This window comes from Paenibacillus sp. FSL R5-0766 (assembly GCF_037971845.1).
Lineage (GTDB): Bacteria > Bacillota > Bacilli > Paenibacillales > Paenibacillaceae > Paenibacillus.
This window is the reverse complement of record NZ_CP150227.1, coordinates 3632951-3690621: the sequence shown is the minus strand read 5'-3', so window position 1 is coordinate 3690621 and position 57671 is coordinate 3632951. Positions and strand designations below refer to the sequence as shown.

Here is a 57671-nt window from a genome sequence, read left to right as displayed (position 1 = left end):
AATAGCCATTACATGATTCACTCCTGTTAAACTAGATTGTTCCTGCTCAATAATAAAATGTATCCCTTTTCGATTTAGGGACTACCATACAATCCTTTGGGAAGTTCATCTAGCGTGATTACGTTGTCATGATTGTATACCTTTTTCAAATGTTCCTTTGTATTCGTTTTTCTGTCGCGCAGATAATCTCCAGTCCAGGTATTGAAAAAACTCCAATGTGCGCCGTAAGTCTGGAGCAGATCAGGATCCGGAATAGGCCCGTTTTCTGCAAGCGCTACAAGCTTTTTGTGCTTGCCCAAAAACAAGAGTTCATCATACATGGCAATGTTAGGGCTATGATCGCCCGCTGGATTGTAAACGTCGATACTTACAATGTCGACCATATCATCGCCCGGGTACCACTCCTCCTTCACAGAGTTCCAAACCCAAATGAGATTGTTTAACTGATGGTGATCGGTTAAACGTTGGTACATTAGTCTATATAATTTTTTGGCAGGTTCAGGACCTTTGGCTCCCCACCAAAACCAGCCGCCCTCTGCTTCGTGCAGTGGTCTCCAAAGTACGGGAATGTTATGATCCTGTAGCCGCTTCAACTGAACAGCGATGGCATCAATGTCTCGAATTAAAAGCTTGTAATCTTCCGATTCCGGATGATTCAGGGCATATTCTACATCGAAGGTTGTAAACTCGGTATTAAAACCTCGCCACCATTCGTGGCCCGGTTCGTTGCCGCCTATTCCCTTCGGCGCATTCCAATGCCAGCTTAATGATACTATTCCTCCGCGTTCGTACCATTCAATCATCTTCTCCACCTCGTTTGAGGTACTTCCATTTTCAACACGGGATGGAGAATAATCCATCAAATCACTGGAAACCAGCGCAGGGGATTTTCCTGTCTGCTTGTAGATCCACTTCGCATCTTCCAGTGTCTGCTGTCCTGAAATTATCTTCTTTCCATACTGGCTGGTCATAAAATCCAAGAGTGCTTTGGCTTGGGGAGTTGCTTTGGAATTACTTAAGGTATCCATCTTTATAACCTGTTTGGGTATGTTGGGATCTATACGTTTGAGCTTGATATACTCAATACCATAGTATCCCCACCCCCGTAAGATTTGGATGGAGTTGCTGCCTTGGTTCAGAAGCACTTTGGTCACCTTTTTTTCAGCACGGACCTGCCCTGGGTTGGGAGCATTAAGCGTCAATTCACCAGCTCCTGAACCATTCACTTGAATAGAGGTCGTTTTGTCCCCATTTCCTTCTGGAATGTAATATCCCAAGCTCAACTCATACAGGCCATCTTCCGGTGCTTCAACCTTGAACGCAGCGCTTCCTTTAGCTGAATTATCCTCTTCGAAAAAATAAGAAATGTAACCTTTGCCATCATATGACTTGTCCTTGGCTTTGGCAGTTGTCTCATCACGTTTTTCAATCCCGTACCCTTCTAGCTGAGCATCTTTAAATGTTACTATTAATGCTTGTGTTTGATTAGGTTCAACAACAAATCCGGGTACCGTAATGGCTGCTTCCACCCTGGAATGAGTGAAACTCGACATGATGATGCCCAAAAAGAAAAAGGCCGATCCTAACATGAAATAGGTTTTATTTGACGCTGCATACCTTATCATTGAACCTGATTTAGTCTTCATTTTATGCCTCCCCTCCGTTCATTACATTCCTGTTATCGCTTTCAATTGTGATGGTCCCTCCTTTCGTATCAACTATATTGGCTGAGGAGGCTCTCGGACATATCACAAATCTTAAATCCTTTCATTCTAAAATCCTTTGTATTTTCAGAAAATACATTTATTTTCATATGGAGATTAAAAAACTCCCCTACTGTTCGTTACTTCCGTTAGTAGAGGAGCATGGTTTAAGGTTATTCTTTTTTTTGATAAAAAGAAGGTGACTCCCCTTCTAGCTTCTTGAATTTGGTGTAGAAATAATTGACGTTTGAATATCCTACCCTTTCAGCCACTTCGTAAACCTTCATATCCTGAGCCAGTAACTCTTTCGCTTTCTGAATCCGTATCCGATCAAGATAGGCGTTGAAATATTCCCCTGTGTAACTTTTGAAGAGTTGGCCCAGATAGGAACTACTGTAGTTAAACAATATGGCAAGCGTTTCTAATCTCAGGTTATCCCCATAGTGCCGATCTATATAATCCAGCAATCGCTTCATTTCATTGTCTTTACTATTGTAATCTGCGCATCGAGCGAGCCTCTCCATAACAACAGAAATACGGTCGACGAGATCCTGAATATGTCGGGATTGATATACTTCAGCAAGGAATTGGGCCGGGTCTCCTGGATAATCGCTTAAAGACCAGACACGGGAATGAATTTTTCGAACTGTTTCATTAGCAAGATAGAAGAAACGGTCACGGATCTCCTTTTCATCAGCCTGATTAGCTACTTGTTGTAATGCTATTTCGTTCAAAAATGACGAGATTGCACTTGCATGCCCAACATCGACCAGATAATGCAACCTGAAAGCTTCTTCCTCCTTATTTGAGATAGATAATACTGGAGAATGGACAGTTTCCTGTCGATAGCTTTCTGGTGTTTCCTCAGTGAGAAGCCTTCCTCTGTCATAGAAAAAACTACGCTCCAAAAGGGATTTTGCTGTTCTAAACGAATGAACAACTTCCTCAAGAGACCGCACGGGCTGCCCTACTGCTACGTCCATTTCAAATCGAAGCTCACCTGATAAGAGTTGGAGATTCTTGTGAAGCTCGGTCCATCCCAATTCGCTAACAGGAGAGTTACTTAGCAATAAAACAATGTATGGTGGAAAATATAAAACGAACCCTTGACGTTCCGAAGCGTAGGTTCTGCTGACTACATTTTTGAAATTCTGAATTTGTTCGCTTTCTTCTGGATCTGAACCTGAGAACCCGATTAGAACGATCTGATACGTAGTCCAGCTGATTTCAAATGAGTCTGACCACTTACTCAAAATGGAATCCTCTGAAGCATGATTACCGGTTAGTAGAGAATAAAGTATCCATTCCGGTGTATTCGTTTTTTGTAACATATTTTTTTTCTGCACGTTTGAGAGCTGTTCATGAATCTTGTGAAGTGATGCTGAAAGTTCTTCCTTGTTTACAGGTTTGAGCAGATATGCTTCAACACCGAATTGAAGAGCTTGCCGCGCGTACTCAAAATCGGCGTAACCACTGAGTATAATGACATGACTGATCCAGCCACGGTGACGGATCTGCTGAAGGAGTTCCAATCCGTCCATGCCTGGCATACGTATATCAACCAACAATACGTCGGGAATCGTTTCTTCGAAGATTCGGAGAGCCTCATTTCCACCGGCTGCCGTTCCAATCACTTCAAATCCCAATTCCCTCCAAGGTATTAACGTTTGTAACCCCAAACGTAGTTTCGGTTCATCATCAACAATGATCACGGAGAACATCAGGTTCCCCTCCCTCCTTCGGAATACAAAATGTGATGCAGGTGCCTCTGCCCTCTGTGCTTTCAATTGAAAGCCTTGAACGTATACCGTAGGTAAGTTCTAATCGGTCGTTCACGTTACGTAGCCCAATACGATCCCCGGCTTCATCGGAGTCTATTAACTGTTTTTTTATCTCATTCATTTTCTTTGGAGGAATACCCGCACCATCATCATGGATTTCTACAAATAACACCCCCTGATCGTTAACCTTCGTTCGAACAGTGATCAACGTTGGACCCTCTTTGCGATCCAACCCATGGAGTATCGAGTTCTCAACCAAAGGTTGAATGATAAGTGGGGGAATTTCAATGTGTTCGCTTGTTGGGTCGATTTCCATAATGTATTGAAGTCGGTCTTCATACCGGAATTTTTGAAGTTCCAAGTAACACCGAACCATGTTTAACTCTTCTGAAAGTGGGATCTGGCGACTTCCGACCTCTAAACTATTTCGGATCAACACACTAAGCTGCCATACAGCTTGGGCTAAACCCTCTTCCCCGCGAAGATGTGCTTCCATTCGAATGGACTCAAGTGTATTAAACAGGAAGTGGGGATTGACCTGACTCGCTAACATCTTAAATTTAATATCATTTTGTTTTTGCAATAGTGTCTGTTTCTGCTGGTTACTCTCCTCCACTTCCAACATTAGTTCACTGATTCGATGAACCAGATCATTGAATTGTCTGGAGAGTTGGCCGATTTCATCTTTTCCATCGAGGTCAAGATAAGTATCCCAGGACACCGTACCTACTCGGGACATGTGCTTACTAAGTCGAAGCAGTCTTCTCGCAATAAATGATGCCGAAACATAAACAAGCAAAACTGCGATGATTAGACATCCACCTATAACAAATGTAGCCAAGCGAATGATAGCGTTTGCATCATGTAGAATCTCAGACACGGTAAAAACGGAAATGATACGTAGTCCATTCCAACTATTCTGTGGAGTTATGTTTGCTATAACCACCTTCGAATTTTTCCCATCCATAACAGCTTCGTAGCTGCCCTCCGTTTGAGACAACATATTACTCCCGGCATGTACAGAGGCAAGGTTTTTACCGTAGAGATCAGGGCGGTTGGCTGCCACAATATTGTTGTTGTCATCCACGATCATCGTTGAGAAAGTCTCTTGGGATAGAATAGAGTTTAGCAAATCAGAATTCACATTAATCACCAAAACACTTTCATTTTTCAACTCATCCAGATTGATTTTTCGAACCAGACTTAGATAATGTTTATGATCACGCTCATCCTGAATATAGTCCCACCCTGCAAGCCCCTTTTGACTCAAGGCGGCTCTATACCACTCAGACTGTTTCGTTTGGTCTTCTGGCTGCATAAATTCCCAATTATTGAGCATCGTTGAATTAGACGTATATAACCGAATTGATTTTATTTCCTTATACAGCCGCATATAATCCCGAATGTCAGTATATTGACGATAGGTTTGGATAACTTCGTTATAACTTTCATAATTGCGGCTTGCTATGGACTTCATTCGGTTATCATTGGAGAGTTGATAGGAAATATCAATAGCTACATTGATAACTTCCTCGGTCCTTTTCTGTACACGCTCCACGTTATTGGTTGCTTGTTCAGCGGCATTCAGGATCATGACTTCCTTCAGCTTGCTTGTTAGATAGATACCACTTATTAAAAGTGGGAGTACGGCCACGGTTATAAAGATCAATGATAGCTTACTTTTAAGTCTGATGTCATTTAGTATTCGGATAAAGCGCATAGCACGGGCCTCTTTCCTATATGTAGTTCTGATAATGATGGATGAAATTCACATATGATTAATATTGTAATTTCCCTGTTTACATAAAGCCAAATCTACTCTTCTCTTTTTGAATAGTCAATGAAACATTTTATATGGGATCGAGAGGGTCCGATTGGTTCGTAGTAGGTCAGAGTTATTTCATATCGAGTTTTTCTAACTAATAATAAACCAAGCAGCCGATCATATGATCGGCTGCTTGGTGAGGGTAAGTCTATCAAGGCAATTATTTAAAATCTTGCATTAAATCATCGATGACTGCTTTTACAGTTCTAATCTCTTTAATTGGTGTAATTCCTGTGCCGACAGTAATATAGCCATCGTCTGTATTGCCTTCTAGCATTCCGATACGCATTCTTCCACGCATCAATTTTGCTGTTTCTTCACGACTGGCACCTTGTTTATCCATTTCGACTAGTTTATACGCCAATTTAGTAGGTAAAGAACGATAGTATGCTGGTAAAGTACGGAACATTAGTAAATCTTCTGCTGTAGCATCTACAATCATTGGAACAATCGAAAATGTTCCAATAACTCGTTCTGGAACCGTACCCCCTTCATCAAATCCAGTCGCTACATAAACATCGATTCCAAATTGTTCTGCAGCTTTTGCATTTTCAATAGTAGGCGTAAGGGGTCTATATACAATTTTAATATTGTTTTCTTTTAATGGTTTAAAGATTCTTTCATCCAGTATATCATTCACCAGAACAACAGGAACTTTCTCGTCAATAACTGTTTCTATAAGTGGCCATGTGTAAGCTAAATCACGATTCACGATCAATGGAATGCCAAATGGCTTATTCGTTAAGGATTTGGTTTTTTGTATTTCAGTTCTCATTCTTTCCGCACTTATTTCGGGTGAGCGAGTTATATCAACCTGACCGGCATTTGGACCTATATTATTACTTCGTGTATTTATTTTCTGGGTAAGGTAGACCCAAATTTCCCCGAAGTGTGTCGTCCTCATATTCCTTACGGAATATGCCTCTATCTTGCAAGATAGGAACAACCAATTGGATAAAGTCCTTAAATCCTGCCGGATGATCTTGTCTAATCAGCAAAATATCCATGATGCCTTCTCGATACCAATGTTCGATTTGTTCGGCTACCTGCTCTGCCGATCCTATCAATCCAGGTTTCGGCATTCGATAACCTTTAGGCATCCATGATTCAATTTCCCTTAGCTTTTCCAGGGCTTCTTGTTCCGTTCTACCAACGATCGGGTTGTGAGAAGGCATCATCAACAGGTCATATGGTGAACGCCCTTGATTTTGAACTTTACGTTTAAGTTCATTAGTAAATGCCTTGAGATATTCCAAATCATGTCCAGGTGCCATGATGACTTCGGCATGCTGTGCAGCAATATCCATGAACTCCGGTGAGGTGCCCGCTTGAAAGACCACTGGTCTTCCTTGCCTCGATCGACTGATGTTTAAGGGACCCTCCACGGAAAAGTAATTCCCGGTATAATCTAGCGGATGCATTTTAAGCGGGTCATAAAATATCCCACGTTCCTTATCACGTATAAAGGCATCATCTTCATACGAGTCCCAAAGTCCTTCAACAATCTCCAAAAACTCTTTTTTCATGGGATAAAGATCTGCTTTCTTCAGATGGGACCGACTGTAATTGGCTAATCCTCCAGGATTGGAGGTAATTGCATTCCACCCTGCTCTGCCTTTGCTAATCTTATCAAGGGAAGCGATTTGCCTAGCAACCGTAAAGGGATCAGCGTATGAAGTCGCTATCGTTGCGGTTAAACCAATGGAATGAGTCACCATACTCAATGCAGATAGAATGGATACACCCTCAAACATGCTTAGATAGTGCGGGATCATGCCAGGTCCGATATGACTTACGTCTGCCAAAAAGATCAGATCGAACTTTCCCTGTTCAAGTTGTATGGCTTTCTGTACGTAATACTCAATATTTTCACTGGCATCTGCTGGAATATGAGGGTGTCTCCAACCCGTGTAATTCCAACCCACGCCATCAATAATTCCTCCTAGTTTAAGCTTTCTTTCTTCCATAATAGAATGATCTCCTTTTCACGAGTTCACTTACTTTCCTTGTAGAACACCTAATTCCTTAGCCGATAACTTGTGCCCTTTCTTCCGACTCTCTTGATTTGGATAGAAGTCAGCACTCCGTTACTCCTTGCCCTCTTAAGTTTATTATTTAGCTTGCTAACTATAAGAGTGAAAATAGTTGGTTGTTGAGCCAATCTTAAGCGTAATCGTTTCGTTTGCAAAGAGGGCAATTAAAATGAACATAGTACATCTTTTTGTACGTATAGATTGGGAAAGGCCATCCTTTGTCGGATGGCCGTGTATATGCTTTGATAAAAAAACCTCCAGTTGTCGTCCCCTTTGAGTCTATCCCAACCAATATAATTGGAATATCTATGAGATACGCCATCATGGGATATATCTTGATTATTTCGTTAATATCCATTTTTGTCGATCAAGTGATGGATTCAGTTCACTTAGGAAGAGTTCGGTCCCATCTTCCGATACTCCTAATGCTTTTTGATGATGAGCTGAAGTAATATGAACTGATCCGTCTTTGTTCTGGTGAAGGACCCAACGCTGGTTGTTGTACCCTAAGTAATGATATAGCTGAAGTTTGTTTTGCCCTATATCCAGATCAAGCGTCTGACCGGCCGTAGTACGAATCGAATACGAACCTGCTTCGTCGCCTGTCGGAACAAATACCCACTTCTGGGTGGAAGCTGCACTTGCATCCTGCAAGGCAACGGGCTCCCCGTTGACAAGGTTCACTGTATAAATGGATTTCTGTGTTGCGGCATTTACAAGGCTGGACTTGGTGATGTTTGCAGGTTCACCGTTGCTCACATTGACGTTCTGATAAGATGCGGAGCCGCCAAATACATTCAGTCCAAATTGGCCTTCTGCAAAAGTACCATCCATGATATCTATGACTTTTTGACTGTCCACGTGAACGACAATATGCGGACCATTCGCTTCTATTTTCACCTTATACGTTTGACCTGGTTGAATGAAAGTTGGTACTTTTGCAAGAACCTGCCGTTCTTCAAATCCTCCATTGATTTTGTAGAACAGACGGATTGCCTTCATGTTATGGTCTAGATTCAGATAATAACCACTGCGCCCATCCTCGCTAGCCCTGAACAAAATAGAACCTGCCCCTCCTGTTTCACCGAGCATCATGTCTGCTTCATACGTAAAATTCCCAGCCTTCTCTTTGGCAATATAATTCGCATCGCTAATATATTTACCACGAATCCCATATTCACTAACTAACCATGAAGCAGCAGACAGGTCTTTAGTCCATCCACTCAGGTTTGTCCGGAACTCGCCACCTGAGACTTTAACGAGTACACTAGTGGAAGTTTTGCCATTCGGAGTAGATACGGTGACTGTGGACTCCCCTTCTTTTTTTGCCTTAATAACTGCGTGTGAATTGTCTACCAAATCTATGGCTATTACTTCGTTATTAGTGGAATTCCACTTCAGTGGTTGAACGCCTAGACCTGGGCCATACTCGACCATCGCCTGCAGTGTATCCGACTCGCCTACCCCCAGTTCCCGAACGCTCGTATCCATTTTTATTTGAGCTTTTGAAGGAATGTCCGCATTCCAGACCGATTGAAGTTGATGCACTTTCAAGGAAACAACGTTCACATTCCCATTTTTCACGTAAAAACTCATCGCTCTACTAGCAGGATCCGGAAATATTACATCTGAAAAGACGACTTTGCCGTCGTTACCAAAGGCTTCAACAGAAGACTCATCCACAAGAATACGCATCTTGATCCGATTATTCTCCATTTGCGTAGGCGCTTCATGTTTCTTACTGAAAAGGTTAGAAAAATCCGTTTCACCGGATGCAGTTCGGTCCACAAACATACGACTATCACTTGCCTGATAACCCACGACCGTCTTCTGATTTGCACCCTCACGAATGTTAAATCCAAACTCGGTCACTGTGCTATTTTCAGGGATTTCAATTTCAGCTTCAATTTCGTAAGCACCTGAAATAATACCTTTTAGCAGATTCCCGGAAGAAGGACTCACCGACTTGTTGGAAGCAGAATACAAAGGTTTACGAAGTGATTCCAATTCTTTGATTGGACTTTGCACCATCCGAATTCCATCTTTGGTTGTTACCAATGACACTTCTCTCGGAATGGTTAGTTCACCTTTCCAATTGGACGTTGGGAAAGCGAACGGATAATCCCAATTCGTCATCCACGCCATCATCACTGTGCGATGATCAGGCATGTTAGCGAAAGACATCGAAGCGTAAAATTCTTTACCAAAATCTGTTCTTAGCACCTTACCCGCCGGATTATCGTTCACGAATTTACCATCAGCTGTTAAATGACCGATAAAATACTCGGCATCTGATCCACCTGTTTTGGGATTCGCTCCTGTACTGATCATCATAACCCACTTCTTCTGTGACGTTCCGTCTACCGGAAGCTGGAACAAATCAGGGCATTCCCATACTCCTCCGCGGACGTAATCCCCATATCCCCAATTATCCGTCAATGTCCAGTCAAGTAAATTCGTTGACGTGTAGAAACGAATATGATCTCCTCCGGACACAACCATAACCCAGCGGTTATTCTCATCATCACGGATCACTTTCGGATCGCGGAAATCCCAATTCCCAGCTTCATTTCCGCTCTTACCTGGGTTCTCGATCACAATCGGGCGCTCCTTCGAATACTCCCAAGTACGACCTTGGTCTTTACTGTAAGCCAGACCTATACGCTGGTTCCCATTCGGGCTATCCGGATTAAAGGAAGTGTAGTATGCAAGAATGCCTTTGCCTCCTGAATCTCCGAATAAACCAGATGCATTTGTCATATCCGCAACAGCCGACCCAGACCAGACATGTCCGTGATCATTCCAGGGAAGTGCAATCGGAAGTCGTTTCCAGTTCAGCATATCTTTACTTACCGCATGCGCCCATGTTCCTCCATCCTGATGGAAGAGATGATATTCTCCTTCGAAGTAGACAAGTCCATTCGGATCACTCGCTGAACCACGTATTGGCGTGTAATGATATTGTGGACGATATATCTCATTGTAATATTGGCTCAGTTCCGTCACATAAGTATCCTGAAAGTAAGCCGTCCCTTTTTTTACGACGATTCCAGTACTTCCACTCCTGTAGGTTGAATCTTTCACGTCAATCGCGGCCGTAGTGTACCCATCCAGGAAAACCTGAATTCGGTCTCCCTTTGCCTTGATTTCCACATGATGTTTGGTTCCCGTCTGACTCGGATAAGTACGTTGCGAACTTGCAATTACTGTTCCTGTTGTATTCGTCAAACTTACACGGACCTGATCTCCTTCCTTCGTAAGAGTAGCTTCATATCCTTCAGCTCCATCGGTTGAAGATCGAAATGCGAGAGCTGCAATAGAATCAGGACGAAGGGTAATATTCCCTTCATAGACCATATCAGCCGCCTCTTTATTATAGATTTGCTGTGCTTTGCTCTCCTGCTCTACCGTCCCTCTTTTGCCGTTGATATCAGGCTGCCATTTTCCCTTGCTAGAAAGCACCGTACCCAAATTACCTTTCAGATCGCTCACCACGATGTTCGAAAACAAGGCGGATCCATCCCATACATGGAGTCCAAGCTTTCCGCTTTGATACGAAATGTCTTGAACATCAATTAATGGTTTATATTGATTGCCCCAATATACTTTTAGCGAGGAACCCACTGCCTTCACTTTGAGATGATAGATTTGCCCCATTTCAACAGAAACTTTACGCTCCTCCTTTAATCTCCCATCTCCATTTCTTGCATCTCTTAACCGAATCAGACCTGCGTCCGGAACGATTTGCAGCATGTACGAGCTAAGGCCATCTTCATTAGAACGAAACAACAATGTGGCGTCTGCCTTCGTATCCCTGATCATGACATCAGCTTCATAGATAAAATCGCCTGACACTGTCTCTGAGATGGCCATTACATTTTCTTTAGGCTGCGAAGTCAGCAAGATTCCTTCTGAAGTATCCTCTAATCCACCTTTTCCTTTCACTTGCCAGCCTATCAGATTGGTGTTTGATTTGGATGCGCTTTCAAAAATATCAAGCTCCTCCTTTGCCTGTTTATTTGTTTCCTGATCAGCAAGTACAGCACTAGCCGCAACTGATGTAGATGTAAAAATACTGTTTGAAGTCAGAGTTAATCCCGTTGCCATCAGAAGACATATTGCGAATTTAGATTTATCTTTCATTCCATACCCTCTTTTCTAATAGGATTGTAAAGTCGGTTCAAATTTAATTGGTTTTGGAAATCAGTTCAGTTCGGTTGATTTTCCCAAATGCTTACGAGATCATTGATTTGAAGCGACATGACCTTTAGTTCTCCACCAATGGCATAGAGTTCCAGTTCTCTACTTTCCAAGTCGGGGAAAATCGTGTCTGAAATGATAGTTGTCCCGTTGTTGCCAAAGATCTCTGCACTTGACCAATCAACATAGATGCTCAACTGTATCCGTTTATGCTCTGGCTTCATGGAGGCCTTGTGTTTTGCAGCAAAATCGGGATGAAAATCAACAGTGTTTGACTTCGTCCGATCGACAAACAACTCCTCATTCAAGACATTATATCCGATGACTGTCTCCTGGTTGGAAGAGGAAGACTTTCGCAGCAGAAACAGCAGACAAAACGTTCATATCTGGTTTAATCGTAATGTCTTGTAGAGACAGGATTGATCTTCTAAGTTGATTTAACTCAGTTAAATGTTTCATCTAGTGTAAAAACCTTACCATCAAAGTGACCTATAAAATACATCATGCCAGAACCGCCTGCGGTGGTTCTGAATCGTTTGGATTTACGCCATTTCTATGTCCGACACTTAGTGTCAGAATCCATTTAGTGGTATTAGGGTCCTCATCCACTTGGATTTTAAAAACATCAGGACATTCAAATATTCCACGATGGATGCCCGGAATACCAGAACCGAAAGCGCTTGCAAAAGACCAATCCTTAAGATTTGAAGATGTGTAAAATTCTACACGGTCGCTTACAGCAAGAACCATTACCCAGTTTGAAGATTCTTCATGCCAGAATACTTTTGGGTCTCGAAAGTCTAGCGTATCCGTGGGGAATAAAGTTTTCACCTGATAGATGTACTTTTTTAATTTTATTCACGCTCCCTTAAGCTACTTAGAATCTAAAAGAAGATATATGCATTCCTTATTAACAAAATAATCCACCCGTTTTCATTTGTCAAAGTATTTTTTATATAAATAAACATTATTTTTTATGTATATGTCTTTTTTTTAGTTTACATTTGCACATTTTATGCCTGATTATAGAAAATAACAATTTTTACTTAAGTCGATCTAATCATTTTTTTATTACTTTAAACCTAATGGTTTACAAATGTAAAAAAGGTGACTTCTAAACTTCTCTTTACTTGTTCAACAAAATATCGTTAGTATTAAACCCAATTTTACCGATACAAAAAAAGCCGCTAAAATAGCGACTTCAATAGGAATATATTTTTGTTCTTGACATGTTCTAAATAAATTAACGTCTTTTTATGCTTTAACAACTTCAACCTTTTTATCCCCTGCTGACTTCGCTACCTCTAACGTTGTGTTACCTTGGATAGTGACTATTACACCAGTAGCCAGCATAGAAACGATTAAAGCTGCGCTGAGAGCTGTGGAAATTTTCTTCTTAACCATAATCATACCTCCGATATCTATTATGTTGAAGTAAGCAAGCTCAAAGAACTATGATGAGCCGAGTGTGACTTGATATTACAATATTTCACTTTTTTGTTGGGTGATCTACCTGGTGATTGTATTATAACGTACTGCCAATCATTGTAAAAGGATTTTTTCCTTGTGTTCAATACAATAAAGTATGATTGTTTTCTCAGAATTTCTTTTCAAAACTAAACATTTGGCGGTCATTCTCCTTGATGTAAAGTATCCACATATTCAATAAACCTTTTCGCTGCGGGGGAAATATTATGATCATCTCTCCACTTTAATCCTATTTCCCAGTACCATCCTTCATCAATGATAGGGATCCAAACCAATTCATCTAACATCAACCCCAGTGTCTTAGGCAGTACTGATACACCTAGACCCGACTTTATAAAACCGGCTACAGTGATCAGGTCCTCCGCTTCATAAGCAGAAGCAAGAAAAAATCCGGTATGTTGGAACCGGGATAAAATCGTTGCTTTTAATCCGCAGTTGTTTTTCAATCCAATAAATGGCTCGCCAGACAGCTCTGCCAAACTAAGAGCGCTACAATCTGCATAACGATGTTGGGAGGGAACAACAATGTATAAAGGAACATTTAGAATAGTCTTCCAGTGATGATTATTCAAAGTAGATTCCCTCGATGTAATCATAATATCCGAAAATCCTTGCTCCAGATGTTCATCAATATCTCCTAAGTTCCCTTGTGTCAATTCGAATCGAACTTTGGGATACTTCAATTGATAACTTCGAATTAGGCTAGGGATTAATTCAACACCGAGAATGTTTAGATAAGACAACGTAATCACACCAGTATCCGGGTTGGACCACTCTTCGATTTCCTTTAGACCATTTTCAATATTATGTAGGGCCCTACCAATCCATTTAGAGAACATAGTACCGTTTCGGTTCAGCTTAATATTTCGTCCATTTCGCTCAAATAAAGGAGCTCCTATCTCGTTTTCAAGCTTGGCGATTGCATGACTTAAAGCGGGCTGAGTGATACCTAGTTTTTTGGAAGCTAAGGTCATATGTTCAAGCTGTGCAACGGTCATAAAGTATTCCAATTGTGTAAGTTCCATTAAAACATCCCTCCATATATTAATAATATTCATCATTTCTATTATTATAATAAATTGGACGTTATGAAAGTAGCAAGTGTAGTATTAGTTCTAGCTCCTCTCGAACTACACATTAAGGTTTAGAGACAGAGCAATTTTAAATTAATCATCGAATACCATCACTAGGAGGAATAGTTATGCATAAAGAATTTGAGTTCTCTGTATCAGAATTTAAAGGTAAAAAGGTGCTTGTAACTGGAGGAACAAAGGGAATGGGGCAAGCAGTTGTAAAAAGACTTGCAAATGGCGGAGCTACAGTCCTTACTACTGCCCGTTCCCTATCTGCTGACTTGCCCAATTCGGTCAAATTTGTGCAAGCAGATATCGCCACACCTGAAGGTGTAGAGCAAATAATTTCAGCAGTAAAAGAGCAACTTGGAGGTATCGATATTATTGTCCATTGCGTAGGTGGATCAACGACACCACCAGGAGGCGCACTTGTATTGAGTGATGAGGATTGGCTTCATACATTAAATTGGAATTTACTCGCAGCAGTTCGACTTGATCGTGGCTTAATTCCACTTATGTTAGAAAATAATTCAGGCGTTATTCTTCATTTCACTTCCATCCAGAGACGTTTGCCTTTATATGAAACTACACTGGCTTATGCATCTGCCAAAGCCGCGCTGACTAATTATAGCAAGGGATTATCGAATGAATTTTCCCCTCAAGGAATTCGCATCAATACATTGTCTCCCGGGTTTATTCAGACTGAAGCGGCTGACGCATTAATTGATCGGATTGCAACCGAAACCGGAAGTCGAGAAAGTGCGCTCGAACAACTTATGACTTCACTCGGAGGTATTCCAATTGGCCGGCCAGGATTTCCTGAAGAAGTCGCTGAACTGGTCGCATTTCTGGTCTCAGACCGAGCAGCATCTATTACAGGTAGTGAATATGTCATAGATGGGGGAACGATCCCTACCGTCTAAAAATTAATTAATAAAGGGAGAGAACAATATGGATCTCAATCATTTACCAGCTGTAATTGGCAAATACATTACTGCATCTAACAAGCCAGACCCGGTAGTATTTGTAGATTGTTTCTCAGAAAATGCTGTCGTGTTGGATGAAGGGAAAAAGCGAAATGGCAAACAGGCGATTCGGGAATGGAGTGATCAAAACCATTTCGCGGCAAATGTAACGTTAAAGCCAACAATAGCAAAAAAAATAGGTGATGAAATTGTACTAACATGCGAGCTGGATGGTACCTACGACAAGACTGGTCTACCCGATCCACTATTATTGAATTATCATTTTGTTATTGTTGACGATAAAATCGTCAGACTTTCCATTTTCTAAAGATATCCAAATGTAAACACAATGTTTGGTTGACTACCTGATACGTAAGGTCAATGATTCATATAATAGGCATATAGTTGCTCGAAGGTTGTAAAATGTTCGACTTCTCTGCCGACCTTATCATACTCTTCTAGATAATCATGCATCACTTCAAGGAGCTTCTCTTTCATAACTGGTAAATTACTTGCATCAAAGTACTGCATAAGATCATATTTCTTGGTTCCTTTCTCCATAGTCATTTCTTCAAGATATCCATGTGCTCCAAAGGCCGAAAGAAAGACGTAGGAAGCATCATTCGTTATAACACTGTTCAAAATTTTATTGCGGTAGTTGCACCACAGTCTTCGTATGTTCCTCCCAGATTATCAAAGGTTGGAGCCGGTTTAACAATGAAGTTATCACACATCGTGTTATGTAACCTCATAACGCTATTCAACATATTAAAAGATGTTATTCGAATATCTTCAATGGTATGAGCTTCGATGATTGACATGTATAAGGATTCAAGATCATCCGGAACATACCGAAACGAACGTATCTCTTCCAAATATCGCCTGATTCCTCGTTTGATACACGTGTTATTCATACTCACCAAGGCATTGACTAGATTGTACAGAACGCCAGCAGATGCATATCGCACTGAACCGATATCTTCACCCAGCATCGTGTCGCTGTATGCTTGCTTAGCCAGATCGATCCATTTATTTGCTCGATTAAGGCATGCTTCTCCTATCGGGTTTGCAAGTGCATCAAGAGCTTTTTGCTGGAAGTCGTTCAATTTCTCCAAATCCTCAGGCTTAGCATAGTAGAGTATTTTGAGGTCGGTTAGGCTCGATACGTTAGGACTCTCCAAGGTGGATTGCTCTTGTATTCTTGAATCCCATGGCGTGCAATAGATGTCATACCCAACGTCGTCCAAGATGAAGCAGTCGGATATTTCCCATCCCTTTTCTGTATTATTAATGATAATTAAATCAAGATCGCTCTTCTCGTGAAAGTCACCGGTGCTAAATGAACCAGTAAGCCCAATAATGGCGATATCGTCTAGAAAATCTCTTTTTACGCGTTCAATCACCATGTTAATGAGCAGTTCATTATTGTCCAGCAGCTTCTTCTTTATGATTTCGTTCATTCGTTACACCTCTTTGTATGATCCGGCCGTCCTTCATCACAACAACCTTAATTTGAGTCTATCGACTTAGAGGTACGGTTACTATGCATAAGTTGATTTAAGTCATCTTTGCACAAAATCCGCTAAACCGTCGAAACGACGTGTTAGCGGATTTTATTAGTTCTTTGTATAGACTATTTTCTTTATGCTTTCACAGGACAAGAAATATCGACCCGCCAACTCCTCTATCTTGACTCCGTTGCAGAATAAAGATTTAATCTCAGCGTTTCGAGCAGAGACCCTGCTCTTGCTCTCTGTTTTCTCGCCCCATTTTAGGTGCGCCTCTTTGGGTTTTGGGATATAAACCAATTCCCCTTGAACGTATTCTTGAATGATCCGTAACAATTCTTCCGGAAAAATAGACTCGGCTTTTGAATATTTCATGGGCCTCACTCCTTATTTAATAGATCAATAAGGTGCAAAGCCAGTTAGTAGAATATTACGATTCGTCGTTGGCAATGTGATTATTCCCGGGCTCTATACAAAGCATTGCCATATCCTTCACTGGCTTTGCATAGAGCCGTGCATGTAAGAATCCTACTCCGATTGTTTTCATTAGCCTCACCTCCATAGAAAATAGATAGTTTGCTATTCGCTTATTATATCAGGGCTTGTTGTTGAATTGTTTAATTATGTCTTTTGGGGCTGACACGATTGAACGCGTAAAGTGGGATGTATATCAAAAGGTAGGAGCGGGTAATTCATCAATTTTCATGCGTAGTAAACTATACGGTTTTTGTCGCAGGTCTCTTCCATAATGAAATCTCGCCTGCCTATGTAATTGGTTCACAATCACATATAAGTATTGATCCGGACCAATCGAAAAAGTATCCGGCCATAAAATTCGGGGATCATGGGCGATGGTTTCCATGATTCCATTTGGCAATATCTTTCGAATACTATCGTTTTCATAATCTCCAGCATAAACGTTTCCTTTAGCGTCTGTGATCATCCCATCAGATGCACCCTTCTCTCCCCAATACTGCACAAGATCACTTAACTTAAAATCCGGTATCGTTCTGTCTCTTAACGATTCTGTTGAGATAGAGAATAACTGGCGACTGGTTAATGGACAATAGAATAACATTTTTCCATCAGGGGAAATCGCTATACCATCAGAGGCCAATCGAAACGGAGATGTCGAACCATCCGCGTTTCGATTCATCAAAATTTTACCTTCCACTTTTGGCACAAAATACGGATCGGGTGAGGTCGAGCTTGCTCCATGCAACCGTCTATACGCATTTCCGTTTTCTAAATTTACGACGATAATAGCGCCTGGCCCATTGGAAGAAGAATCCGTTATATATGCGTAACCTGCTTTTCCTACACGAAAGTCAAATCGGACATCATTCAGATACGTTGTTGGCAAGACTACATCATCTGCAAATGTATATACTTTTCTTATTGTATTTGTTTTTAAATCTACCGCGACTAATTTTGCACCTCCTTTAATTGGCTCAGAAAAATTTGGTGCAGCTGTGTCCAGTACCCACAAGGTTCCTCTTCCATCTGCAACAACACTTTGGACACTGATGAAGGACATAACGATATTCAATGGGTTGATCAAATTCGTTTCTACATTAGGATAAGGTTGCATCTCACCCTCAACAATTTCCGCTACCGTAAATCTTACGTCATCTCCCCATTTCGGAAAGCAAATGAAGATACGCCCGGTTTCGGATACACTAACGCCTGTAGGCATAGCCCCGTAAAAGGAATGAACGAGTTCTAACTTACCAAAATATTCTTCCATAGGTAACATAGGCAGTATGATGTCCTCCTCAACAAGGTTGAATAGATATTACCTATAATTATGTTCAAGACTTATTCTAATGCCTCTCCCTTAATCATTCTTTTTCAACCTTCATTTTGAAATTGTCCGATAGATCTAAAAATACAAAAAACTTCGGCGTAAGCCGAAGCATGTTGACTGTAACTATATGTGTTCTAGGAAAAATGCTTCCTCCGATCGTCAACGCAAAACTTTGCCAAGCTTATCAGTACCAAAACCGTTTTATTGTTGGTCCGGTAAACCTAATGCATTGGCTGAAGTTATCGCTTGATCTAAAAATTCCTCTGCTCGGGTCAATTGCTGCCTGGCAATCTCCAACGCTTGTGAATTTGTTGCCGCATTAGATTCACTTAACGAGCTTATTGCCTGATTTAAAGCCGTCTGCACCTCAGAAACCGCGTTAGATGCATGCTGCTCCAGCGTATTACTACCACTCGAGTTAAGTGCATCTTCTGCCGGTTTTCTTGCGTTTTCGGTTGCTAGATCAATTTTGTTTTTATTGGGCACCGTGACTCCTCCTTCCTTCAGTAAAATCATTCATTTAAACAGAAATAAGTATGGGATTGAGATTTTGTTTATATCCCTGCGACTGTATGGGAATATTCGGATCTTATCTCTCCGGTGATCCATATTAGTATAAGATCCGATGCATTGGAAAATCTAATCTTGATGAAAAAGGAGGGGAACATTTCTGAATGGCTAATCCAACGCTAGCGCCGCACGAATCGATGGAACTGCATGAAGCATTAAACTTCAAAACGCTCTGCATCGCTAAGTCGAAACTTATGCAAGGCCTGGTCTTTGACCAAGAGCTAAAAGCATTAATGCAGAAAGACGTAATTCAATCCATACAACAGATCGCTGAGCTGCAAGCAATCTACGCAAGAGCTCCTTTTAAAGCAACCGTTCCGAATAATCCGACACCTATAACACATTAAGGGGAACTCAGATGAATACCGATTATTTAGATCCGATTAATTCATTGAATATGCCGGAAATGGCAGATATGACTTTTGCCATGGACTTCCTTCTTCGTGCCAAGGAGGGTGTACGTAATTTGTCCATCGCCCTGACGGAAACGGCTTCACCGGATGTAAGAGCCCTGCTGCATACTCATCTTAAGCAGGGAATTGCAATGCACCAAGAAATCTCGGAGCTCATGATTCGCAAAAAATGGTTTCATCCTTATGAGCTGAACGAACAGTACCAACTCGATCAGCTTTCGGCGAAAAATACGGTGATGATCGGGCAGATGAATCTGTTCCCGGGGGATACGTCACGTAAAGGGATGTTTGATCGGACCCCAGATGAGCATATTGGAGGACATAAAGCATGAAGGCGGTAACGTATCAAGGGGTTAAAAATGTCGTGGTCAAAGAGGTGCCGGATGCGAAGATTGTGAAACCGGACGATATGATCGTAAAGATCACCAGTACCGCCATTTGCGGTTCTGACCTTCATCTGATTCACGGGATGATCCCTAACCTTCAGGAAAACTATGTCATCGGACATGAGCCGATGGGGATCGTAGAAGAAGTGGGCCCTGGCGTGACCAAGGTAAAAAAAGGCGACCGCGTAATCATCCCGTTTAACATCGCATGCGGAGAATGCTTTTTTTGCAAAAATCAGCTGGAAAGCCAATGTGACAATTCCAACGAGCACGGGGATATGGGCGCATATTTCGGCTACTCCGGAACGACCGGCGGATATCCCGGTGGGCAAGCCGAGTATTTACGGGTCCCATTTGCCAATTTTACCCATTTTAAAATCCCTGAAAACTGCGAACAACCGGACGAAAAGCTAAGCTTGATCGCCGATGCCATGACGACGGCATTCTGGAGCGTAGATAACGCCGGCGTTAAGAATGGAGATACGGTCATCGTGCTCGGCTGCGGCCCGGTCGGACTCCTGGCCCAGAAGTTCTGCTGGCTGAAAGGAGCTAAGCGGGTCATAGCCGTCGACTATGTCGATTATCGCTTAAAGCATGCAAAGCGAACAAACAATGTGGAAATAGTAAACTTCGAACAGGATAAGAATATTGGGAACACTCTCAAGGAAATGACCAAAGGCGGCGCCGATGTTGTCATTGATGCGGTAGGAATGGACGGCAAGATGAGCGATCTTGAATTTCTAGCCAGCGGTATGAAACTGCAAGGCGGCACCATGAGCGCATTTATCATTGCATCTCAGGCTGTTCGCAAAGGTGGCACCATTCAAGTCACTGGGGTATACGGCGGACGTTATAACGGATTCCCGCTCGGTGATATCATGCAGCGAAACGTGAATATCCGTTCCGGACAAGCTCCGGTCATTCACTACATGCCATACATGTACGAGTTGGTTACGTCTGGCAAAGTGGACCCTGGCGACATTGTTACGCACGTCATTCCGCTCAGCGAGGCCAAACGGGGCTATGAAGTGTTCGATACAAAAACGGACGATTGCATTAAAGTCATCTTAAAGCCTTAAATATGAATAGATACATGGGAGGACAATCTGAATGGATTCCACATACGCTTTGCATGAGATGCTCGAGGTACATGAAATAGCTGCGTTCAAGACGGTTTGTATGACTAAATCCAAGACCATGCAAGCTCTGGTAACCGACCCGGAGCTCAAGCAAATTTTGCAACAAGATGCGATCTTATCACAACAGCAGCTTCAGGAGCTCGGTGGAGTGCTGTCTAAAGCGACTGTATAGGAGATAAAAAAATGAACCCAATATTAGAACACATGACTGGTCTTAATACGCTGACCGATGACGTGATCGCAATGGATTTTTTGATGAACGCCAAGAGCGGTGTCAGAAACTACGCCATGGCTGTGACCGAATGTGCCACCCCCGAAATCAAACAAATTTTGATGAAACAGCTCGATGAAGCCATAGATTCTCATGAAAAGATATCAAATTACATGGTGCAGCATGGTTTATACCACCCTTACCATATTGCAGAGCAAATTCAGCTCGATCTGAAAAACATTCAGACTGCTATGAACATTCCGTCCTGACACCCTTTTTGATTTTAGCCAGAGACTTCAGAGAACAAAATGTCCCTGTGTCAAGAATTTCAACAATGAAAAAAGGCGGATACTATCCGCCCTTTTTTTGGCATCGTCACGAAACACGCTTATTGCAAGCGTTCCTTTACGTATTCTACTTATTTCTATCCTGAGACTGTTTATGGCCGCTGCTCTCTACTTTAATTGACTACAGTGAACATAAGGCTCCAGCCTCCATGACATCTCCCAAAAATCAAGCTCAAAGCGACTGCACATCACGAAAATATCTTCCATCCGTTGGTACGTGCCCTCGCTACAGCCTTCTAATAGCTTATCCGTTAACGTCACTAGGGATTGATTGTTGCTGTTGTATTCAGAGGAAGCATATCCTGTGATCCACTCTCCGTAAAAAGGATGATCAGCTGCGCCTGGCTTTTGGGCAAGGACTTGACCAATCTCCGCATAGCTCCATGAGCAGGCCAGAATGGATACAAGTACTTCTGCTATGCCACCCGCATGGGAAACAGAGAGCATATAGTTAGTATAGGCTGCATTTTTCAGTGCAGGTTTTACCTGGAAAACATGATCCTCTGTAATTCCTAATCTCTCCATATAAGAACGATGAATTTTCATTTCACCATTCAGGATGTTATCTACGTTTTTACTAAAAAACTGCATCAATTTGGGGTCGTGCGACTTGACAATACCTAGTGCAAATACACGGGCATAATCGTACAGGTACAAGTAGTCTTGCAGCAAATAATAACGAAATTGTTCAACCTGTAAAGAACCATCTCCGATCCCTTTAACAAAAGGATGCTCAAGACATTCCTTCCACACAGGCTGTGCTGCCTGATATAGTCTCTCTGAAATAGTCAACATGTGTTCCTCCAATTCATAATGTACGTATTTAAAAACAAAAAAACGAAACATCCATAGGATGTTTCGCAGACAAATACACTAAAACAAGGGGGTTCGCATGAGCTACCCAAGTACAGCGTTTCATCGTTGCATCCCTACGTTGGCATGATCCAAGTCAGGTAAGGTCGGTTTAACACCCTCTCAGCCGGTTAAGGCTCCCTCGCAAACGGTTGTATGTAGTTGATTACTTTCTTATTCCCATAAAAGAAAAAATAATATCCATTTAGTATATCAAGGGCTGTTAAATATAGTCAAGGCAGATTGTATCCTCCCTCATCACCTTCGGTGACGTATGTAAACGATGGAAACCATCGCAACAATGGTTGAGTTATAGCCACTGTTATGATGGTTTCTATTCTTGCAACTACTGCCGATGGTTTAATGCCCGAGTTTGTTCTTTCCGACAAAAGTGAGTATTCCGTACTGGGAAGTGTTTCTCCAGCTCTCATTGGTCGTATCATTCCATTTAGCTACGCTCTGCTTACCTCCGCCCTGGTTGTCGTTAATTTGAAGCTCGAAGCCGAGAACATTTCCTGTTTTGGGCGTCAATGATTGTAAATGAATTCTGGCTTCTACGAGATATCCTTTATTTGTTTTCTTCACAGCACTTACAAGGCGTCCAGGTGAGGCACCCCCTGCAAAGGTTCCTACATTGTCTGCACTGATTCTGAACTGGGCATCATCATATTGAAAATACGGTGTGCGCTGGTGATTCTCGTCCAGGAAAATCTCAACCGAATCCTGATCCCATGGGTTGATGCTGTCTGTAATGATGTTTGGATCAGTGACGTCGATCAGCAGGTATAGATACTCACCTGACCACATTGCGCGAGCCACTGCCTCTGCACCTTCGCTCTGGTTCAACCGTTTAACTTCAAATGGTGCAGCCTTATTCCATGATGTGTCTTTCTTCCCATCAATCTGAACAATCCCTTGTACAGCTTGTGCAGATTTGGGCATAGGGGCAAGCTGAATCACGCCGTATTTGCTTGTATCCTGTTCCTGAGATTGTGTTCGATCATTCCAGTACAGTGGATTATAAGGTTGTGTCCCACTTGTAGCGCCATCAGCCACACGAATATCCATGCCAACTTCATATTCTGAACCGACTTGGATACCACTCCATGGAATGGACAATTCAACCTGATATCCGGCTTTGGTCTCACGTACACGATATGAACGTTGCTCCGCACCCTCAACTTTGCCCGACCGCTTAATGATTACGTGTCGGTCATCTGCTTCATATGAAGTGGTCTTGCCATTATTGAGATCAACAAAGATATCTACTCTGTCATTCACATCTGCCTTCGCATCCTGAACATCCACGAGGATATACAGGTTACTATGATCCCATAAGGTGCGGAAACTGGCTGATCCCGAAGAGTCACCCTTCAGTGGAGTAGACACCGCTTTGTTCCAGAGCGGATCTTGTGACTGTTTTTTGATATCCGGTTTACCCGAAAGTGAGACGGCTCTCTGCGTCAACACAGGCAAACTGGATTCATCCACGAGTCCCCAGTATGCCTTTTTGGCCTTCAGGGCTGAATCAAACAGCATAGCCTGGTTGTTGTAAGACTTCTCATCTTGGAGTCCCCATAAGGTAACTGAAGAAATGTGGTCTTTGTGTTTTTTGTACAAATCCAACAGTTCCTTATATCGATACGCCTGCTTTACTGCAACTTCATCGGACATCTCTTCACCAAATGGAATTCCGCTATCCACATCCAGTTCCGTGATCTGAATATCCAATCCAAGTTCGGCGAACATGTTGATCGTTTTTTCAATTTCCTTGATGGGCGGGGATTCCAGGTTATAGTGGGATTGCAAACCCACACCATCGATGAGCCCTTTCTCTTTCAGTCGTTTGACCAACTGATACATATGCTCTCTTTTCTCAGGGATTTCCGTGAAGTATTCGTTGTAATATAATTTGGCATTCGGATCGGCTGCACGAGCGAATTCATAGGTTTTCTCAATGTAATCCGGACCGATTAGTTCATAAAAGGGACTTTTACGTAAACCGTTGGCATCACCATTGCTATCCGCAATCGCCTCGTTTACCACATCCCAGGCATAGATCTTACCTTTGTATCGGGTCATGACGGTTTCAACGTAATCCTGAATCCGGGCAAGTAGTAATTCTCGACTCGCAGGGTTACCCTGAGGATCCTTGAACATCCACTCTGCTGCATCAATGTGCCACAACAACGCATGTGCGCGTACGCCCATACCATGCTCCTCGGCGAACTGAACATATTGATCGGCTGCCTCGAACTCATAAACACCTTCGGAAGGAGACATGTACTTCGGCTTCATCTCATAGGTTGCGGTCAAGCTGTTAAAGTGCTTTGTGAGCAGTTTTCCATATGCGCCTTCCAACTGCCAGCGATACACCGCTGCACCAATGGGGAAATCATCTTGATACAGGTCCTCCAGAGACCGAATACCTTCTTCAATCTCCAGTTGCTCGGCCAGAGTAAATGATACATCATCCACATAGAACGATAACGTATCTACGCTATCTTCAGAGATGTAGGGTGTTTCGATGAACAAATTCAATTCAGTGGGATCATCGCTATACTGAAATTTTCCGGTGATCTTGTGCCATGTATTCCATTCTGCTTTGGCAATCTTCACGCTGCCGATCGGGTTCCAACTTTCGGCAGTTGTTTTTTTATATGTGGTGAGCTGTAGTGTTTGATCCGTGGTGGGCTCCTGAGTAAGTCTTACATATGCTGCAATTTCGTACTCTTGGTTACGCTTAAGCAGATCCTTCATGGAAAACATCGGTCCATGATAGGAACGCTCACGGTTGGCGACCAGCATGCTGGACTGACCTTCGTGTGCTTCCTGCTGTGTCACTGTCAGCCTTTCGTTACCTGTACGTGGAGTCCATCCCTGAAGTGTACCGTCTTCAAAGTTTGTGCTCAAATGACTTCCCTCCACTTCCGTAACTGCCTTGGCTGCATGTGAGACATTCGAAAATGGAAGCATGGCGAGTACCAGCACAAGAACCAAGGCCGTTATATTCCATTGACCTAACCGTTTCATACAATTCCTCCTCTTGATTTGGTCTAAGTATTTCTGAACGGATTAACATCCAGATAAATAGATTATAGTTGTTTAGATAGCGCTTACATATAATAAATTTCCAATAATTATAATAAAAAGTTATCAATTGGTAATTATGATTTTAGGAATCAGAAGTTCGTTAATCATGGAATATCAAAAAGCCGCTACATATTTGCAAAAATAAAAGACCGTTTCCCGATAAAATACGAGAAAACGGTCATAGTTAGAAAATATCTTCCCGAAAAAGAGTTAAGGGAATACAACTTTAACTTTGCTTTATAATCGTCCATCATCACCCTGTTCCTCCTGGACAATTCGAGCAATGTGAATCATCAAATATAATAATTCCTCGTTCGATATGGAGATGTCCAGCATATTCTGCACGTAGGTTTTGATCATCTCCGCGCATTTGTATTCAAGCGGATGCTCCTTCACCATGTGTTGAAATATAAAATCTTTCGCCGAATTGCCCAGACGCCCTTCTTGTAAACGCTGGATGAAGAATTGCAGATGTGTGACAAGTCTCACATAATGAATGGAATTTTTGTTCAATTGCATATCAAAGGTGTATTGTATCAGGTTAAAAATATCTTTTAACATCTTAACGGATTGCATTGTGCGCTCCATATTCTGCTCATGCGTTTGGGCATTCACGAAATGAAAAGCGATATTCCCTGCTTCTTCTTCCGGCAGTTCAACCCCCAGTTCTAGATTCAGCAACTGAACGGCTTCAAGGCCAAGTTCGAATTCAACAGGGTGAAACCTCTGGATCTCCCATAACATGCGATTCTGTAATGCTACACCTTTTTTCCATCGTTCAATGGCAAACGACAAGTGATCCATAAGCGTAAAGAAGATTTGGTCGTCAAGAGACAACTTTTCTTTTGCATTGGTAATCAGTTTGTTTATGACATTCACATGTTTTTCTGGCATGTTTTCGATGGTTCGTACGTAAGCCTGGGCAGACGGATTATTTTGCAGAATAAATCGTTTCTGGATATGCTCCTCATCGAGTCGCTCGCCAACTTTGCCTTTGAATGCCAACCCTTTTCCCATGACAATCATCTCTTGCCCCTGTTCATCTTTGGTCAGAAGCAAGCTGTTATTTAATATTTTGATTACTTTCATGCATTCATCACGATCCTTTATTCTTTCGTGACCGCCTGATCCGGATTTCCGATACATCTGCCATTCTGTTTAATGACCTCTTGATACCACGAGAAGCTTTTCTTCTTCAAACGCTTCAAGTCTTTCAGATCCTGTTCACCGCGGTTTACATAGATCATTCCATAACGTTTCCCATAACCCTGATGGGTGCTTACCACGTCAATAACGGACCAAGGGCAATAACCAATCACATCTACTCCATCTGTTAGAGCCAGTCTGATCTGTTCCAGATGTTTCTCAATAAAATCAATCCGGTACGTGTCGTTAATCGTGTAATCTGCCTCGAGTATATCTGGGGCTCCTATACCATTTTCCGTAATTAGAATCGGGAGACCATATCGTTCACATACCTTACGCAATGTTAGCCTTAGGCCAATCGGATCGATGACCCAGCCATATTTTGTTTTTTCGGTATAAGGATTCTCCGCGGCTCGGTAGACTCCCTGCTCACCAAGCATAATTTGCTGATCACCCGCACGAGCTGTAACATCCGACGCATCTCCCATACTGGCGGCAATGGTTGCCGTCGAGTAGTAGTTGATTGCTACCAGATCGGGGCGGCCAGACTGGATATCTTCCATGTCACCCTGCTCAATAACCGGCTCGATGCCGCGTTCCTGTACATAACTCCAGAATAATGGATTATACCGTCCCCACACCGATAAGTCGAGAAAACCCCATCCGCGAATTGTCTCCCAGTTATGTGCAGCGATTGCATCTGCTGGTCTGGAGGTTGCCTGGTACATGGAGGTCATGTTTAATGCAGGACCAATCTTGCCTTGCGGGAGCATATCATGAAATAGTCGCATCGTTCTGCCTTGAGCCACAAACATGTGATGATTTTGCTGATACAGTTCCTTACTGGAAGGCAGACGTCCGCCTTTTGGTGTACCAATAGCACCGGGATGGAGAATCATTGTATTCTGCTCATTAATGGTCAACCAATATTTCACTTTATGCCCGTAATGCTCAAACAAGATACGCCCGTACTCCACAAAGGCATCAATCGTCCCCCGGTTGTTCCATCCTCCGGTTTTCTCAAGCTCGTAGGGTAAGTCGAAATGATACATGGTCACAATGGGCTCAATACCATGGAGCAGCAATTCGTCAATTAATTGGTGATAAAAATCGAGTCCCTTTTCATTAACAGGCCCTGTGCCTGAAGGCAAGATTCGAGTCCATGCAATCGAAAAACGATATGCTTTGAGGCCCAGCTCTGCAAAAAGCTTCACGTCTTCTCTGAATCGGTGATAGTGATCGCTCGCAACCGTGAAATCGGCGGTTCCAGCCGGATGATCACACATATCGATGACGGACAGGCCTTTGCCATCTTCGTTCCAGGCTCCCTCGACTTGGTAGGCCGAGGTAGAGCCTCCCCACAGAAATTCATTGGGGAATGGTTTGGTGTGTTGATATAACATCTCAAACACTCCTTCATTTTAATGTTGATTAAGATATATGACGGACCATATTAAGCTTGTTACGAAAGGTGGATAATCGTCGCTCCAACCTCCACAGGACTCTGCTTCTCCAGCTTAATGTCCGGGAAACGATCCGAATTGGCGATAATGATCGGGGTTATGACTTCGTAGCCTTCTGCCTTGATGGCGTCGATATCAAAGCGGATCAACAAGTCCCCCCGTTTTACGCGATCCCCTACTTTAATGGAAGAGTCGAAGTGTCGCCCCTTCAGGTTTACGGTATCCACTCCAATATGAATGAGCACCTCTTCTCCATCGTAACCATTTAATTTCACCGCATGTTTGGAGTCCATGAAAGCCGTAACTTCACCTGCGATCGGAGCATACAGTTCTCCTTTGGCAGGAATGATAGCAGCGCCCTTACCCAGTAATCCCAAAGAGAAGACATCGTCTGGTACACGGTCTAGATGGACTAATTCCCCTTGCATCGGACTTGCGATCGTAAGTGGGCGTAATTCATTTTGGGTTGGTCCATTTGCATTTGTTGTTGCAACTGACTGCGTGCTTAGAGTGTTGTCTTGAACAGACTGCCCGGAAAGTGTCTTGTCATCGTTAACGTTGGTATTGCCTTCTTCTTCATCATCCACTGGATCCTCAAAACCAATGATCCATGTCAGAGCAAAAGTAACGATAAAAGCGATCAGACAAGTCACAATGGCATGAACGATGTTCATCGGATTGCTGCCAATGAATGCAGGTAACGCGGCAAGCCCTGGAGACACGAAGGCATAACGTACTAATCCGGTCAGACCAGCATATATCCCTGCTACACCACCACCAATCATTGCGGCAATTAAGGGTTTCTTCAGTTTCAAAGTTACACCATACAAGGATGGTTCCGTGATGCCCAGTACGGCGGTGAAACCGGATGAAGCAGCGAGCTGTTTCAGTTTTTTGTTTTTTGTTTTTAATGCTACAGCAAGGGTGGCCCCACCTTGAGCAATATTGGACGCGAGCATTCCCGGACCGTTGATCATTTCATATCCATTTTTGGTTAGTTGGCTAGTTGCAATCGGTGTCATCGCCCATGCAGTGCCTGTTACGATCAGGAATGGTTGCAAAGTTCCCATTAACAAAGGAATCAGCCAACTGGCTCTGGCATTAATCGCTTCTGCACCAATGGCAACCAGATCATTCAGGTACGTTCCGAAAGGTCCAATCGCCACCAATGCAAGTGGTGCTGTAATCAATAGTACAATCATTGGTTTCGTGAAAAATTTGATCATGGAGGGCGATACCCGATCCGCGAAACGTTCAATATAGGACATGAGCCAAACGACGATAATAATCGGCAGCACGGAGCCCGCGTAATCGGTTAGTCGAACTGGAACACCGATGAAAAACACGTCTTTTCCTTCCGCCATCAGGGCGCTCCATCCCGGGTGTAACAACACGCCGGCAACTGTCATCGCCAGAATGGGACTAGTTTCAAATTTAATGGAAGCTCCATAAGCCAGCAGAATAGGCATGAAATAAAAAGCCGCGTCCGCAATGGTATTAAGAATATAGTAGTTTTGGCTTTCCGTCGTTACAAGGCCTGTCAGCACAAGTACGGCTAATATCGCTTTGATCATACCCGCGCCAATGATTGCCGGTATTACCGGAGTAAATGTTGTTGAGATCACACTGATGAATCTGGAGATCCAGCTCTGTTTTTGTTTTGGTCCGTTATTTTTGCCAGAATCCGATTTGGATTCCGCACTTCGGGTAGCAGAACCCATCTGCTGAGTGATAACTCGGTAGACCTGCTGCACCTCATTGCCCACAACGACCTGATATTGTCCACCATTGTTCACAACGGTAATGACACCTGGAAGTGCTTTGAGTTTTTCTGTCTCCGCTTTGGAGATATCGTGCAGTTCGAATCGTAGTCGGGTTGCGCAGTGCGTAAGCCGAGCGATATTATCCTTCTTCCCAACCAATTCCGTAATCTCTTGTCCCAACTTGCGATAATCCATACCATTGCCTCATTTCTGAATTTGGATATAAAAAAGACCAAAACGATATGCCTTCCCCTACTCACATAAGGAAAATGCAAATCATTTTGGTCATGCCTGCTTTACCAGTAACAGCCAAACACTGCTAATATTTAATTCGTTGTAGATGTAAACGTTTACTGGATCATAATATCACACAATAAATTTGTTAGCAATCACTTTATTCGACATTTTTCTGCATTTTGATATGAAAATGTTTCTTCATCTGTGACCCTAAGAGTATCTCTAAATAATTGATATTCAGTAAAACATTTCATTTAATTGCTAAATAAGTGTGATTTATGGTACCTTTAAAACAAATAATGATAGGTTGGCTATCATTATTTGGAGATTTCCACAAACTACATTAAAGGATGGCGAGGAGACATGCAGACTGATAACAGATCGATCGTTATTCATCAGGTATCTAATTTAGAGACACCTGAAGAACTTTGGAATCCATATGCTTATTATGAGTACATGCTGGAGAATCATCCCATCTATTTTGACGAGAAGCAGCAAGTATGGAATCTGTATCGTTATGATGATGTCAATTCCGTTCTAACAGACTGGAAACGGTTCTCCAGTGTTCGTAAACGGAGTGTATCCCCGGTTCCACCGGTAGTTACCCGAGTGAACATCAATTCTGTTGATCCCCCTGTTCAACGTGATATTAGAAAGTTAGTCTCTAGTGCCTTCACCCCACGTCAGTTAAAAACCTGGGAGCCTCAAATCGCGGCTATCGTTGATGAGTTAATGCTTGAGATGAAGACGAAAGATGATGTGGACATTGTTCGAGACCTAGGGGTTCCACTTCCTGTTACTGTCATTGCCGATCTACTTGGGGTAGAGAGGCAACACCGGGCACAGATCAAAGCCTGGTCTGACATGTTATTTTTCCCCAATGCCACAGGTAATGAGAAGGAGCAGATGAATGCGAAGTATGCGGCTATGCAAGAATTTAACGAATTTTTGCTCCCCATTGTTCAGCAGAAGAGAAAGCATCCTGCCGAGGACATTATTTCCGATCTCACACTTGCCGAGCTGGATGGGGATCAACTAACCGATGAAGAGGTTGTTACCTTTAGCTTGGGCCTCCTTGCTGCTGGGAACGAAACAACGACTAACATGATAAACAGCCTGTTCTACAGTTTTATGTATGATCAACCCGGAATCTATCAGGATATTGCCGCAGATCCAGAACTGATAGAGAATACTGTTGAAGAATCGTTAAGGTATCGTTTTCCCACGACACTTGATCGTGTGGTAGTAGAGGATACAGACATCCTTGGCGTGCCTATGAAAAAAGGAGATGTTATATTAACCTGGCTGGGTGCAGCCAACAATGACCCTAGACATTTTCCCGAACCTTCCCGCTTTGATATCTACCGTCCCAACAGCAATCGTCATCTCTCGTTTGGCAAAGGACCTCACTTTTGTCTGGGCGCTCCATTAGCCAGGCTAGAGGGCCAACTGGTGCTGAGAGGGTTCACGAATCACTTTTCCAATATTACTGCAAAAATCAAATTTGAAGCGGCAAGCCAGCTCTACCCGGGTACACAGACTCTTCAAAACCTGCCAGCCATCGTAACAACCAAGCTTTTTTGAACTAATTTCATCAAATTAAAAGTGCCCTTACACACAAGCGATTGGCTGTGTGTAAGGACACTTAAATCTTGTTATGCCTTTCTTCTATCTTCAAGCTCTCTAATAATCGTTGGATATTCCTTGTCCAGCTTGTTTTTGTAAAGGAATACTACAAGAAGAATGAATACAACAATGGGGACGTATATATTCAACGCGATGATGGCCTGCTTTGCTCCTTCTCCTTGGGTTGTAGCTTGTTCGACATATCCTCCTAGCGCGAGGAACCATCCAATCATTGCTGTGCCAATGGCTGTGCCTACTTTTGAACCGAAACCGATGACACTATTCGTTAAACCAACAAGTCTTTTGTTAAATTTCCATTCGCCGTATTCAATCGTGTCTGTGACCATTGCTCCACCTACTGCCATTAGCGGAATTGTACCAAGCGTTTGGAAGATAGAACAGATCAGACCCAATGTAATGCTCTCGGGAGCGACTAACCGAACGGCTGCTCCGAGGAGTCCGATTAATATACCGCCGAGGGCTGTATTTCGCTTGCCATAACGTTTGATGAATGGTCCGGACAAGGCAAATCCGATAATAACCGGAATCAAACCAATAGCACCCATAATGCCGATCAGGCTTACATTGCCCCAAATATATTTGGCATAATAACTTCCTGCTGCCACGCCCAGAGCAAACAAAATGCTAGCGAGAGCCATTACGAAGAACATATATACCCAGTATTTATTGGCAAAGAGCAATTTCAGTCCTTCACGAATCGGCGTTTTATCCTGAAACATGCCAAGCTCATCCAATTGAACATTGTTGTACTTTTCCCTATTGGACAGGAATGAAATGAAAATCCCGATTGCTGCAACACCAGCAAAAATTGATGCGAGCAACGTCCAGTCACTTCTGCTATTGCCCATGGCTGTAACGATTGGAACAAATGCAACGGCAACAACCATACCTGCCAGATACCCGCTGCTTGAACGGATAATACCCATTAAGGAACGCTCGTAACTGTTACGCGTTGTTAACGCCATCAAACTGTTATATGGAATCGAGGTTGGAGTAAACACCAAAATGTAGAATACAAGATTCGTAATAATCGCATATATAATTTTGCCTGTAGAACTTATATCCGGCACGGAAAACATTAAGAATAATGAGATGAACATTGGAATGGTCATCCATAACAACCAGGGACGAGCTTGCCCATACTTGGTTTTGGTCCGATCCACCAGTACACCCATACCGATGTCTGCAAACGCATCCAAAACTTTGGTAAGCAGCATTACCGTACCGACTACAGCGGCAGACACGCCAACGACATCCGTATAATAATACGTGATCAAACCCAACAATCCACTTGAAATGTTTAACCCGAACTGTCCCATTGAATCGCCAATTAACTTTTTCGTTGGTATTTCCCGGGGTGGCTGAGCCGGCGTATTATCTACTTTAATATGCTGCTCGTTCACTGCAACTCCCATAACACTCGCCTCCGTTACTCTTCATGTTGAATTTCTCTTCCTCTTCTATACTTTCATTTTATGTCCTGGCATATATAACAGATATAGCGCATTGTTAAGATCAAATAACGCAATCCAAACAGAAGGTATTCCTGCTGTTTGAACGACAAAAAAACTGACTCAGGTATACTGAATCAGTTTTTGGTCCATCTGTTTTATGCACGATTCTTATGAATAAAATGAACCGAAATAGATCAGGAATCGGCTTTAAAATCGCTAGAACCATGTTCGAAAGACTTGCTGTTACTCCTTAAAGTGTCAATCCACCGTCTGCTACAAGGATAGAGCCTGTCATATAACTGGAGCCGTCCGATGCCAGGAATGCTACGAGTTCAGCCAGCTCCTCTGGCTCCGCAAAACGCCCAATTCTCATATTTGGGAATTCTTCGGGCATATAATCGCTTTCTTGTAACATTTGCGGAACAGCTGCGGTCAGCGAAGTGGCTACACCCCCAGGGCAGATAGCATTTACCCGAATGCCCTTTCTGACGTACTCAATCGCTGCTGCTTTTGTCAATCCGGCAACACCGTGTTTACTCGCTGTATAAGCGGCCAGACTGTGCTCAGCTCGAAGCGCCGTGGTTGATGCTGTATTTATCACATGACCGTAACCTTGTTGAACCATCACGTTGAGAGCGTGCTTCATCCCCAGGAAGATCCCCTTCAAGTTGACGTCAATGATACGGGAGAAATCGTTCAGGGATGTTTCATGGAAAGGCTGGAACTTCTGAATGATTCCTGCATTGTTGAACGCGACATCGATTTTACCAAATGTTTCAATTGCTTTTTGAATATAGTTTTCTACATCCTCTTCCTTGGATACATCAGCTTGAACAAAGATGCCCTCGCCATCCTGCTCCTTCACAAGCGCAAGTGTCTCTTCCCCTGTTGTTACATTGTAATCCACCAGAACGAGCTTGGCTCCTCTCGATGCCATCAACACTGCACTAGCTCGGCCAATACCGCTACCAGCGCCTGTGATGGTAATCACTTTGCCTGCAAGCGAATCGGATTTGGTATTCACAGCTTTGCTCGCTTTAGGAGCCTCTGCAGATTCGAAGGTTACGTTAGCAAGATCCGCTTTCAGTGCGGACAAAATGTCTTCTGGCAGATCGACCTGTGGAACGGCTGCGAGTTGATCCAGCGTAAAATGGGAAGCCATTTTGAATGATGGCTCGTTAATGAATTCAGGTAGATGTTTGGTAAGCAATGTTGTTGCTTCATCATTATTCAATAGTTCCGAAATTTTAATGTTTTCATTGTAAGTTGTCATAGTTGTTTCCTCCAAATTTTATTTTGATAGTTTTACTATTATCTTGATATAAATACTATCATTTTGTGTCTTTTTTTGCAATTCGTCATTTTAATAGATTAGGAACGAGCCCGAAAATGGCTAAAGGACTTATTCTGTTTATGCTGTGTTGCCTCCAGTGTTATGTCACCGAAATAGTCTTTAGCCCATCGTTAAGCTGCTTCTGCTCTTCCTCGGTTAACAGGTTCCACGCCTGGAACGGGCGCAGGAAAAATATCACTCATCTCCTCCAGAATACAAGGATAACCAAGAATCATTGCATTAGGCCGAGTGGAACCCATCATCCTCAAAGCTGCAGCAAGATGGCCCCCTGCGGAGAAGCCGCATACCGCTACTTTTTGAGGATCAATTCTCCAGTCCGCACTGTTGGCCCGCTTGCGTGTCAACGCTTCCTCCGCATCGTTCAATGGTTTTGGAAATACAGCATGCTGATTGAGTGAATTTCACAGGATAAAGACTTGATAACCTTCAGCCAAAAATGCCATAGCAAACGGGTTCAGCTTCTCGATCAGAACAAGCTCTATATCCTCCACCTGGAAGCACAAGTACCGCTGGCCGCTTTTTGGTATTTGCCAGCTAGGGTGAAGAATCCAACAGGTAGAGTGGATTGACATGGCCAAAAGGATACTTCTATTGTAGATTTCAAGTGAGACGATCGACTATAACGCGATACAAAGATTGTGTAGCGTAATTCAAGCCCATTGCTAGTCAAAGACAAAGAAAAAACCGCGAAATCGCGGTTAAGTAGGGCTATCCTCTCGTATTATGATTATTGACCTTCCGTGTGATATCAAATGCATCCGGGTCAGCGAACTGATTCTCATCCCGGTTGACTGAGGAAAAGGAAACAAAGAGCATGTCGCCCTTACGGATGTGCTTGCCACCGAATTCGACATCCTCGGTAGCCCAGCGAATATTACTCACCTCAGCAGGCCATCGGTTTGAGATGATTTGCATTTAAAGAAACGTCATCGTGTTTCGTTTTCGTCGTATCTACGAGCAATGATTTATTCTATACGATTTGAATGGTCTCCAGCTTGAGATCGAGCTGGTCAAGTTCTTCCTCTGGCGTACTGAACGAAGGATAGGTGGATAGATCACGCAAGCTTGCTTCCCCCATCGGGCCAATTGTCCCCGGGTCCAGCGAAGCCAGCACCGGTGAAAGCTCGTGCAGCATACTCCGGCTATGCTCGTTACGAAGCAGTACATTCAGAGGTGTACGGGTGCTTAACGTTTGTTTGTATGGCACGGATGGTACATAAATAAAATCATACGTGCCACTCACCACTTCGATGATCACTTCATCTTCAACCTGAACGACAATCAGGCCTGTATCCGAAAGTGTAATTCCGTTCATCATCACCTGATCAACCACGGCGCGTGGCAGCTTGATCGTTGCTGTTGCATTAAATGGAACAGAGAAGCTTAAATACAGCTTACCTGCTTCATCAAACCTCCATTCACTGCAATAAGTTCCTGCAGCGGTGTCAATGCGACCTTTAGTCCACTGGATTCTGAAATCAGGCATCGGTGCCAGCAGTGCATGGCGGAAGCCAGGTCGATCCTCTACTGGATTGATCCCCGCCATATGACGATACATCCATTCAACAACGGCACCATAGGCATAGTGATTAAGCGAGTTCATACCATTTTCACTGATTGTACCATCTGGCAAAATGGAGTTCCAACGCTCCCAGATTGTTGTTGCTCCCATATTGACCGCATACAGCCAGCTTGGGTAATCATCATTGAGCAGAAGCGTATAGGCGATATCATTGCTTCCATATGCTGATAGAACCCGGTTCAAATACGGCGTACCTACAAAGCCAGTTCTCAAGTGGTTCTGATCCTTGCGTACACGCAAGCGAATAGCTTCTGCAATCCGTGCTTTATGTTGCTCAGGAACGAGATCCATATACAACGCTATAGCGTATGCGGTCTGTGTATCTACTGCCAGACGTCCATTCGCAGTAAAGTATTCCTTCAGAATTGCAGCTCTAACCTCTTGCGCCAACTGGTCATAGGATGCGGCAAGATCGTGATGTCCAAGTACTTTGGCAGCCTTGGCTACGATATCTGAAGAATAGGCATAGTAGGCTGAGGCAATAAAGTAATTATCTGTTCCCCCCATTGGAGAGTTCGGATCATCCCCATCTAGCGCAAGCCAGTCACCAAAGTGAAAACCTATCGCCCATAAACGTGTACTACCGGATTCGTCATCCAAACGCTTGATGTAATCTACCCATGTCTTCATGCTGTCAAACTGCTGCTCCAGAATGGATGGGTCCCCGGAATGCAGATACGTGTTCCACGGAATAATGGTTGCCGCATCTCCCCAGGCGCTGGACCCTCCGCCCTGCACACGTCCAACCGGAATGACCATCGGAACCATACCGTTCCGATCCTCTTGTTCCATCCACAGATCATATCCATACTTGTTAAAAAAGGCATACGTATCCATATTGTAATTTGCTGTACCGGAGAATACCTGTGCATCCCCTGTCCAGCCCATGCGCTCATCGCGCTGTGGACAATCGGTAGGGGTATCTAGGAAGTTTCCCTTTTGCCCCCAGAGTGCATTTTCGAACAAACGATTCACGCCAGCATGACTGGTTTCTAAATACCCGGTACGTTCCATATCCGAGTAAACCACACAGCCTGTGAAGTCATTCAGATCCAGTTCGCCTGCCCAGCCTTCAACCTTAACATATCGGAAACCGTAAAATGTGAAATACGGACGCACAATAGCTTCTTCACCGTTTGCTGTATAGATGTACTCCGCCTTAGCCGAGCGAAGGTTCTCCCGGTAGAAATTGCCTTTCTGCAACACTTCGCCATATTGCAAATGGATGACCGTTCCGCTTGGTGCCGTAGTACGGAATTGCAGCCAGCCTACCATATTCTGGCCCATATCAATGACCGTTTCTCCCGCAGGCGTGGTCAAAATTTCGATCGGCTTCAAGGTTTCCTTGATCACGACCGGAAGACTTTTTCTTGCTTGTAAAAGCTCATACCCCATTTCACTTTCCCGAACTGGATAAATCTCAGTCACGTCCAGCGTGGCATCATAGATTTCTCCATCATAGATGTTACCATCCACCACATTCGAGCGGGTGGCATGCCAGGACAGATCTGAAGGGACAACAACTTCTGTTCCATCCGTATACGTAATCACCAGCTCGGACAGCAATGCAAAATGATCACCATACAAATTGGCAGTGGTATCTCCTTCAAAACCAAACCGTCCCTTATACCAGCCATTCCCCAAACGGACATCTATCGCGTTGGACCCTTCTTGCAGCAGGTCGGTAATATCGTAGGTTTGATACTGAAGCCATTTGTGATAGGCATTATAATGAGGGGCCAAGTACTCATCCCCAGCCTTGACTCCGTTTAGTTCCAATTCGTATACTCCCAAACCACAGATGTACGCCCGTGCTTTGGCGATGGGACCTTTGACTTCGAACGTTTTCTGAAGGACTGGATGAATCGTCGGTTCCAGTTCAGGTGTAATCCACTTTGCTGTCCATGGTTCATCCTGCTTCGCCGTTTCAAACCAGGCCGTTTCACTGGTCGCCTTTTCCCCAAGCTCATTCCATAATCGAACTCTCCAGAAGTAACGCGTCCGTGCAGCCAGTTCCAGATCCGGAGAATACGCGAGCGAATCAATATCCTCTGTTATTCCACTATCAAATACAAGTTCTGTAAAAGATTCATCCAGTGCAATTTCTACCTGTGCGGCGATCTGCGTTGTCGCTGTCGTATCCGTAACGGTATAAGAAAAGGTTGGCTTGGTTACCGCAAAACCGAGCGGATTAGTGATGTGATTTGTTTTCATATGAGTAATGTTCATCGATGAAACCTCCCCTTGTCGATTACCTTTCGGAACGTTTAACCATCCTGCTTTAAGGCCGAGTCTGCGCCGATTGGTACCATTCATTCACTTCTTCCGTGATTTTTCTTCCGCCTGAATCCATCCATTTTTTCACGAACTCATCAAAAATGGTGAGTGGCTCCTCTCCATAAATAATGGAGTTGAAGGTGTCCAGTTCCATTTTTTGCAAATAAGTGTTTCGAGCTTGCATTGTTTTTGTCGGGGGCCCCTGAAACAGATTGACTCGATCAATCTGCCGCTGCCTGGTCTCTACAACATTTGCCTTCATAATGGGATACTGCTTCTCATCCTTAGGGTCAATTCCCATACTGAACAAAATGGCGCGATCATGAGAGCTGAGCCCTTCTCGCTTGCCCATTTTCAGAAGAGCTGCTCTGAATCGGGAAGGGTAACTCACATATTGTCCCATGAGGGTATATTTGAACGTTATCACTTTCCCCCCGGGAATATCGCGGCTGTCACTATCCACCGAACCATCCGGGTTCAGTACATAATCATATCCATTCTGATAGGCACTCAGATACAACGGATTATTCGTCACCGTAGCCTCATACAGATAGTTCTGATACTTAAAAAAAGCCTGCAAGGCTTCTTCAGAAATGTTTGCGCTGATCATTAAAGCCCCGCTGTAAGAGTTTCCTTTGAATCTCGCTGTGGTTCCGTCCATTCCTGCAGGAATCGGATAAGGCACAAACTCAGCCTTCGGATCCTTTTCATTAAGTTGTTGCAGCGGATAATCTCCAAACCAGCGTGGACCAGCTACCATGCCAACTTTGCCATCAAAGATATTTTTATTGACCTGATTGAAGTCCTGCAGAGCTATGTTATTGCTCACATATCCTTTTTTCTTCCAGTCTTGCAGTTTTGCCAGTGCGGTTTTGATCTGAGGCTGGATACTTCCGTACACGAGATTGCCCTGTACATTCTTGCTCCATATACTTGGAATCGCTCCATACGCACCAAATACCCAGGATATGTCTCCGATAGGCGAGGCCAGATACTGGTCCTTGATTGCAAAATCAATACCGTAGGTATTCTGTACGCCATCACCGTCTGGATCATCATAGGTAAAGGCCTTCATTACACTTTCCAGTTCGTCAAGATTGCTTGGTGCCTTCAGGTTCAGATAATCTAGCCAATCCTTGCGAATCCAAAGTACGGACTGCGAGGCTTGCTCCGTAATGATCGGAATCGCCATCCGTTTCCCGTCAATCTCAAAAGGCTTCCATGCTTCTGGCACTTCAGCCATAGCCGCTTTCCAAGTGGATGATGCATATCGATCAAAGGCTTGTCCAGCGTCCAACAGTTTGCCTGAGATCATAAATCCATTGACTGTGTCCATGACATTGGATGAGAACACGTCAGGTAACGTATTGTCAGCAGAGAGCATTAATCGAAGCTTCATATCATAGTCATCGACAGGAGCACTCCATTGGGTCCGAATATCCACGCCAAGCGTTTCTCTGGCCCAACGGATATGTACATTATCGGCAGCAGTTTCGCCATTTTTGTAGATGGTGGTTGGATCATTCATTTTGACTGTTGTTACGATCACACCTGTTTTTACAGGCATAGGCTCTTGTGCTTTACCACTGCATGCGGCGGTAAACAGAATCAAACAAGCAACAGAAAGAGACAGGTATATTTTGCTACTCATGTGCGAAATGCACTCCTTCATCTAATTCATCTTCATCATATCGTGCCAGTTATACAGTCGAAATAACGCTTTTTCAACATTAGATAATTCATTCTTAACCTTCATCTATATTACATTCCAAATCACTTGTATTTCATCCAATGCCAGCCTACAATAAGGTGAATTTACATCGTTGGCAGGAGGCGTTAAGGGTTGAAAAAGAAATACAGGACCTTTATGAACATAGTGGCCATCACGCTGATTATGCTTGTCGCCGTCCTGGTCATGTATACCTTCTCGGTTCAATCCAGTCTGGATACCGTTCAAAAGGATATTGAAACCAACAATCTCAATCGAGTGCAGTTTGTCGTTAACTCACTCGATCAGAGCATAAATCGGCTGAATATGTTATCCATCTCCATGGAAACGGACAATTCTATTGCACTGCTGCGATCCATTGACGTGATGAGTTCCTTTGAGCAGGTACAGTTGATTCAAAATGTTGCTGTGAGAGTCAATTTGCAAAGTTTGTCCGAGGGATGGAATAACAAAATATCGGTCTACTCGGTTCTGTTGAATCAATGGATCATTTCTTCGGAGTTAGATATGAAGACTCCCTCTGTAGATTCACTGAAATCAGGCTGGAACTATGATGCAGCTACAGCTAAATATTATAAATACAAGGTCAGTCCACAGATCATTATTCGGTTGGAGTTCCCGCGCAGCAATCTGGAGGATATAGTTGAGAACTCACATCAGAGCGAGAATGAGACGTTATTCTATAAACCGGACGAGCAATTGATTACTCGCAAAGAGGCTAATTCCATTACCCCTCTCATCATGAAGGAGCTAACCGGTCATCTACAACCATCCTCCGGTACAGAAACCGTTTCGGTTAACGGAGCCCAGTACATTGTCAATTATGTGTACTCTCATCAGCTCGGTTGGTATTTAATTGATTTTATGCCTCTTGATAAAGCGTTACAGCCTATACGAATGACCCAATTCTGGTTTTACTCTGCCTGTGTCATGCTGTTTATGGCGGGGGTCACGATTATTGTTGTTCTTTTCCGCAAGGTACAGATCCCCATACTTGCTCTGTTAAAAGGTGTTCGTCTTTTGAAGCATGGCGACTTCTCTTATCGTATTCAGCGGCAGAGCGGTAATGAATTTGATTACTTATATGGTCAATTCAACGACATGGCCGGACAGATTGAGGATTTGATTGAAAAGGTATACAAGGAAAAAATCGTAGCTCGTGAAGCGGTGCTGAAACAGCTACAAGCCCAGATTAATCCTCACTTTTTATATAATTGTCTCTTTTTCATTAATAATATGACAAGATTGGGCAATGAGGAAGCGGTTACTGCCATGACCCAGAACTTGGCTGAATATTTCAGGTACACCACACGCCTTGACGAGCCGATGACCTGTTTGGAAAAAGAGTTGGGTATCGTTCGCAATTACCTTGAGATACAGAGCTTACGCATGGACCGTCTCTCTTATCTGATTGAGCTACCGGACGAGCTAAGATCTGTCCCGATTCCCAAACTACTCATTCAGCCTTTGGTGGAAAACAGCATCATCCATGGCATAGAAGCCAAGTGGGATTCCGGTTCCATTCATATCACCGTTGAGCGCACGGAACACGGGCTCTGTATTGTGGTTGACGACGACGGGAAAGGCATGACGGAGGAAGAAATTAATGCACTTAAGGCCAGAATATCCGAGCCGCCTGTGGACACGATGGGATGTGCACTCTGGAATATTGCGGAGCGTCTGCGCATTCAGGACGCTACCCATTCGGGTATCCAGTTTGAACAGAGTCCCCTTGGAGGCATGCGTGTCCGATTAAACTGGTCGCTCGCCAATTGGCAGAATGAATCCTTACGTTGACAGAAAAGAGTCTAGTTTGATAGCATAGTTTGAGTTCATTCCAACAAGGAGGTTTTTACAATAGAACCCCGTCAAAGGCTTCAACAAGAGCGCAGTGACCTCAAAACAAGAAGACGAGCAGCTATAATTGAAGCAGCTAAAATTGCTTTTTTGAATAAAGGCTTCGAGCAAGCGACCATGCAGGATATTGCGGACGAGGCAGTACTTGGCGTGGCCACAATCTTTCGCTACTTTCCGCGGAAAGAGCAGCTTATTGTTGCTGTAGCTTCAGATATTGTTCAGTCCGAGGTTCTGGTATTCTCCGATATTATCAGAGGTGAAGGCACCTGCTACGACAAGCTTGGCCGCCTTTTCGACTCGTTAGTTTTTTTCCAGCAGGTAGAAAGCCAGCGAAGTTCCAAATTAATAGAAGCTTTTGAGTGTTACGTCGCAATGTCCAAGTCCCCGTTGGAGGATATCGAGATGTATCATTCTAACTACCAACAGATTATTATGCTTTGTGCAGAGCTGGCTGAGCTTGGTCAAAAGGATGGATCTGTTCGTAACGATGCTAATGTGGTTGAAACGATTAACACGATGATTAATGTCTTTGGCAACTTCTCCAAAAAAACAGCGATGCTCAATGGCATTGAAGCCTTCCAAACAAAAGTGGACGAAGCCGAGCAATTTAATATCCTCAAGAACATATTTTTGGATCATCTCAAGTCCTGAATAGCGGTTCCGATTTTAAGATATAACTGATAGCTGTGCTATGAGGACCGCTGTGAGATCAGATGGAGCAGCCCTCTCGATGATGTGTACATCCTGAATACATCTTATAACATCCTTAGATGGAAAACGCCTATAAGTCATGACTTATAGGCGTTTTTGAGCGTTTTATAGTTGAAGCAGAAGTTTGATTTTACTGACGAACAGCCGCATTTAATCCAGCAAGCAACTGGGAAAGAGTTTCCTCCGTGAAAGCCCCTCCCGTAAACGGAATCAACGAACGAAGCGGCATGTATTTCATGGTTGCCTGAATCATTTCGGAGGATATCGCATCGGATTGTGCCTCTTCCGTTCCCTCTGGAACCAGTCCCTGTAATTGACTCATGACAGCCATCGTTTTTGGATTGGCGAGCAGCTCACCCAGCGTTGTATTACGGTCAAAGGTAGGTACTGGCCCGGTTGTTGTGGACTCCACGTTGACCGTCTGTTGCAGGAGAATGGAACGAGAGGATGAGCCAATCAAAATATCATAGGAACCGCTCTCTACATGCCAGTCCTTCAAATCAACATTATAATAGGCAAAGCTGCGTTTATCCAGTGTGAAGGAAACGCTGCCCTCAGCGTCCGGCTCCAGTCCGATTTTGGCAAATCCCTTCAATTCCTTGTCCGGACGACTTACTACGGTTTGCTGATCCCGCACATACAATTGCACAACCTCTTGACCGTAACGAGTGCCTGTGTTTCGAATCGTAACAGTTACCGTAACCCGATCCGTATCCTTGAACTGTGTATCGTTCAGATTCAGACCGGTATATTCAAACTGTGTATAGCTCAATCCGTAACCAAACGGGAACAACGGTTCAATGCCCTTACGATCATAGTAACGATAACCAACATATATGCCTTCACGGTAATCCACACGATCTCCGTCCCCGGGGAAAAACAGAGCCGAAGGGTTATGATGCACCGATTGCGGGAACGTTTCCGCCAGCTTACCGCTTGGGTTTGTTTCTCCGAACAACAGATCCGCCATGGCTCCTCCAGTTGCCTGACCGCCCAGATAAGCCTCAAGTACTCCCTTCACATCATCAAGCCATGGCATCACAATCGGTGATCCATTGCTTAATACGACAACAAGGTTAGGCTGCTCTGAGGCAACGGCTTTGATTAGCGCCGATTGGTTAGCGGGGATGTCCATGTGAGACCGGTCATATCCTTCCGATTCATAGCGGTCAGGCAGACCAATGAACAGCACAGCGACTTCCGCTGCCTTGGCCGCCTCGACGGCTTCCTTCATCAATAGCGGGTCACTTTCATCTGAAGCAAGCTTGTAGCCCTCAGCATAAGTCACCGATGCATCCGCTTCAGCAAGTAAAACCATCTGTTCATAAGGGTTATCCAGTTGAGTAGGATGGATATGCGAACTGCCGCCGCCCTGATATCTGACCTTCTGAGCTAGCTCTCCGATAACGGCGATGCGGCTATTCTTGCTCAGCGGAAGAATATCGTCCTCGTTTTTCAACAACACCATTGTTTCTCCTGCTACCTCTCTGGCAATCTGATGATGCTGCTCAGAATCAAAGGTTGCTTCTGGACGTTTATTTTCTGCCGCCTTGAAAATAACAGCTAACAACCTCTCCACGGCTTGATCAAGCTGTTCTTCGGACAACTCGCCTCCATTCACCGCTTCCACAATTTTGCGTGGACCTTCTCCGTTGGAAGAAGGCATCTCCAGTCCAAGTCCTGCAGCGATGCTGGCTGCGATCTCATTCACTGCGGACCAGTCTGTCACAACAAAGCCCTCATGTCCCCATTCTTCCTTCAGAATGGTATTCAGCAAATATTCATTCTCCGACGCATACGTTCCATTCACTCTATTGTAAGAAGACATCACTGTCCATGGCTGAGCTTGCTTGACCGCCTTCTCAAACCCGGTCAGATATATTTCTCTTAACGTCCGCTCGTCGACCACCGCATCGGTCGTCATTCGGCGATGCTCCTGATTGTTCACTGCAAAATGCTTAAGTGAGGTTCCCACACCCTGGCTTTGCACACCTGAAATATGAGATGCTGCCAGTTCACCCGTCAGGTAAGGGTCCTCTGAGAAATATTCGAAGTTGCGCCCGCACAACGGGGAACGCTTGATGTTCGCCCCTGGGCCGAGCAGAATGGCGACATCCTCCGCTTGCGCCTCTTTACCAATTGTTTCTCCGACAAGCTGAACGAGATCCCGGTTCCAGGAGCTGGCCAACCCAACCGCCGATGGAAAACAAGTGGAGGGAACACTTCCATTCAGTCCCAAATGGTCGGCATCACCTGCTTGCTTGCGTAATCCATGAGGACCATCCGTCATCATAATGGATGGAATATCCAAACGTTCTACAGCCTGCGTTGTCCAAAAGCTGCTACCTGAGCAGAGTGTTGCCTTTTCGTTTAAGGTTAACTGTTTCACAATTTGCTTGATATCGCGATTCATCATCCAGACACTCCTTCATTTATCGGCAGGTATCCTTGACATGCAATACGGCTATGTAAGGTCCCACATAATAGTATAGGGCTTGAGTTTAGTTCTCTTTTTAATAGTACTGTCTGGTTGAATGACATGAAATAGCGTTTTCTTAATGTGATATAACGCAATCTGAAGAAAAGAGATCTCTCATGCCTCGCTGGCCACTTGCAGCGCTAATTCGCATAAGTATATCTGAACATCTGTATCGTTTTCTTAAGATTTGAGGTCAGCCAAGGCGGCATCCATTGAAATGATAGTTCGGCCATCATACAATACAATAAGTGTTGAAACAGCTTGTCTATAGAGGGGGAATTAGCTTGTACGGTTTATTAATAGTGGATGACGAGAAATCGGTTGTTGATAGTCTCGCGCTGACAATTCCCTGGGAAGATTATGGCATCCAGGAAGTGCATAGAGCTTACTCGGCTGCGGAGGCTCTCGATATAGCTTCCAAATACGCTGTTGATATTATGATTACCGATATTCGTATGCCCGAGATGGATGGATTGGAGCTTATTTTGGAGATTCGACGATTCTCCAGTAAAATTAGATGCATTATTTTGTCTGGTCACGATGAGTTTGAATATGCCCAAAAAGCAATTCAGTATCAGGCTGCTAATTATCTGCTGAAGCCGATAAATACCGATGAGCTCATCCAAGCTGTAACAAAGGCTATCGCCAATATTGAGCGCGAATGGGAGCGCATCAGTTCATTTCAGCAAATTCAGCATGCTCTTCACGCCAATATGCCCTTGTTGCGCAATCAACTACTCAAGGAACTTCTTCAGAACAAAGCCATGAGCCATCAGATTTTGGCCGAGCGTCTCAGCATGCTGGAGATTCCCTTTGCGTCTTCTGACCCCTTTATTATGATGGTCATTCGGATGGAGGAAGAATTTTCCGGTTATGATCTTCGGTCATTATCCTTGCTCGAATATGCTGTAACCAATATAGCCGAAGAAGTGTTTCAGCATCCGTTCAAGCTGTGGCATTGCATTACAGAGCAGGGATATCTGGTATTTCTGATCAAAAACTGTGATCTGCATGCACTCGATTCAGTCGACTCCCACGCGGTCAGACTGCAAAACAATGTGCAAAAATTTTTAAAGGGAGCCATCTCCATTTGTCTGAGTAAAGAGCAATTCTTCCCTGACCACCTCTCCGATCTATATTTAGCCTCCGTGTCAGCCATCAATCGGAATGTGGGCAGCAACAAAAGCTATTTTATTACGCTGGACAAAAAGGATGCGGATTCCCATGAACAGCAAAACCTCATTAATTTGTATGAGCCACCCTTGCTCCCTAACTTGCTGGAATCAGGTAATTGGGATGAGGCCATAAGCAAAATTTCCAGAATTCTTTTCTTGAACGAAGTTGGCAAAGAACTGTCCCACGATCAATTGTTTACAGTACTACTCTACCTGTCTTCCACATTCTCGATTTCACTAAAATCGCAGGACACGACGGTTGAGGAAATGCTGGGGGAGGAGTTCGAATTTTTGCTTCGGAAAAAAAGCCAGTTATCCGGCCAACGCATATATAGCTGGGCAGAGAAAATGATTAATCAGCGACGCAAGCAGGCCTCCAATCAGCTGATGAATGCGCACGAACAAATTACGTCTAAAGTGAGAACATACATTCAGGAGCATTTGGCAGAAGGTATCTCCCTTCAGGTCATTGCCGATTATATCGGCCTGCACCCCGTTTACCTGTCCAAGGTGTACAAAACGGTCACTGGAGAAACGATTGGTGATTATTTGTACAGCTTACGTATGAACAGAGCATCTTACCTGTTATTGAACTCAGACCTCAAAATTGCAGATGTCAGCAAGGCGCTTGGCTTTTTGGCTCCGCCGCATTTTATAAAAATATTCAAAAAGCATTATGGTTGCACACCACAGGAATTTCGCACTCGTTAACGAAATGAATGGAAAAAAAAGGTCTTGGCCTATCGCTCATTTTAAAAGGAGAATGCACCGGGATTGCTCCCAGTGCATTTTTGCAGTTCGTATAAATCTATTATGGCTTCACCGTAGTTTTGTCCAATTTTCCCAAAACATGAAAGAAACTCACTACTCAAGGATAAACGGTCGCAGCTTGGTCTTGTCTTTATTTTGAATATCCGCCTGACAAGGCCATGACCAAATTAGCAGCCTCTTATAGGCTTTCACCCATTCCCCTGCTCAATTGCCTACATACAATACATTAGACTAATGAACAGGAGTGATGTGATATGACATTTTTACCTCCTTTTGGACCTGGTGGAGGATTTGGCGGACCTGGGGGTCCCGGAGGACCCGGCGGACCCGGCGGATTTCCTGGTCCGCCATCGTTCCCCGGGGGTGGAGGCGGCGGACCACAAGGCGTGCAGGCACCTACCGGACCGCCACCATCATTCATTCCACAGCAACCCGCTTCGTTATATGCGGTAGATCCAAGAGCCATATCCGGCTGTTTGTTTCGCTACACATATATTTGGCCGGATCGTGGTCCCGGCTTCTGGATGTACCCGGTATTTGTCGGTAGAAATTCGGTGGCTGGCTTCCGCTGGAATGGCTTCTTCTGGCTATACACCGGCATTGATCTGCAGCGAATCAGCTCGTTTAGTTGTTTCTAGAAGTAAATCCCCCTATATGTGGAGTAATCCACATACAGGGGGATTTAGATTTATGGAATATTCACCTTGTCTAAAGCAACTTAATCAGCTTTTCTAGCTCATCAACCAAACTTTTTGCAAGTTCAAAATTAGTATCTTTTAAAGCCAATTCAATTTTCATTTCAACAGACTTTTTCTTTTGTTCATTTTCTAGATAGTGCTCATCAAAATGACTCGCATAAATCATCTGTCTGAATTCTTCTATACTCATTTTACTAATCGTTTTGTCCTCGATAATTAAAACATAATCCATACCATTTACAACCGAATAGAAATCATGAGAAATCATGATAATCGCACCTTTGTAGTCCTCAATGGCTTTCTCCAATGCGATTTGTGTATAGATGTCCAAATGGCTTGTTGGTTCATCCAGGAGCAATACGTTGGCTTGACTGGCAGAAACTTTAGCCAATTGAAGCATGTTTTTTTCTCCGCCAGATAACGATTCAATCTTTTGATCAAGGATTTCTCCTTCAAAGCCATAGTTTGGAAGATACGATCTAATTTCATCATACGTTTGAAACCCGGAATCTATGAATTCATTTAGAATGGTATTCGAATCCTTTAACATTTCGCCTTGAACCTGAGATAAATAAGCCACTTTAACATCAGGATTGATTTCAATGGAATCCTGATTGTTTTTAAAGATTTCTCGGAGTAAAGTCGTTTTCCCGGTACCGTTAGGGCCGATCAGAGCTACTTTATCTGTTGATTTGATCTCAAAGTTCACATTTTCCAAAAGCAAATCGTCAAAGGAAACGCTATAGTTATTGACGTTAACTACAACGGTGTCTTCCATTTCCTTATCGATCCCAAAACGGATATTCGGCTGTTTGATATCGACAAAGGGCTCTTTTATTCGACGTGCTTCCAATCTCTCTTGAAACTTGACTCTGGCTTTTAACGCTCTGCCTCTTGAGGCTTCCGAATTATATGTGGCGATCTCTCTAAGATTGTCGATGATGTGATCATATCTCTCAATTTCTTCAGCTTCAGCAACCGCGATTTCTTGCAGTTCGATCTTAGACTGAAGCAGTGAGAAGTTATAATCGATATATCGCCCGTCAAACTCCTGGAGCTCCGTGTTTTCAAGGTGTATGATTTTGTTGAAACAATGATTCAACAGATACCGGTTGTGTGTAACGACCAGCAGCATTCCCTTGTGGGAGTTAATCAATTTTTTAAGCGCGTTCAGGTTTTCAAAGTCTAGAAATACATCGGGTTCGTCCATAATCATGTAGTCTGGACGATTCAGCATTTCCTTCATCACTTGAATAAGTTTGAATTCCCCGCCGCTTATGGCGGATATACTAAGATCTTTGAGCTTCATGAGGTTGGCAAGGTTTAACTGTTTATTGATGTTTTTTTCGAAATTGTCCCCATCCATCGCTTCGAAGGCATCCAAAGCCAATTGAAGCTTTTCCATCAGGGAATCCATATCCGATGTGGTGGCCATCTCCGCATAAATCCCTGTAATTTCATCTTGTATCTTGATGAATTCTTCTGCGATATATTCAAAAACGGTCATTTCTTTTGTTTTGTCTACTTGCAAAAACTGACTCACATACCCGATTCTGCAATCAGGGTCTATCTCTAACTTGCCCTCGAACAAATATCGCTCCGGATCCATCAGGATATCGATCAGTGTACTTTTTCCACTTCCGCTTGTTCCAATAAAAGCACAATGTTGTGCCTCTTCAAACGTAAATGAAATGTTTTTATATAGTTCCTTTTGTGGAAATGAGAAGGATAAGTTTTCAACTTTTATCATAGTGTTACCTTTCTTTACAACTAAATTGGTGGCTAGTATTGAATATATTGTCGAACACAGACTTTTAGAGTAACACTGTTTACCACCAAGTACAATCGATTTTTAGCCCTTACCCTCACTTCGAAATTTGAGTACGCTCTTTCCTAGTGATTAGAGGGATGGATTTTATGAATAAGTAATATTCCATCATACTGATCGCGAGGTATCATCTTTTCATCTAAAACTTAAAATCTTCTACTTTGTTAATCATATGGGCTCTAGGTCTATAACGCTCTGTAAATGTATACAAAAAAATCGTCAGCATTTCTGCAACGATTCCTATTGTCAGCCTGCTAGTTGAAAACAGCAGCGGATCACTTTTTATTTACGCACGCTTCTCTTTTTAATTTCTAACAAATGTTATTGAGTGAACGTATCTGTCATCCAATTGAAGAATCTTTCCTTTTCTTCATAGTGTGGGTAGTGAGCCGATTCTTCATAAGAAATAAATTCTTTCTTGTTAGCTTTAATTCCGTCAAAAAACTGCTTGGCAGCATGGGACGAAGTCATAAAGTCATAATCTCCCATAACAAAATAAAATGGCAGATCCAGCTTCTTAATTAAGGAAGGCAATGGACGACTCATCACTTCACCAATCAGAATTCCTTGTGAATAAGTCATTCCTTTATAATAACGTATGACATCGAGCATGTTGTATTCACTGCTGAACGTCATTCCAAGGAAACTGTCATCAGGGTTATCCATCAATCTCGCAGCACCATTGTATCGTGTAACAATGTCTCTCGGTGTAAATGTCTGCCCTTGATTGATGGCTTCAGAAACCTGATTCAGTCTTGCTATGTCATCATCATTACCTGCAAGCTGAGCTTGTTTCATTACATAATTCCAACCGTCTATCTCACTCTGCTTGGTATCTCCTACCTGACCAATTCCGATGTAGGCTTCATATTTCTCCGGTGCTTTATGGGCAGCCAAAGAACCAATGTAAGTACCGAAGGAATGGCCGATCAGGATCACCTTTTCCTTGCCAAGCCGTTCAGATATATAATCCGTGATGGTCAGTATATCATCAACCAACAAGTCCGTTGATAAATTGGAGTAATCCTCAAAAAAATGATAAGACTTGCCGCTCGCTCTTTGATCATAGTTCACAATGGTAAATCTGGATTCCAATACATCCTGATATTGCTTCGCGTGCGGAATTTCAGATGCGCTTGGCCCACCGTGTACATACAGAATGACCGGATTCTCTGCATTTTGACCGCGGATCATGATTTCATGACCTGTTCCATTGATCTCCACTTGTTCCAGTACATTAATACTATTTTCCCCTTTTATTTTCGGAGTCCATGTTGGAAAGTAAAGAACCACCATTGAAAGTATTAAAACAGCAATACCGATCCCAAAAAATAATTTCTTCATTTTTTTCATCCGAATTACCCCTCTCTGCGCTTCAATCTTCCGAAGTGATTGTTCCGCTTGTTATAAATTTAGACTTTAAAAGTCATATAGACATAGTGCGATTTAGTCATGAATTGACCTATGACATAAAAAATCGGCAACTCTAATGAGTTGCCGATTTTTTATGAACATCATTAAAATTCTACCTGTTTATTCTTCCATCATTCCAGAATCTCTGGCTTTGCGAGTTGCCTCCCTCCTTCCTTTCACATCCATTTTGGAATAGATGGAGGAAATATAGTTTTTAACGGTCCCTTCACTAAGAAACAAAGCCTCAGCAATATCTTGATTGCGCAAGCCAGATGCCAACTTGTGAAGCACTTCAATTTCACGTGCGCTCAATCCATACTCATTGCTTTTTGGAGCAGCAGACGGAAGTATATTTTTTATCATTTTGGCCGCCATTTCCTGAGAAATCAATGTACCTCCTGTATGAACCACACGTATTCCTGCAGCCAACTCCTTGGGACGGATCGCTTTGAGTAGATACCCCTCTGCTCCATGGCTTAATGCCGTCAAAACATAATCCACTTCCTTATATGAGGTCAGCATTATGATCTTAATCGCCGGAAGCTGTTGCTTAATTCGTGACGTTGCAGCAACACCATCCATGACGGGCATATTAATATCCATTAGCACGATATCTGGCTGAAATTGTTTACTGCCTTCAATGGCTTCTTCCCCATTTTTGGCTAATCCGACAATTTCAAAATCTTCTTCAAGAGACAGGACAATATGCAGACTCTCCAGAATAAGCTCTTGATCGTCGACAATTAATATTCTAATCTTCTGCATGTAACATCACTCCATTTAACGGAATTTCGCATCTCACCTCGGTGAACGATGTGGCTCCAGATGAGGAAGAGAGGGTAAGCTTACCTCCAATTTCCTGAATCCGTTGCTTCATCGTGGTTAAGCCAAAGCCGTATTCCAATTTGTCTATTGGCTTACCATTATTTCGAATAACGATATGTAAGGCTTCTTCAACAAAGGAAAGCTCCAACTTCAACTTAGACGCTTTTCCGTGTTTTAGCGCATTCGTAAACGATTCCTGAATCATGCGAAGAATAGCTTGTCGTGCTTTAAGAAGCATTGCATGTTCTGTCACAGGCAGATTCAATGTAACATTCGTTCCAGTGTGCTCGGCAAAGCTATCTGCAAGTACCCTAATCTGCTTAAAGAGGCTATTTTCGTCTTCTCCCATTTCGTGAACAACATCTCTCATTTCGTCGAGATTTCTCTCAGCTAACGCTCTCAAGCGAATGAGTCTATCTTTCACCTCAGCAGGCTTATGATCCAATAGAGCAATGGCGGCATCCAGACTCATGATCAGAGAAATAAAGGAATGCCCAAGTGTATCGTGCAGTTCCTTGGACATACGACTGCGTTCTTCCATTAACGTTAATTTCTCGACCTGAGCGGCATAATGGCTCAACAACCTGTTCTGATGTGCAACTTCAACCGCCAAGGCATTTTTCTGACGGTAAGCATTAGCTATGAAGCTTACCCAGATACCAATAAAGCAAAATAACAAGTTGTCGAACCCAATACTCATGCTCTGGTTCAAGGTATATCCTTGATTGAACAGGAAGACAAATGGTAGCAAAAAAACAGTGGGGATAATCCAAACTGTCTTTCTGGTCAATAAGTAGCCCATGGTTAGGCTGGGAAGCAAGTAATCAGGCGAGGAGATGAATTCAGAATGGATAGTCATGTTCACATAATATGATCCGCCAAGAATGACCTCGGTAATACAAAACCACAGATTGTTCAACCGCAGTTGTGGGAACCAAAATAAGATCGGAACAAGGAAGGCGGCCAAAAGCCAGATGATCTCCAATTGAACGTGAGCCGAGTCTCCGGGTACAGTTAGAATAAGAATGGCAAGCAACAAGTAATGATAAAAACGAAGCGAGAATATACTCCAGTCCATGAAAGCAATGATTTTTTTCATTCTAGCTCCTAGATAACGAGAATCATTGAAAGATGACTGCTCTGACTCCATTAAAATATTTTCCACTCCCTACTCACCAAGTGTTATCACTACCTAAAATAAATCTTAGATTATTTCATAAGAAAAATACAGTTCTTTTCCAAGTGGTCATAATTCTTTATGGCTTAGCCATCTTGGGCATATGATCCATGAGAGTGTATATACTACAACACTAAATGCAGCTACTATTCCGAATACTAAAAGAGATATTCTTCTATGTTCATATAGTAGCCTAGCAATTTTCTTAATCCTGCAATGGCAAGGGCAGTGACTACATAAGAAAGGATTATTCCGGCATACTTTTTTCTCCATCGAGTAAAAAAGAACTTGGGATATTCACACTGGCTGGCAGAAATGCAAGAATAAGCGCAAAGGATACATTCACATATACAGCAGATAACTCAAAGCTAGCTAGATAATACCATTGAAGCAATAATACAAATTACAGTGGCAACCAACTGTGAGATCCCTCCCGGCGTTATCATTTCTCATAAAACACTACTGACATACCGTTGTCAGTAGTGTTTTTGTATAGTCGGAGTAAGTAATTGTAAAGGAGTAGAAGTAAATGCGAAATGTTTTTGATCCAAAATGTATTACTTATTATAGGAAGGATGATATCTCGTGAATTTTGCTTCTGTGCGCATCATTACTGATGACGTGGATCGTCTTGTCGAGTTCTATGAGAAAATTACGGGTGTTTCAGCAGAACGCCCTGCACCTGTCTTTGCCGAACTTGTTATGCCATTGTGCACTCTAGCGATCGGCCACTCCCAGACGGTGCAACTATTTGGCGCTGGTTCCGCTGTGGCGGCCAACGATCGTACAGTCATTATTGAGTTCCATGTCCACGATGTCGATGCGGAATACGAGCGCTTGAAGCCGTTTGTCGATGAGTGGGTAAAGGAACCTACCACAATGCCTTGGGGGAATCGTGCTTTACTGTTTCGCGATCCTGACGGTAATCTGGTTAATCTCTTCACACCAGTGACCGAGGAAGCAATCCAACGGTTCAGTCTTAGGCGTTAAGGACAGTTGAAATGAGCTACCATAGGGAGGCATGCTTTCTAACGATCTCAATAAAAGCTTCTACTTGGGGAGAGATCCACTTGTTTTTGGGATACAGCAATTGCGTAGCTAGATTTTGTTTGTACTGCTGACCTGAAAGTTTTTCTTCCTTCAGCTCCTTCTCTACCGTAATTCGAGGTAACAAAGATATGCCCATACCGCTCAATATCGACTGTTTCACAGCTTCAATACTCCAGAATTCAATATTGGAAGTAATCCCAATCTGATACTCTTCAATGCATTGTTCAAACAATGTGCGATAACCGCAACCTCTTTCGGTAAAAAGTAAATTGCTTCGTACAATGTCCCGTTGTAGCTCAAATGAATTGGGGTACAGCAGCATCATGGGCTCCTCAGCCAATTTCTCACTGTACAGATTGGGGTCATGTACCTCTGTCCCCAGCATGAAGGAAATATCACTTTTACCTTGCATCAAATTCTCTTTATAATGTACGGAATCTAATTGGTGCCACTCGATATTGACATGAGGATGCAATTTTTTAAACTCTTCAATAATAGGCGGAAAACGATAGATCAACAACGTTTCTCCAATACTGATCACGATATTACCCGTTAATTCACCTTGTGCAGCGGTCACTTCCTTAATCATATGATACAGCTCAAGCATTTTCTGTGCATGTGGCAACAATTTTTTTCCGGTCTCCGTTAAAATAACCCGCTTACCAATCCGATCAAATAAAGGGTAGTTAATCTCCTCTTCCAATGCCTTAATATGCAATGTAATTGTAGATTGCGCGTATCCAAGATGTTCAGCAGCTTTGGTAAATCCCTCGTGTTCCACAATTGTAATAAATGTGACCAGATGACGTATTTCCATCATTGGCTCCCTTCTTTGTAACATCATTAAAACTGATCGTTTACATATAAACTATCAATTTCACTAATGGAAAGCAATCGTTTATATTCAATGTAGCTCATTAAGAGCCCATTTCATTTTTTAATCTCAATCGTTTATGGAAGGGAGTAATCACTATGCAAACAGCAGCAACGTCATCCATCTTGATTAATGGATATCGAATCGCTTATGAACAATACGGAGAAGGCTCTCCCATATGGCTCCTTCACGGAACACCCTCTTATAGTTATGAATGGAGAAAAGTAATACCCGCTCTGGTTCAAAAAGGGTACAAAGTCTACGTTCATGACCTTCTGGGATATGGAGCATCCGAAAGACCACTCGAGGCAGATACTTCTGTGGCAGCACAATATACGCTGTTTAGTCAGCTTTTAGACGAACTCGGAATGGATCGTTTACATGTCGCAGCCCACGATCTAGGTGGAATTGTTGGAGTCCAACTAGCCTTGGAACAGCCTGAGCGTGTACAATCGCTTACGTTACTCAACATGCCCAGCTATGATTCGTGGCCCTCACCAACCTGGAAGAAAATTATTGAAGAACAGCTTGAACAGGTTGAACAAATGCCCCGTGCTGATTTTGATACCATGCTAAAGAAACAATTACCCATGGCAGTGTATAATAAAGAGCTTATGACTGGCGATACACTGGATGCATATCTCGAACCCCATGCAGGTTCATTGGGCAAAGCCTCTTTTTTCTCCCATCAGGTAGCTCACTATAATGCAAAATATACTGAATCCTATGGAACAGATTTACCCAAGCTGAAGGTCCCTGTTCAAATTCTATGGGGTGAAGAAGATGAATGGCAGCCTCTCGCTTATGCAAAGAGGCTTGTCCAGGATATTCCCCATGCCTGCCTACATGTCATTCCCAAAGCTGGTCATTTCGTAATGGAAGATGAGCCGGGCCAATGTTCTGATTATATCGACCGTTTCTGCAATGAGCATCCATGAGTATATTTGTATATTGAACAGAATGTCTTAGAGAAAAATTAAGCGTTCCACTGGCATGAAGCTGGTGGAGCTTTTTTGGTTAATGACAACGTTTCTTGATGCAAGACGTAACTTCTACATTTGGTTTGAGTGCACTGGTACCACAAATGATCACATTCTCCTACGTATATGTATATACAAATTTAGTGTTAGTCTTCATTTCCCCCTTCAATATTACGATAAATAGTATGGGGTTATATGGATAACCCTATTTACTTTATTACATCCAAGGGGGAACAGGATTTGAGAAAGACTTACCAAAAAAAGATGGATTTAAGGTTCAAACTGTATTTGATTATTCTGGTTCCGCTACTGGCCATGGGCGGTCTAATCATATGGGCCACCATCGACTCCAGTGAAAATGCATCACTAATGACCATGCAGCATAACAATCAGCAGCTGGCTGTGAATACCGCCTCTCAACTAGGTCAGGAGTCGGAATTAATTAAGACCTTATCTTCTACTGCTTCAGAGGAGAGCAACGAATATAAAAGTCTTAGGGACGAACTCGTTAAAGTTAGGCTTCAATCGGGAGCCTTGTATGTTTATATGTATAACAAAACTTCGGACGGGTGGATCTACACCGTGGATGGAGCGGATTGGAATGATACAGAGTATAGTCCTTACGGCACTGCAATGGAATTCAATCCCCAGATTCAGGAACGCTTGTTACGCGGTGAAGTCGTCACAACAGGCATTGTAGATGATCCAACCTGGGGACAGCTATTGTCCTCCTTTACACCAATCAAGGATTCGCAAGGTACTGTCATTGGCTATCTGGGCATTGATATTTCTGCTGGAGCAGTGAATCAAGTCTCCGCGACATCTGTGAATAATGCTTATCGGACCATAATCCCGATTTTTGTGGTTGTACTGATTCTTTCTTTGGTCATGATGTTATTCGTAGTACGAGGCATTCTCAGACAAGTACGCGATATTAAGTCAAGCCTAGAACAGGTTGCTGATGGGAATCTCAAAGTCGTATCCACACATATGACCAATGATCAACTCGGTGACATCAGTGATTTGATTAACATCATGGTTGCCCAATTGACGAACATTCTGATGGGAATACAGCAAGGATCAAATACGTTACAGCAGTCCTCAAAAGATATTTCGGAAACCGCTCAGACGAACCAACGTCAGAGTGAAGAACTTTCCAGAGCAATTGAGGAAATTGCCATAGGTTCAATGAAACAGGCTGAAGAGACAGAACACTCCGTCCAGCATTCAGAGAATCTGGGCAAAATAATGGATGAAGTAGGTTCATATGTGAAACAGTTTACTTATACTTCAGAGCAGCTATCTTCTGTTCAAGTACAAGTTACACGTGAACATGAGGTTCTACTTGAGAAGGGCCGAGAGAATGCCAAGCGTGTTGAGCATCAACAGGATATTTCCAGGTCTCTGACGACTCAATCCGAACTCGCTTCCTCTATTAGCGGTCAAATTCACAACATTTTAAAACAAACTCAAATACTATCCCTAAATGCTTCAATTGAAGCAGCACGAGCTGGAGAAGCGGGTAAAGGCTTTGCAGTCGTTGCTGGTGAAATGGGACAGCTCGCTCAACAATCCGAACGTTCGATCCAGGAGATTGATGAGATCCTGGGTTCATTTGTTCAAGAGATACATCGGATGGGCAGTCATTTTGATGCAAATATGGTAGCTGTTAAGGAACAGGAGAAACAGATCGCTGATTGTCTCCAGGCATTTAGACAGGTTAGCCGCTTATCGACCGAAGTGCATGAGTTGGCTCAGAGTTTAGACAGCCGGACGATGGATATGCA

The 57671-nt window shown here is 43.2% G+C and carries 47 protein-coding genes, 1 pseudogene and 1 riboswitch (2 of these 49 running past the window's edge); of the genes and pseudogenes, 15 read left to right on the top strand and 33 right to left on the bottom strand.

Translation table 11 applies throughout. The features are described from left to right. From MKY66_RS15915 to MKY66_RS15865, 11 genes are all read right to left on the bottom strand, one after another. A protein-coding gene (locus tag MKY66_RS15915; protein ID WP_076210484.1) for an alpha-galactosidase crosses the window boundary here: on the bottom strand, window positions 1-9 show its start. 2154 nt of this gene lie to the left of the window's left edge; the window shows 9 of its 2163 coding nt (coding positions 1-9); its start codon is at window positions 7-9; the stop codon falls past the left edge of the window. Window positions 10-74: 65 nt separating this feature from the next. Further along, a complete protein-coding gene (locus tag MKY66_RS15910) occupies window positions 75-1646 on the bottom strand; it encodes a glycosyl hydrolase (protein ID WP_076210486.1) in 1572 nt (523 codons plus the stop codon). A 230-nt stretch (window positions 1647-1876) separates the two neighbouring features. Then, window positions 1877-3415, bottom strand: coding sequence for a response regulator transcription factor (locus tag MKY66_RS15905; protein ID WP_179088511.1), 1539 nt, complete (start codon window positions 3413-3415; stop codon window positions 1877-1879). After that, a complete protein-coding gene (locus MKY66_RS15900) occupies window positions 3402-5204 on the bottom strand; it encodes a sensor histidine kinase (protein WP_076210490.1) in 1803 nt (600 codons plus the stop codon). The genes MKY66_RS15905 and MKY66_RS15900 overlap by 14 nt, the downstream gene beginning before the upstream one ends. A gap of 265 nt (window positions 5205-5469) precedes the next feature. Continuing rightward, window positions 5470-6213, bottom strand: coding sequence for a nitronate monooxygenase (locus MKY66_RS15895; protein WP_339805204.1), 744 nt, complete (start codon window positions 6211-6213; stop codon window positions 5470-5472). Then, window positions 6149-7276: an NtaA/DmoA family FMN-dependent monooxygenase gene (locus MKY66_RS15890; RefSeq protein WP_083657019.1), complete on the bottom strand. Its 1128-nt coding sequence runs from the start codon at window positions 7274-7276 to the stop codon at window positions 6149-6151. Before MKY66_RS15890 ends, MKY66_RS15895 begins: the two co-directional genes overlap by 65 nt. Before the next feature lie 405 nt (window positions 7277-7681). Continuing rightward, complete coding sequence (locus MKY66_RS15885; RefSeq protein ID WP_076210494.1) at window positions 7682-11485, bottom strand: GH32 C-terminal domain-containing protein; 3804 nt, start codon at window positions 11483-11485, stop codon at window positions 7682-7684. Between the two features lie 65 nt (window positions 11486-11550). Next, complete coding sequence (locus tag MKY66_RS15880; protein WP_076210496.1) at window positions 11551-11850, bottom strand: GH32 C-terminal domain-containing protein; 300 nt, start codon at window positions 11848-11850, stop codon at window positions 11551-11553. A 193-nt stretch (window positions 11851-12043) separates the two neighbouring features. Next, complete coding sequence (locus tag MKY66_RS15875) at window positions 12044-12373, bottom strand: hypothetical protein (RefSeq protein WP_076210499.1); 330 nt, start codon at window positions 12371-12373, stop codon at window positions 12044-12046. Window positions 12374-12796: 423 nt separating this feature from the next. After that, complete coding sequence (locus tag MKY66_RS15870; RefSeq protein WP_179088512.1) at window positions 12797-12946, bottom strand: hypothetical protein; 150 nt, start codon at window positions 12944-12946, stop codon at window positions 12797-12799. A 227-nt stretch (window positions 12947-13173) separates the two neighbouring features. Next, complete coding sequence (locus tag MKY66_RS15865; protein WP_076210501.1) at window positions 13174-14055, bottom strand: LysR family transcriptional regulator; 882 nt, start codon at window positions 14053-14055, stop codon at window positions 13174-13176. Window positions 14056-14231: 176 nt separating this feature from the next. On the opposite strand from MKY66_RS15865, the gene MKY66_RS15860 reads away from it, so the two are divergent. After that, window positions 14232-15026 carry an SDR family oxidoreductase gene (locus tag MKY66_RS15860; RefSeq protein ID WP_076210503.1) on the top strand — a complete coding sequence of 265 codons (795 nt, stop codon included), beginning with the start codon at window positions 14232-14234 and terminating at the stop codon, window positions 15024-15026. Between the two features lie 28 nt (window positions 15027-15054). After that, entirely contained in the window at window positions 15055-15396 is a 342-nt protein-coding gene (locus MKY66_RS15855) for a nuclear transport factor 2 family protein (protein WP_076210505.1), read from the top strand. Window positions 15397-15446: 50 nt separating this feature from the next. On the opposite strand, the gene MKY66_RS15850 is transcribed toward MKY66_RS15855, so the two are convergent. The 5 genes from MKY66_RS15850 to MKY66_RS15830 all read right to left on the bottom strand — a co-directional run bounded on the left by MKY66_RS15850 (window position 15447) and on the right by MKY66_RS15830 (window position 18869). Beyond that, window positions 15447-15710 carry a hypothetical protein gene (locus tag MKY66_RS15850; protein WP_339805199.1) on the bottom strand — a complete coding sequence of 88 codons (264 nt, stop codon included), beginning with the start codon at window positions 15708-15710 and terminating at the stop codon, window positions 15447-15449. Beyond that, on the bottom strand, window positions 15707-16528 hold the full coding sequence (locus tag MKY66_RS15845; protein WP_256704210.1) for a nucleotidyltransferase domain-containing protein: 822 nt from the start codon (window positions 16526-16528) through the stop codon (window positions 15707-15709). Before MKY66_RS15845 ends, MKY66_RS15850 begins: the two co-directional genes overlap by 4 nt. Before the next feature lie 156 nt (window positions 16529-16684). Continuing rightward, window positions 16685-16951 (bottom strand): CD3324 family protein, encoded by a 267-nt coding sequence (locus MKY66_RS15840; protein WP_076210507.1) that lies wholly within the window; start codon window positions 16949-16951, stop codon window positions 16685-16687. A gap of 295 nt (window positions 16952-17246) precedes the next feature. Further along, entirely contained in the window at window positions 17247-18332 is a 1086-nt protein-coding gene (locus tag MKY66_RS15835; protein WP_076210509.1) for an L-dopachrome tautomerase-related protein, read from the bottom strand. A 252-nt stretch (window positions 18333-18584) separates the two neighbouring features. Then, window positions 18585-18869: a hypothetical protein gene (locus MKY66_RS15830; protein ID WP_076210511.1), complete on the bottom strand. Its 285-nt coding sequence runs from the start codon at window positions 18867-18869 to the stop codon at window positions 18585-18587. 188 nt (window positions 18870-19057) lie between these two features. Between MKY66_RS15830 and MKY66_RS15825 the strand changes: the two genes are divergently transcribed. From MKY66_RS15825 to MKY66_RS15805, 5 genes are read left to right on the top strand one after another with little or no spacing between them, the layout of a single operon-like run. Next, window positions 19058-19300 carry a spore gernimation protein GerQ gene (locus MKY66_RS15825; protein ID WP_076210513.1) on the top strand — a complete coding sequence of 81 codons (243 nt, stop codon included), beginning with the start codon at window positions 19058-19060 and terminating at the stop codon, window positions 19298-19300. 11 nt (window positions 19301-19311) lie between these two features. Next, on the top strand, window positions 19312-19698 hold the full coding sequence (locus tag MKY66_RS15820; protein WP_047843178.1) for a spore coat protein: 387 nt from the start codon (window positions 19312-19314) through the stop codon (window positions 19696-19698). Continuing rightward, window positions 19695-20831: a zinc-dependent alcohol dehydrogenase gene (locus MKY66_RS15815; protein WP_036615410.1), complete on the top strand. Its 1137-nt coding sequence runs from the start codon at window positions 19695-19697 to the stop codon at window positions 20829-20831. Before MKY66_RS15820 ends, MKY66_RS15815 begins: the two co-directional genes overlap by 4 nt. Before the next feature lie 31 nt (window positions 20832-20862). Then, a complete protein-coding gene (locus MKY66_RS15810) occupies window positions 20863-21063 on the top strand; it encodes a hypothetical protein (RefSeq protein WP_076210515.1) in 201 nt (66 codons plus the stop codon). Window positions 21064-21074: 11 nt separating this feature from the next. Further along, window positions 21075-21371 carry a spore coat protein gene (locus tag MKY66_RS15805; RefSeq protein WP_036615415.1) on the top strand — a complete coding sequence of 99 codons (297 nt, stop codon included), beginning with the start codon at window positions 21075-21077 and terminating at the stop codon, window positions 21369-21371. A gap of 186 nt (window positions 21372-21557) precedes the next feature. On the opposite strand, the gene tenA is transcribed toward MKY66_RS15805, so the two are convergent. The 5 genes from tenA to MKY66_RS15780 form a co-directional block, all read right to left on the bottom strand. Next, on the bottom strand, window positions 21558-22244 hold the full coding sequence (tenA, locus tag MKY66_RS15800; RefSeq protein ID WP_076210517.1) for a thiaminase II: 687 nt from the start codon (window positions 22242-22244) through the stop codon (window positions 21558-21560). A gap of 113 nt (window positions 22245-22357) precedes the next feature. After that, window positions 22358-22455, bottom strand: a riboswitch (TPP riboswitch). Between the two features lie 206 nt (window positions 22456-22661). Next, complete coding sequence (locus tag MKY66_RS15795; RefSeq protein WP_076210518.1) at window positions 22662-25334, bottom strand: endo-1,4-beta-xylanase; 2673 nt, start codon at window positions 25332-25334, stop codon at window positions 22662-22664. Between the two features lie 297 nt (window positions 25335-25631). After that, on the bottom strand, window positions 25632-26483 hold the full coding sequence (locus tag MKY66_RS15790; protein ID WP_076210876.1) for a PRD domain-containing protein: 852 nt from the start codon (window positions 26481-26483) through the stop codon (window positions 25632-25634). Between the two features lie 17 nt (window positions 26484-26500). Next, the gene (locus tag MKY66_RS15785; protein ID WP_076210520.1) at window positions 26501-27943 is read right to left on the bottom strand and encodes a glycoside hydrolase family 1 protein; all 1443 of its coding nucleotides are present in this window, start codon (window positions 27941-27943) and stop codon (window positions 26501-26503) included. 59 nt (window positions 27944-28002) lie between these two features. Beyond that, a complete protein-coding gene (locus tag MKY66_RS15780; protein ID WP_076210522.1) occupies window positions 28003-29961 on the bottom strand; it encodes a beta-glucoside-specific PTS transporter subunit IIABC in 1959 nt (652 codons plus the stop codon). Window positions 29962-30366: 405 nt separating this feature from the next. Between MKY66_RS15780 and MKY66_RS15775 the strand changes: the two genes are divergently transcribed. Further along, on the top strand, window positions 30367-31587 hold the full coding sequence (locus MKY66_RS15775; RefSeq protein WP_076210524.1) for a cytochrome P450: 1221 nt from the start codon (window positions 30367-30369) through the stop codon (window positions 31585-31587). Window positions 31588-31658: 71 nt separating this feature from the next. Here MKY66_RS15775 and MKY66_RS15770 read toward each other — a convergent pair whose 3' ends face one another. The 6 genes and pseudogenes from MKY66_RS15770 to MKY66_RS15745 form a co-directional block, all read right to left on the bottom strand. Beyond that, window positions 31659-33065 carry a glycoside-pentoside-hexuronide (GPH):cation symporter gene (locus MKY66_RS15770; RefSeq protein ID WP_076210526.1) on the bottom strand — a complete coding sequence of 469 codons (1407 nt, stop codon included), beginning with the start codon at window positions 33063-33065 and terminating at the stop codon, window positions 31659-31661. A 289-nt stretch (window positions 33066-33354) separates the two neighbouring features. Then, window positions 33355-34128: a glucose 1-dehydrogenase gene (locus tag MKY66_RS15765; protein WP_076210878.1), complete on the bottom strand. Its 774-nt coding sequence runs from the start codon at window positions 34126-34128 to the stop codon at window positions 33355-33357. A 440-nt stretch (window positions 34129-34568) separates the two neighbouring features. Next, window positions 34569-34838 (bottom strand): annotated as a pseudogene (locus MKY66_RS15760) (alpha/beta hydrolase); the annotation flags it as partial. A 328-nt stretch (window positions 34839-35166) separates the two neighbouring features. Further along, the gene (locus MKY66_RS15755) at window positions 35167-35373 is read right to left on the bottom strand and encodes a cytochrome P450 (RefSeq protein ID WP_047843171.1); all 207 of its coding nucleotides are present in this window, start codon (window positions 35371-35373) and stop codon (window positions 35167-35169) included. A 55-nt stretch (window positions 35374-35428) separates the two neighbouring features. Beyond that, window positions 35429-38269, bottom strand: a complete 2841-nt coding sequence (locus MKY66_RS15750; RefSeq protein WP_076210530.1) for an alpha-L-rhamnosidase — start codon at window positions 38267-38269, stop codon at window positions 35429-35431. 52 nt (window positions 38270-38321) lie between these two features. Beyond that, the gene (locus MKY66_RS15745) at window positions 38322-39968 is read right to left on the bottom strand and encodes an extracellular solute-binding protein (RefSeq protein ID WP_076210533.1); all 1647 of its coding nucleotides are present in this window, start codon (window positions 39966-39968) and stop codon (window positions 38322-38324) included. Window positions 39969-40160: 192 nt separating this feature from the next. Between MKY66_RS15745 and MKY66_RS15740 the strand changes: the two genes are divergently transcribed. Together MKY66_RS15740 and MKY66_RS15735 are read left to right on the top strand one after the other, a co-directional pair. Next, window positions 40161-41843: a histidine kinase gene (locus tag MKY66_RS15740; RefSeq protein WP_076210535.1), complete on the top strand. Its 1683-nt coding sequence runs from the start codon at window positions 40161-40163 to the stop codon at window positions 41841-41843. Window positions 41844-41903: 60 nt separating this feature from the next. Further along, complete coding sequence (locus MKY66_RS15735) at window positions 41904-42554, top strand: TetR/AcrR family transcriptional regulator (protein WP_082219101.1); 651 nt, start codon at window positions 41904-41906, stop codon at window positions 42552-42554. Window positions 42555-42744: 190 nt separating this feature from the next. Here the strand turns inward: MKY66_RS15735 and MKY66_RS15730 are convergent, their stop codons facing one another. Then, entirely contained in the window at window positions 42745-45027 is a 2283-nt protein-coding gene (locus tag MKY66_RS15730) for a glycoside hydrolase family 3 C-terminal domain-containing protein (protein ID WP_076210880.1), read from the bottom strand. 350 nt (window positions 45028-45377) lie between these two features. Here MKY66_RS15730 and MKY66_RS15725 point away from each other — a divergent pair, with 350 nt between their 5' ends. Both MKY66_RS15725 and MKY66_RS15720 read left to right on the top strand, forming a co-directional pair. Beyond that, window positions 45378-46979: a response regulator gene (locus MKY66_RS15725; protein ID WP_076210537.1), complete on the top strand. Its 1602-nt coding sequence runs from the start codon at window positions 45378-45380 to the stop codon at window positions 46977-46979. Window positions 46980-47293: 314 nt separating this feature from the next. Beyond that, window positions 47294-47677, top strand: a complete 384-nt coding sequence (locus MKY66_RS15720; protein ID WP_047843165.1) for a hypothetical protein — start codon at window positions 47294-47296, stop codon at window positions 47675-47677. 70 nt (window positions 47678-47747) lie between these two features. Here the strand turns inward: MKY66_RS15720 and MKY66_RS15715 are convergent, their stop codons facing one another. The 4 genes from MKY66_RS15715 to MKY66_RS15700 all read right to left on the bottom strand — a co-directional run bounded on the left by MKY66_RS15715 (window position 47748) and on the right by MKY66_RS15700 (window position 52902). Beyond that, window positions 47748-49487 (bottom strand): ATP-binding cassette domain-containing protein, encoded by a 1740-nt coding sequence (locus MKY66_RS15715; protein ID WP_076210539.1) that lies wholly within the window; start codon window positions 49485-49487, stop codon window positions 47748-47750. A 399-nt stretch (window positions 49488-49886) separates the two neighbouring features. After that, window positions 49887-50918 (bottom strand): alpha/beta hydrolase, encoded by a 1032-nt coding sequence (locus tag MKY66_RS15710; RefSeq protein WP_076210541.1) that lies wholly within the window; start codon window positions 50916-50918, stop codon window positions 49887-49889. A 180-nt stretch (window positions 50919-51098) separates the two neighbouring features. Further along, window positions 51099-51743 carry a response regulator transcription factor gene (locus MKY66_RS15705; RefSeq protein ID WP_076210543.1) on the bottom strand — a complete coding sequence of 215 codons (645 nt, stop codon included), beginning with the start codon at window positions 51741-51743 and terminating at the stop codon, window positions 51099-51101. Further along, window positions 51730-52902, bottom strand: coding sequence for a sensor histidine kinase (locus MKY66_RS15700; protein ID WP_076210545.1), 1173 nt, complete (start codon window positions 52900-52902; stop codon window positions 51730-51732). Before MKY66_RS15700 ends, MKY66_RS15705 begins: the two co-directional genes overlap by 14 nt. A 663-nt stretch (window positions 52903-53565) precedes the next feature. Here MKY66_RS15700 and MKY66_RS15695 point away from each other — a divergent pair. Further along, window positions 53566-53970 (top strand): VOC family protein, encoded by a 405-nt coding sequence (locus MKY66_RS15695; protein WP_076210547.1) that lies wholly within the window; start codon window positions 53566-53568, stop codon window positions 53968-53970. A gap of 16 nt (window positions 53971-53986) precedes the next feature. On the opposite strand, the gene MKY66_RS15690 is transcribed toward MKY66_RS15695, so the two are convergent. Further along, window positions 53987-54850: a LysR family transcriptional regulator gene (locus MKY66_RS15690; RefSeq protein WP_083657022.1), complete on the bottom strand. Its 864-nt coding sequence runs from the start codon at window positions 54848-54850 to the stop codon at window positions 53987-53989. Window positions 54851-55002: 152 nt separating this feature from the next. On the opposite strand from MKY66_RS15690, the gene MKY66_RS15685 reads away from it, so the two are divergent. Both MKY66_RS15685 and MKY66_RS15680 read left to right on the top strand, forming a co-directional pair. Continuing rightward, complete coding sequence (locus tag MKY66_RS15685; protein WP_076210549.1) at window positions 55003-55842, top strand: alpha/beta hydrolase; 840 nt, start codon at window positions 55003-55005, stop codon at window positions 55840-55842. 282 nt (window positions 55843-56124) lie between these two features. Further along, window positions 56125-57671: the 5' portion of a methyl-accepting chemotaxis protein gene (locus MKY66_RS15680; protein WP_076210552.1), read on the top strand. 208 nt of this gene lie beyond the right edge of the window; the window shows 1547 of its 1755 coding nt (coding positions 1-1547); the start codon lies at window positions 56125-56127; its stop codon lies off the right edge, out of view.

Bases quoted from the DNA above. Each gene is read 5' to 3' on its own strand.
- MKY66_RS15910 (WP_076210486.1), bottom strand. From the start codon at position 1,646: ATGAAGACTAAATCAGGTTCAATGATAAGGTATGCAGCGTCAAATAAA.
- MKY66_RS15900 (WP_076210490.1), bottom strand. From the start codon at position 5,204: ATGCGCTTTATCCGAATACTAAATGACATCAGACTTAAAAGTAAGCTA.
- MKY66_RS15895 (WP_339805204.1), bottom strand. From the start codon at position 6,213: ATGAGGACGACACACTTCGGGGAAATTTGGGTCTACCTTACCCAGAAA.
- MKY66_RS15890 (WP_083657019.1), bottom strand. From the start codon at position 7,276: ATGGAAGAAAGAAAGCTTAAACTAGGAGGAATTATTGATGGCGTGGGT.
- MKY66_RS15885 (WP_076210494.1), bottom strand. From the start codon at position 11,485: ATGAAAGATAAATCTAAATTCGCAATATGTCTTCTGATGGCAACGGGA.
- MKY66_RS15870 (WP_179088512.1), bottom strand. From the start codon at position 12,946: ATGGTTAAGAAGAAAATTTCCACAGCTCTCAGCGCAGCTTTAATCGTT.
- MKY66_RS15865 (WP_076210501.1), bottom strand. From the start codon at position 14,055: ATGGAACTTACACAATTGGAATACTTTATGACCGTTGCACAGCTTGAA.
- MKY66_RS15860 (WP_076210503.1), top strand. From the start codon at position 14,232: ATGCATAAAGAATTTGAGTTCTCTGTATCAGAATTTAAAGGTAAAAAG.
- MKY66_RS15855 (WP_076210505.1), top strand. From the start codon at position 15,055: ATGGATCTCAATCATTTACCAGCTGTAATTGGCAAATACATTACTGCA.
- MKY66_RS15845 (WP_256704210.1), bottom strand. From the start codon at position 16,528: ATGAACGAAATCATAAAGAAGAAGCTGCTGGACAATAATGAACTGCTC.
- MKY66_RS15840 (WP_076210507.1), bottom strand. From the start codon at position 16,951: ATGAAATATTCAAAAGCCGAGTCTATTTTTCCGGAAGAATTGTTACGG.
- MKY66_RS15835 (WP_076210509.1), bottom strand. From the start codon at position 18,332: ATGTTACCTATGGAAGAATATTTTGGTAAGTTAGAACTCGTTCATTCC.
- MKY66_RS15825 (WP_076210513.1), top strand. From the start codon at position 19,058: ATGGCTAATCCAACGCTAGCGCCGCACGAATCGATGGAACTGCATGAA.
- MKY66_RS15820 (WP_047843178.1), top strand. From the start codon at position 19,312: ATGAATACCGATTATTTAGATCCGATTAATTCATTGAATATGCCGGAA.
- MKY66_RS15815 (WP_036615410.1), top strand. From the start codon at position 19,695: ATGAAGGCGGTAACGTATCAAGGGGTTAAAAATGTCGTGGTCAAAGAG.
- MKY66_RS15810 (WP_076210515.1), top strand. From the start codon at position 20,863: ATGGATTCCACATACGCTTTGCATGAGATGCTCGAGGTACATGAAATA.
- MKY66_RS15805 (WP_036615415.1), top strand. From the start codon at position 21,075: ATGAACCCAATATTAGAACACATGACTGGTCTTAATACGCTGACCGAT.
- tenA (WP_076210517.1), bottom strand. From the start codon at position 22,244: ATGTTGACTATTTCAGAGAGACTATATCAGGCAGCACAGCCTGTGTGG.
- MKY66_RS15795 (WP_076210518.1), bottom strand. From the start codon at position 25,334: ATGAAACGGTTAGGTCAATGGAATATAACGGCCTTGGTTCTTGTGCTG.
- MKY66_RS15790 (WP_076210876.1), bottom strand. From the start codon at position 26,483: ATGAAAGTAATCAAAATATTAAATAACAGCTTGCTTCTGACCAAAGAT.
- MKY66_RS15785 (WP_076210520.1), bottom strand. From the start codon at position 27,943: ATGTTATATCAACACACCAAACCATTCCCCAATGAATTTCTGTGGGGA.
- MKY66_RS15780 (WP_076210522.1), bottom strand. From the start codon at position 29,961: ATGGATTATCGCAAGTTGGGACAAGAGATTACGGAATTGGTTGGGAAG.
- MKY66_RS15775 (WP_076210524.1), top strand. From the start codon at position 30,367: ATGCAGACTGATAACAGATCGATCGTTATTCATCAGGTATCTAATTTA.
- MKY66_RS15770 (WP_076210526.1), bottom strand. From the start codon at position 33,065: ATGGGAGTTGCAGTGAACGAGCAGCATATTAAAGTAGATAATACGCCG.
- MKY66_RS15755 (WP_047843171.1), bottom strand. From the start codon at position 35,373: ATGCAAATCATCTCAAACCGATGGCCTGCTGAGGTGAGTAATATTCGC.
- MKY66_RS15750 (WP_076210530.1), bottom strand. From the start codon at position 38,269: ATGAACATTACTCATATGAAAACAAATCACATCACTAATCCGCTCGGT.
- MKY66_RS15745 (WP_076210533.1), bottom strand. From the start codon at position 39,968: ATGAGTAGCAAAATATACCTGTCTCTTTCTGTTGCTTGTTTGATTCTG.
- MKY66_RS15730 (WP_076210880.1), bottom strand. From the start codon at position 45,027: ATGAATCGCGATATCAAGCAAATTGTGAAACAGTTAACCTTAAACGAA.
- MKY66_RS15720 (WP_047843165.1), top strand. From the start codon at position 47,294: ATGACATTTTTACCTCCTTTTGGACCTGGTGGAGGATTTGGCGGACCT.
- MKY66_RS15715 (WP_076210539.1), bottom strand. From the start codon at position 49,487: ATGATAAAAGTTGAAAACTTATCCTTCTCATTTCCACAAAAGGAACTA.
- MKY66_RS15710 (WP_076210541.1), bottom strand. From the start codon at position 50,918: ATGAAAAAAATGAAGAAATTATTTTTTGGGATCGGTATTGCTGTTTTA.
- MKY66_RS15705 (WP_076210543.1), bottom strand. From the start codon at position 51,743: ATGCAGAAGATTAGAATATTAATTGTCGACGATCAAGAGCTTATTCTG.
- MKY66_RS15700 (WP_076210545.1), bottom strand. From the start codon at position 52,902: ATGAAAAAAATCATTGCTTTCATGGACTGGAGTATATTCTCGCTTCGT.
- MKY66_RS15690 (WP_083657022.1), bottom strand. From the start codon at position 54,850: ATGATGGAAATACGTCATCTGGTCACATTTATTACAATTGTGGAACAC.
- MKY66_RS15685 (WP_076210549.1), top strand. From the start codon at position 55,003: ATGCAAACAGCAGCAACGTCATCCATCTTGATTAATGGATATCGAATC.